Genomic DNA, 57,671 nt, shown 5'->3' with positions numbered 1-57,671 from the left:
TTTTGTTAATTTTATTTGTACATCTTTTCTTTTCTTCTAATCAAAAAAATCGACCGAATCCAGTCGATTTCACGATCCTTATTTACCAGTAAAAACCGGCAGTCTCTTTTGTAAAAAGGCCTGTACACCTTCTTGATGATCTGCTGTTCTTCTCATTGCACTTTGTCCTTCTTTTTCATATAAAAGTACATTTTTTAAGGACTCTACGTTACTGTTACTGTAGATTTGTTTCGTTTGGATCATCGCACTTACAGGTTTTTGAAGAATAGACTTCACGCGTTCATTAATTTTTTGTTCAAAGTCCCCACTGATGACTTCATCAATTAAACCGATTTCTAGCGCTTGCGTTGCATTTAGTTTTTTACCTTCCCAGATTAGTTGTTTAGCTTTTGTTTCCCCTAGCCTTTTTTCTAAGAAGTAATGTGCACCACCATCAGGAATTAAGCCAATTCCGATAAAGTTCATTGCTAATACACCTGATTCATGAGCAAGAACGAAATCACTAGCAAGAGCAAAACTTAGTCCAATTCCAGCAGCTGGCCCATGAATCGCACTAATAACGATTTTAGGTAAAGTATATAATTTAACTGCTACATCTGTAATTAAATCCATTACTGGACCAAAAGCAGACTCATCTGTGTTACTTAGCATTGATTTTAAATCTCCACCTGAAGAGAAACCTTTGCCATTTCCACATAGAACGACTACATCAACGTCTGAGCTAGTAATTTCATCCAGTACATCTCGAAATTGTCTGAATGTATCTTCATTCATTGCATTCAATACTTCAGGTCGATTAAATACAACAGTGGCAACTCGTCCCTCTTTTTTTAATAAAACATGTTCTGCCGTGTTTGAAATAGACATAAAAAAATCCCCCTTGTTTTAATGGTTAATTTATACATTAAACATCGCAAGGGGAATTTCCTTTATTTTTCATTAATTTGATTGATTACTTTTCGAAAATAACTCATCTAAAATCTTAATTTTTGCATTTGTATAATGCTCATAACCTTCATTATATGATTTAGGATCTTTTGCATTAGCAAAACGAGTTATTTGACGAGTTTCTGGATTTACGAACTTACTAGATGCACCACAACCTAAACCAATAATTGTTTGTTCTTCTTCCATAATTAATATATTATACAAACTTTCTTGACCATCAACAGAGTAACCAATGTTCTCAAGATTACCTAATATATTTTTTTGACGATATAAATAGTATGGATGATAGTTATGATTTTTTGTCCATACGGTTGCTTCATTCATCATTTGCTGCACTTCATCTCGATCTGCAACTTTATATTTTTGTTTGTTTTGCGTCATTTCTGAGGCTCTTTTAAATGAAAGTGTATGAACAGTCAATGATTCAGGCATTAACTTTTCAGTTTCATCTAATGTATATTGAAATTCTTTTAAACCTTCTCCAGGTAAACCAATAATCAAATCCATATTTATATTGTTCATACCCATTTCACGGGCTAGATGGTACTTTGTTATTGTTTCATCCACAGTGTGATGTCTACCAATCGCTTTTAACGTTTCTTGAATATAGGATTGTGGATTAATACTAATTCGATCAATATTCCATTTATTTAAAACATCTAATTTTTCGGGTGTAATTGTATCAGGTCTACCAGCCTCTACCGTAATTTCACGAACCTGCTTCATATTTGGAAATGATTCGTGCATCTTAGCATATAGTAAGTCCATTTCTTCTGCTGTAATACTAGTAGGTGTCCCTCCACCATAATAAATCGTCGTAATGTTAATGCCACGTTGCTTTAGAAATTCGCCGATTTTTTCCATTTCGAAATGTAATCCATATAAGAATGAATCAACTGCACCTTGTTTCCCTTGAATAGCATAAGCTGGGAATGTACAATAAGCACACTTAGTAGGGCAATATGGGATACCAATATAAAGACTAACTTCATTTTGCAAGTTATATAAATCTGGTATTACTTTTAACTGACGATCGACGATTGATTGCATTAATTCAATTTTTTCGTCATGGATTAAATAGTCATTTCGTAGCTCTTCATGCGCCATATCCTTTGACATACCAGATTTAAGTTTTGAATGAAGGAGCTTAGTTGGTCGTATTCCAGTTAAGATTCCCCACTTTTGCTGAATTCCGGTATGCTCTTGTAGTAATGATAAAAAGACAAAATTAACTGCTTTCTTTTTAAATTTAAATGATTCTCGATCATCTTTACCATCTACATAGCTTGTAGTTGCTTCGAAATTCGTACCTAGCTTACCGGTTACTTGTTTATTAACTTCATCTAGAACAAGACTTACTTGAATATCTGCATCTATTTTTTCTAACGATACATCACAGTCTTCAAAAAATAGTTGAGCTAATAGCTCTAACGGTCTTTGAAAACGAATATCCTCTAAACCTTTAATATATATTTTCATTTTATTATCACCTTTTTAAGTTATCACTTAAGTATAAAATTAAAGAGTAACGAGGTCAATTATTTAAAATTCACTGAAAAAGCCTGGTTTTCGAAGAGGATTCTCTTGAAAACCAGACTTTTATTTATTTTTCGATTTTTAAATGTGTTTTTAAGAATGGCAGTGGGAATTGTTTCCTGAAATGCTCCTTGATCATATAAGGAACACCATTTTGATCATTTGATCTTGTAATCCAGTCAGCAACTTTTTTAATCTCTACAGGAGCATTTGACATAGCAACTCCTAAACCTGCATGCTCGATTAATGGTAAATCACTATAATTATCTCCGATTACAACCATTTCGTGATAAGAAATTCCTAAATGTTCACCTAATCGTTTTAATCCTGAATATTTTGAAATTCCTTTTCGGACGATTTCAATTTTACGATCTTCATCACATAAGCAATCAAGATGTGGATACTTTGCATTCAATTCTTTTTTCACGTTATTTTTCTCTACTTCATCAGAGAAATAACATTCGATTTTTAACGGTGATATTGAATTTTCCAGAATGCTATCTGAAAGTGATTCAACAAATTGGATTGGATAAAAGACAGGATCAGCATTTGATAAAACTGCTTTTGCCACTAAATTAGATTGTAATTTTTTTCGATTTCCAATTGAAAAATGTTCATGTGACAACCGAATATTACAATCATATTTTTCTAGTTTTTTAACGATGTCATAAGCTTCTTCCTCTTCAATTCTCTTTTCAAATAATGGTTCATCAAGCTTTGAAGAGATAAAGGCACCTGAGTGAGAGACCAAAAGGTTATTAACCTTAAGAGCTTTTGCGATTTTTTTTGTAGCTTGAAAATTTCTACTTGTATATAAGGTTACATAAATCCCTTTGTCTTGAACGTATTCAACAGCTTCTTTCGATTCTTTTGAGAGTTTTCCATTGGATTGCAATAAAGTACCATCTATATTAATTGCAAGTAACTTATAAATCACTTAATCTCCCCCATTTCGCGAAGAAATACCTTACTAGAATATATGACATGCTTCATTTAATTAGAACTTTATAGGCTGTTATTATATCCATTCTTATACTAAAAAAGACTCCATTTCAATGAAGTCTCTCTTATGTGCTAGGAAAAATTTAAAGAAAGGCAGGAAAAAGTAAAAGAATGAATAATCCTCTTCTTATCCTGCCTTTTAAATATTAAAGTTCAAGTAAAGCTTTATAAAATTCTTCTAATGGACTCATGACAATTTTATTTACATCTTGGATGACTATATTTAGTCTTTGTTCCACTTGCATTAAGTTTGCAATTAAAGGATTTTGAGACACTCTTGCAACAATTTCTTGTCCTTTTGCATTTTCTTCAGGTGTAACTGCTTCACCTTGATACATTTTTTGTTGCATCGCTTTTTGGAAGTTTTGAAATTCCATAAATAATGGTTTTGCATTTGGATCAGCTAATACTTGTGAGTAAAGTGATTGTAAGTTTTTAAATTCTGGTTGCTCCTTAAAAGCGTTTTGTAGTGAGTATGCAATATCATAAATATTTACAGCCATGTTACTACCTCCTATAAACTTTTGTATCTCCACTATAGCAAACATTCTATTATATGTCAGTCTTTCTAAAACAAATCAAACTTTCTTCCCTAAAAATTTCCTAAATACATTCACCAACTAGGCGAATATCACATAGTATACAACGACAATTATTTTGGAAAGGAGGAGAATCATTGCAATCTTTTCCTAAAAATCAAGAAACCCAATCTTTTGTTGTAGTAACTGATTCGATCAATGAGGAGTCATTAAATCCGCTCGGTTCAATAACAACACTTTGTGAGGAACTATCAGAGTTATGCGGAGACTCTGATATTGATTTCTATGTAACGACATTAAAAAAGCTACTAACGAATGAATTAACAGGATATAAGCGTTCAGAAAATGGCTGGACTTTAATGAATGTACCTGCCCCTTCCATCATTCATAATCGAATTCATTCGAGAAGACTAGAACGAACGAAAGAGTTTAAATTACTTAATTCTTTGCTAACAAGTCAACAAATACCTTTTTTTAATGCTCGCTTCTTAAATAAGCTTGAAGTTTTTAAAGCTCTGATTGATACAGCCTATATAAAGCCTTACGTTCCATACACTGAGGAATGCTGCTCAGTCGAACAATTAGAGAATTTTATTCAAAAATATGAAACGGTTTTTATTAAACCCATTCACGGTAGCCAAGGAAGAAACATTTTTAAGGTTACAAGAGATAAAGATTTGTATCGTTTAAAAAATAGCCAAAATTCCGAAGTAGAAGTTGAATATAAATCAATTTCTCAACTATTTAACCCAATTAAACAGCAATTAAGTAAGCGGACTTTTATCATCCAAGAAGGCTTACCTTTAATCAGTAAGGATGATCGACTTGTTGATTTTAGATTTTTATGTCATAAAAATAAATTTAATAAATGGGAAGTAACTTCAACTGTAGCAAGAATTGGTCACCCTACGCAGTTTGTAAGCAATTTGGCCCGCGGGGGAGACCTTCAAAAAATTGATGAATTTTTAAGTCAATATTTACCAAAGAAAGAGCGAATTCACTTTAAAAAGTTATTGGTTGAGTTAGCCATCGAATGCTGTATATGTATAGACTCCTCCTTTGATGGATTATTCGCAGAGTTTGGTGTGGATCTCGCTATAGACAATGAATTTAACCCTTGGGTTATCGAAATAAATTCAAAGCCTTCAAAGGATTTACATGTTTCAGACCCAATTCAAAAAATTAGACCTTCAACAAAAGCTATTTTTTCTCTTGTTCAATCATATTTATAAGTACAAGGAGTGAAAAGAATGAGAATAGGTTATTTATCTCTTAAAGAAAGACAAGAAGGTGAATACGTTCAGCATATGGCAAAAGAAGCAAGTAAACTTGGTTACGAATTCGTTCAATTTACCCCTTTTAATATTCAACCAGCTACTGAAGAAATTATGGGATGGAAGTATATAGCAGAAACAGAACAATGGGAGAAAACAACATTTGAAATACCGAATTATATTTATGATCGTTGCTTCTATTCCCCAAGCATTAAAAGTAAGCAAGCAAAGCCTATCGTTGACTGGCTAAAAAAACGTAAAGACATCACTTTTTTAGGATATGGACTGCCAGGAAAATGGGAAACTTATCAAGCTCTTGCAACTGATGAAAGTTTAAATCCATATATCCCTAAAACAAAGAAACTATTACACTTAGCTGTATTTTTTGAAGAACTTAGAAAAACGCGCAAGCTCGTCATTAAACCAATCCATGGTTCAAGAGGAATCAATATTTATTTTATTACGTTAAGTGCCTATTCAATTAGTGTTTCAACACAAAAACAAAAGGAAGTAATTGAGACTGTTTACGAAACGCGCGATGAATTTTTTGAGTGGCTACAACCGATTGTTGAATCAAAAGGATATGTTTATCAAAATTATCTAGACCTCCAAACAAAATCACGTGAAGCATTTGATTTAAGGATCCTTTTACAAAAAAATGAAAAAGGTGAATGGCAAGCAGTTGGAAAAGGTGTTCGCATCGGTCAGCCTAATTCAATTGTTGCAAATTTAAGTGCGGGAAGTAATGCAGTTCCATTTGAAGAATGGATTACTCAATTTAATCAAAGAACTGCTTTAATATTACAGCAAGATATTGAGACAATTTGCAAACAATTACCAGTCACTCTTGAAAAGAATTTTCTTCCTTTATTTGAAATTGGTTTAGATTTAGGCATCGATTCAAATCAAGCCATCTGGATTTTAGATGTTAATTCAAAGCCTGGAAGAAAAGTTCTACTGCAAACCGACCCTTCTATTCAACAAAAGCTTTACTCAGCACCAATTCAATATTGCTTACATTTACAATCGAAATCTAAAAGTGAAAGAAGTGAAATTAAATAATGAATGAAGTTTATAAAATCGTTACTCATCGACAGAGTAAGAATCTAGTATGTATACCTGAAGAGCTTACTACTTCTAGAAATATTGAATATATTGCTTTTGGTCAAAAAAAATACCCTTGTCAACTAGTTACGATGAATACACTTCACAATATTATTTCGATCTCAGAGCATTTAGTCGAAATGCTCTGTATACCTTTTGAAGGTTCTATTGAGCCAATTATTATCGGAAATACTTTACAGCTTGGGCCACTAGTCGGAATTTTCACCGCCGGCTTTACTGAGTCACTTCTTCGCCCTATCGGTGATCGTAGCTTTATGTTTGCAAACTTAATTGCAGAAAATAATCACAAAAATAGCTTCATATTTGTATTTGGTACTCATGGAATTGATTGGGAATCAGAAACCATTCAAGGTTATTTCTTTACGAATAAAAGATGGACCAAAGAAGTCGTTCCTTTTCCAACAGTTATATATAATAGGTTACCTAATCGAAAAGTTGAGGTTCATAAATCAATAAAACGCGTACGTCAAAAACTAGAAAAAGATTACAAAATCCCATGGTTTAATCCTGGATTCTTCAATAAATGGGACTTATATGTAAAATTGAAAAATGAAGAATCAGTTGCACATTATCTCCCGAAAACAGTAAAGTTCCATAATTTTGACACGATTGAAGAATTATTATCGCACTACCAATTTGTATATGTAAAACCCGAAAATGGTAGCCTCGGTTCAAAAGTTATTTTAATTCGATACCACCGAGAAGAAGGAATTTATTATTGTAGATATCGTGATTTTGAAACAAATAAACTTCAAAAATTCTCATCACTCCAATCTTTAATTAATCATGTATTTCGTAGCAACAAGTTACACGACTTCATTGTACAACAAGGTATTTCACTAGTTCGTTACGAGCATCAGCCTGTCGATTTCCGAGTTCATACAAACAAGGATGCTTTAGGAAAATGGCATGTAACGGTTATTGCCGCAAAAGTAGCTGGAAAAGGTAGCACAACTACCCACTTAAATAATGGTGGTCGAGTGAAAACTCTTGAAGAATTATTTGATCAGGAAAAAGCGAAAAGAATTCATGATAAGTTATCTACAGCAGCATTAAAAATTAGTGAATCTTTAGATCGTCAAGTAGATGGTCATATCGGAGAAATTGGATTTGATATAGGTGTTGATAAGGATGAAAAAATTTGGCTTTTCGAAGCGAATTCTAAACCTGGAAGATCAATCTTTTCAAATCCTAGTTTCCAAGAAAATGACAAACAGATTAAAAAACTATTTTTGGAATATGCTACTCACCTTTCCAAAAAAGGTAATGAACTCGAGGTTTCAATGAAATGATCTCAGTTTTTTATCATCTTGATAAAAATACTTGGTCGCATGACCATAGTGAATCAAGATATTCCATAGGCCATAATCGGCTTACTATATTACCATCCCACGACGATCGTTCAAATTCCATACAATTTCAGGTAAAAAAAACCGGAACACATTTAGGCCCTATTATCGGTATTTTAACAAACGAAGATCGGCTACCTTTTAGTGGAAATATTAAAACCTTTAAAAGAATTTGTAAGAAGGTATTAACTGAAGGCGGTATACCTATCATAATAACCCCTACCGCCCTCTCTGGTAATTCGGTTACATGTTATACGTTTTGTTTTAAAACAAAAAAATGGCTTAAACTATTTTCCCCTTTACCAGACGTAATATATAATCGCATCCCATCTGTACAGTACGAATCAAACGATGATTATAAAAATTTCCGAGAAAAAATCTCAGAACTAAACATTCCTTTTTTTAATGAATCATATCTCTCAAAAATACAAACGTCATCAATATTATCTTCAAACGACTTTTTAAAAAGTTATATACCAAAGACAATCAATTTAACTAGCGAAAAAGATTTATATTTCTATTTAAAAAAATGGAAATTTCTATATATAAAGAAACATAATTCTTCAAAGGGATTTGGCGTGTTTAAGCTCTCCTTAAAAAGTGACAAAGAAGTCATAATCCGTAATGCATTTCATGTAGAATTGGTGAAATCAATTAGTGATTGTTGGAAATTTCTAAGTTCATTAAGCGAGGACTTTATTTGTCAACAAGGGATCGTGAGCGAATTACCTGATGGAAGAAAGTTTGATCTACGAATTCTTGCACATAAAAATGAAAATAATTATATTCTTTCCGGTATCGGTGTAAGAGTAGGAACATTTAATGCTATTACAACTCATGTACCTAGAGGTGGTAGCATTATTACAATTGAAGAACTACCGATTGAATTAAATTTTTCATTATTAAAAGAAATAGTCAAACAAACAGGAATTGCATTAAATATGGAAGATGCACATTTTTATGAATTCTCAATGGATATCGGAATTCAAAACAATCATTACTATATTTTTGAAATTAACTCAAAACCAATGGTCTTTGACGAAATTGCAATCAAAGAACAAGGACTTGAAAACTTAATTCGACTATTTTATGAACTTTCGAATTTTAGACAGTAGTTACTCGGCTACTGTTCTTTTTTATTTTATATATCAATGATAAACTAATATGAAATAATGCGTCGGAAGGTAATGAATAATGAATATGATTGATAAAATTAAGACATTATTTGGGAGTGTGTCTGTTTCAGTCACGCCCGATGTGAGTACATATATGGATTATTCTTGGTTTTCTACTGAGAATCAAGAAATTTTCGGGATTAAAAAAAATTCAATATCAGAAGAACAAAATAACCTACTGGAATGTCTTTTTACAAAATTAGATTCAGATGAAATTTTGTTGCCATCTGCACAAAGCGAATGGTTTCAATATTTATTTTTAAGTAAAGGACATAATCCTTTCTCGTTCGAAACCGAGGTTTCTCTCCCTACTTCAATTCGTTTTATTCATTTTTATAGCAATCAGTTATTCTCTAATAAAAATGAGTTTGAAGAAGCAATCAATGCATTCTTTCATAAAGAAGTAATAGTGGTATGGAATTCTGCTAAGGAAGGCGTCATTATTGAAAAAATAATCGATCAGCCTTTTAACAAAGAATTTTTAGAGCATATGCAAGAAATCATTGCAGCTGACTTGTACCATGATGTTACTTTTTTTGTAGGAAAACGCTATTCACCATTAGCAAATCTTAGTCTTTATTTTGATATAGAACATCAATGTTTTAAAAAAGCATTATCCGTAAAAAAACAAAAAAGTATACTTTGGTTTTCAAAAGAAATGCTTTATTATATCCTTTCCTTTTTACCTGATGATTTACAAAAGGAATTACCTAATTTATTTTTGAATGATATGAAAATTGATGACCCTATTCTTTCAACGGTAAAAATCTTTCTTCAACAAAATTTAAATGTTACAGCTACCTCAAAAAAAGCTTTTCTACATCGAAATACTGTTCAATATCGTCTTGATAAGTTTTCGGAACAAACTGGTATAGATTTAAAGCATTTTGAGGATGGACTAGTTATATTTTTAGCAATTCATCTACTTGAGATCGTGAATAAAAATTAATTAAAGCCTATTTTGTGCACCTTGTACAAAGTAGGCTATTTTTTTTGTGAACCTTTGACATTGTTTTAAAACGTTTAAATGTTTACAATTTAATCAATGAAACCGATTACAAATAGTTGGAGGTAATACTAATGGCAGAATTAAAATTAGATCACATTTATAAAATTTATGATAATAACGTAACAGCTGTAAAAGATTTTAATCTTCACATTGAAGACAAAGAATTTATCGTATTCGTTGGTCCTTCTGGATGCGGTAAATCAACAACACTTCGAATGATTGCTGGCTTAGAGGATATTTCAAAAGGTGACTTCTTTATTGACGGAAAGCGTGTAAATGATGTTCAACCAAAAGATCGTGACATCGCAATGGTATTCCAAAACTACGCACTATACCCACATATGACTGTATATGATAACATGGCTTTCGGATTAAAATTACGTAAGTTTGACAAAGCAGAAATTGATCGTCGTGTAAAAGATGCTGCACGTATTTTAGGTCTTGAGGAATATTTAAACCGTAAACCAAAAGCTTTATCTGGTGGACAACGTCAACGTGTAGCTCTTGGTCGTGCAATTGTACGTGATGCAAAAGTATTCTTAATGGATGAGCCATTATCAAACTTAGATGCAAAATTGCGTGTTGCAATGCGTTCTGAGATTTCAAAATTACATCAACGTCTTCAAACGACAACTATTTATGTAACACACGATCAAACAGAAGCAATGACAATGGCTACACGTTTAGTAGTCATGAAAGATGGTATTATTCAACAAGTAGGTACACCAAAGGAAGTTTATGATCGCCCAGAAAACGTATTCGTTGGTGGATTTATTGGTTCACCTGCAATGAACTTTGTTTCTGGTAAGGTTGAAGATGGTCATTTTAACTTTGGCAGCAAAAAAGTTGCTATACCTGAAGGAAAAATGAAAACATTACGAGATAATGGATATGTTGGAAAAGAAGTTATTTTAGGTGTACGTCCTGAAGATTTACATGACGAACCAGTATTTATCGAAGCATCTCAAGGTACAGTTCTTGATTTAAAAATTGAAGTAGCTGAGCTTTTAGGAGCAGAATCAATGCTTTATACTAACTTTGAAGGTAATACATTAGTAGCACGATTAGATGCACGTTCAACATTTACACATGGTCAAGTAATTAAATTAGCAGTAGATATGAACAAAGTTCATTTCTTTGATAAAGAAACAGAATCTCGTATTCGATAATTCTATAATGAATTAAACATAAAATAACGCGGTACCATTTTAATTGGTACTGCGTTATTTTATTTTCTCAATAATTTTAAGATAACCTTCGTTACAATCCGGACAATTAAACATATGTGTACAATACTGATTTGAATTATGCTCAGTTAATCCGTCAGCTTTTGCTGAAATGTCATAATCTAAATATGGACTATATTTATCTTCGTAATCAACAGCTCTGCCTTTATCTTCACAATGATTTTCACAAATAGGACATTTTAGTTTATAATGCTCAATTCCATTGCACAGTGGACAAATACCATCCATAAAAATCTCACTCCAATTTCATTTATCTTCATTAAGAAAGGATGGAGATTAATCTCCATCCCTTATTAGCCATAGTTATTATTTTGTATAACCACCTAAGCTTTGTTCAGCCATTTGAACTAAACGTTTAGTAATCTCACCACCTACAGAACCGTTAGCACGAGCTGTAGTATCAGGACCTAAGTTTACTCCAAACTCAGAAGCGATTTCATACTTCATTGCATCTAATGCTGATTGAGCACCAGCTACTACTAAGTTGTTGCTGCTATTGTTGTTTGCCATGTTGTCTCACCTCCTTAAGTAGTGTAATGATAGTATGACTCTAATCGATTAACATATGTATGTTTAGCTAATGTAAATTTTGGAAAAAACATTTTAATTTGATTTTCCGAACTTTTCACATAAAAAAAGCACTAGATCAAGATCTAGTACTAGTTTTCTACACAACTTTATAAAATATTTTAACTTAAAATTACTGTATTAATTGTAAAAATTGTTTAGTTCTTGCATGTTTAGGATGCTCTAAAACATCACTAGGATGACCTTGTTCAACAATATAACCACCGTCCATAAAAATGACTTCATCCGCTACATCTCGAGCAAATTTCATTTCATGTGTAACGACAATCATTGTCATTCCCTCTTCTGCTAACTCCTTCATTACCTTTAGAACTTCTTGTACAAGCTCTGGATCTAATGCTGAAGTTGGTTCATCAAATAAAATGACTGTTGGTTCTAAGGCTAACGCTCTAGCAATCCCCACACGCTGTTGCTGACCACCTGAAAGTTGATGTGGTAATAAATTTATTTTCTCTTCTAATCCTACTTTTGTAAGTAGATCAATTGCTTTTTGTTTCGCAACATCTTTTTTTATTTTTTGTACAGTTACTAAACCTTCCATTACATTTTCTAACGCTGTTAAGTGAGGAAATAAATGGTGTTGTTGAAAAACCATACCTGTTTTACTTCTTAAAGAAATAATTTCTTTTTTCGTAACTTTATTAGAAAAATCTAATGTCTGTTCATCAATTGTTATCTTACCATCTGTTGGATGCTCCAAAACATTAATACATCTTAAAAATGTAGTTTTCCCAGAACCAGAAGGGCCGATAATAGCAGTAACAGTACCTTTTTCTACATTTAAGCTAACATCTTTTAATACTTCTAATTCACCAAAACTTTTTTTAATATTTTCTAATTTTATCATATGTTCTTCCTCCATTACTTAGCAACATAACGTTCAACTCGAGCTTCTAATCGACCTTGAATGACTGAAAGGAAGAAGCAAATTATCCAATAGATGAATGCAGCCTCTATATAAACAACTAAAAATTTATAATTCGTTGCAGCTATTTCCTGAGCTGTTCTAAACATTTCAGTTACTAAAATTAATGAAGCCAAAGAAGTGTCTTTTACTAAACTAATAAAAGTATTTGATAACGGCGGTAAAGAAACTCTAGCCGCTTGAGGAATAATAATTCGTTTTAATGTTTGATTATATGTCATGCCGATTGAATAAGCAGCTTCCCATTGGCCCTTATCAATCGACTGGATTGATCCTCTAATAATTTCTGATGCGTAAGCACCAACACTTAATGAAAAACCAATAATAGCAGAAATATAAGGTGATATTGTTACATGTATTGAAGGTAAACCATAAAAAATAATAAATAATTGTACTAAAAGAGGTGTCCCTCTAATGATTGAAACATAAAATTTTGCTATTCCATTTAAGAATTTATTACCTGACAGACGGAAAAGTGCGGTAATAAATGCTAATACAATACCTACTACAAATGTAATAATTGTTAATGGAATAGTACCTATTAAAGCAGTTTTAACCATTGGAAGGAAAGAATCCTTCGCAATGGTTAAATTGTCACTCCACTCTGGGCTGAGTATATTATTTAAGTCCATCTTTACCGAACCATTTTTGTACTATTTCATCATACTTCCCGTCTTTTTTCATATCTGCAAGTGCTTTGTTCACTGCTTTTACTAATGAATCATCATCTTTACGGAACATAAATCCACTGTTAGAAGCATCATTTTCTAAAGCTGCAATTTTAACTTTATTGTCGCCAGTTTCATTTAAATAGTTTTGAATTGATAATTTATCGTTGATTGTAACATCAGCACGGCCAGTTTCAATTAATTGAATTGCTTGGCTAAAACCTTCTACCCCAATTAATTTAGCTCCATATTTCTTAGCTAAGTCACCATAATTACTTGTTAAAGATTGAGCAGCATTTAAGCCTTTAATTCCATCAAAGGAGTTAACTTTTGAATCAGATTTTACAACTAATGCACCTGATGAAGTGATATATGGATCAGAGAAATAATATTTTTTCTCACGATCTGGTCTAATACCGACTTCATTTGCAATGATGTCAAAACGTTTTGCATCTAAACCTGCAAACATTGCATCCCATTGAGTTTCAAAATATTTTGGTTTTACTCCTAAACGTTTTGCAACTTCATTTGCTAAATCAACATCAAAACCTGTTAATTTACCAGATTTATCATGGAACGTGAAAGGTGCATATGTACCTTCAGTACCAATATTTAACTCTCCGCTATCCTTCACTTGAGTTAATAAATCTTTTCCTTTTGCAGTTTCTTCTTTTTTATTTGTATTGCAGCCTGCCATAACACCTGCTGCTAAAAATAACGAACCTAATGTTAAACCAATTTTCTTAATATTCATTTTATAATCTCCCTTAACCTTATCGGAATTGTTTGTTTTGAATTGTGTGTCTTAAATATATTGCATGTATTAAAAAATTACAACAAAAAAATCTTATATTTTTATTATTTTTCTTTTTGTCTTTTTAATTCTATTTTTATGATATAAAAAGAAATTTGGAAAAATCGGGCGTCTAAGTAAATAACAATTTACAAATAACCTAAATTTGCCAAAACAAAAAAATAAAAAACGATGTCAATAAAGTGTAATGTCATGTTGTTTTCCACTACGGGATGCTTACTTTCCGTGTGGCGGAATTCTTAAGCCTCCTCGTCACGTTCGTTCCTGTGGGATCCCAGCCTTCCCTCTAGGCCTTTTGGAAATTGATTCAAATAAACTTTTTCAATTAAATAACTATAAAAACAAAAGTTTTTGCTTCTTTTCGCGGTTTTACTTCCTTATGACCCCCTCATGAGGAACCATTTTACTTCTTTTCGCCTTTTTACTTCTTTTCGTCTTTTTACTTCCTCATGAACCTCTCATGAGGAACCTAACATCATCTTTTTGCTGATATTTTTACTACTTAAAATTAGATTCCAAAGAATAATAATTACCAAGATGTTTTTCATAGGTAAATACGTTGTATCAGGTTAAATAAATCTGGAACCCCCTTTTAGGTTCAAACTGCTTGATCAAGTTGAATTAAGTCCCAAACATAAAAAACTCGGCTCCTAAGAACCGAGTTTACTTTGTAAATTTTGTTGATTTATTTTTACAATTACACTTTGGATTCTTCTATTTTGAACTTCTTTAATTATGAAGGTTAAATTTTTATATTGAAGTAATTCTCCATTTTTTGGTATATGTTTAAAACTTTCAAATAACCATCCACCTAATGTTAAATATCTACTACTAGGCTTTTTTATGTTAAATCGATTAAAAAAACTCGATAAGTCAATCGCGGCTTGGAATTGGTACTCATTCTCATTTATTTGGAAAAAATCATCCTCTTGCTCGTCAAATTCATCTCTAATTTCGCCAACGAGTTCTTCTATTATGTCTTCAAGCGTAACGATACCGGAAGTTCCTCCAAATTCATCCATAACAATTGCTAGATGTGCATTTTGTTTTTGAAGCATTTTTAGCACTGTAGAAATTTTCATGGTTTCCATTACAAAAATCGGCTCTCTAATCAGTTCATGAATATTAACTGTTTGTTTTTGTATTAGTTGGGTTAAAAATTCCCTTTCAGAAATCACACCAATTATATGATCAATATCCTGCTCATAAACTGGGATTCTAGAATACCGTTCTTGTAAAAATAAATTACATATATATTCCACAGATTCATTTATATCAATCGCTACCACATTTGTTCGGGGTGTTAAAATGTCATTTACTTTTTTTTCTTTAAAAGTGATTGTTCTTAAAAATAATTCATCTTCGTACAAGTTAAATTGTTCATCTTCAACAACATCAAATAAATAATTATGAGTTAAAAGATATTTTTCTTTTGACTCTACATTTTTTCGATCATAAGATTCCTTTAAAAAAAGTCGGTTAATAAAGTTTAAAAAATTTTTTATACCATTACCCGAGGGAGCATCTGACAAGCACTTCACACCCTTATAACAAATTTTTAATTTATTAACTATCGACAATCCTTTACAAATATTTAATTTATATGTATTCAATAAAGGTAAAATTATGCAAAAAAAAGCCTCTTACTTTAGAAAAATAGAGGGGGGAAAAATGAGGTATTGCACGAAACGATTAAAAAATAAGCTGATTGAAATAGTTAATAAAATAACTAGTAGAAGAATTAGAACTTCTGCTCAAATCAACCTTACAACCTTATTTTATAATAATATGAATTGAATTGGAGTTGTAAGTTGTTAACTTTTTGTGAATTATTGTACAAAGTATAACACTATAAGGTGTTAGTATTAATTTGTTTAAGAATCAAAAAAAGAAGGTATAAAGACTTATGCCTTTATCCTTCTTTTTCATTTTTATCTTTATGATTTTACTGCCTGAATAAACTCATTTTTTTTTATTTCAACTAATTTAACTTGGTGTGAATCTAATTCAACAACTTTGAATTCAAAGTCCTCAAATATGACAGATTCACCCTGCTTTATGTCGTGATTTTGAGTTAAAATCCACCCACCAATTGTATCAACATCGTCTTCCACAACATATAGACCAAATAAGTCATTAATTTCAGTAATTAATACTTTTCCGTCTACAATCTTATGTGATTCTGAAATATGTTGAACAGCTGGTTTTTCATCGTCATCATATTCGTCACGTATTTCCCCAACAATCTCCTCAAGAATATCTTCCATTGTTAATAATCCCGCTGTTCCACCATATTCATCATACAGAATTGCAAGTGGAATACGTTTCTTTTGCATTAACAATAATAAATCATGGATGGCGATTGTTTCAATTACCTGAATAACTGGGCGAGTAAAGTTTGCGAAATCGTATGTTTTTTCAACTTTTCCATCAAGATAACGAATAAAAAAGTCTTTTACATTTACCATACCTAAAATATCATCTTTATCTTCCCCAAAAACTGGGTAACGTGTATATTTTTCATTTTTAATTATTTCAATTTGTTCTTCAACTGGGTCTTCTGCATATAAACCGATAATTTCAGTACGAGGGACCATAATTTCTTTTGCAAGTCGGTTATCGAATTCAAAAATATTATTTAAATATTTATATTCAGCCTGATTAATTTCTCCGCTTTCAAAGCTTTCTGATAAAATAATTCTCAATTCTTCCTCAGTATGAACTTCTTCTGATTCAGATGCTGGCTTAACTCCAAATAATCCTGTAAAAAATCTTGCAGAACTATTTAATGCCCAAATAAATGGATAAGCTATTTTATAGAAAACAATAAGTGGAGTAGCAAGTATTAGTGTGATCGATTCAGCTTTTTGAATAGCAACCGTTTTAGGTGCTAGCTCACCAATTACAACGTGAATAAATGTCATAACTGAGAAAGCTAAAATAAACGAAATAGTTTTAGCGATTGTTCCGTTTAATCCAAGAAATTCTACGACTGGGTGTATAAGATGCTCAAATGTTGGCTCACCTAAAAAACCTAATCCTAAAGCTGTAACCGTAATACCTAATTGACAAGCTGATAAATATTCATCCAAACTCGTCGTAACCTTTTTAGCAGCTACTGCACCTCGCTTTTTTTCGGCTAATAGTTGATCAATTCTACTTGATCTAACTTTCACTATAGCAAATTCTGCTGCTACGAAAAAAGCTGTAAGTGCGATTAAAACTGCAATCATAAACAAGTTAACTATGTCCAATGACGAACTCGAGTATATTACTCGAGTATTCACCTCCTGAGAATTTCAATCTACAAAAATATAAAATTATTATTTTACTTACTTAATAGATTACCATAATTTAGTAAAACATACCTATTTTATAGCTTTAATAAATTGTTAAGTTTTAAAATTAATTTAGTCATTATTTTACAAAATGTTTCAATGTTTCAAATAACGGAAATGTATGATGTGACAATGAATCTACTAAAGCATTTTTTTCACAATCATTCATACCCGATATTACTGGTACTAATTGAGCTAATTTAGCTTCAAGCTCAATAATTTGATTTGATATTTGTTGAATTTGTTCAAAAACACAATTTTTTTGATTATAATTAGTTTGCAGTAAATCTTTTATCTCTTCTAAGGATATTCTCATTTTTTTACAATGTTCAATAAATCGGAGAGTCTCAATTGCCTCTGTGGAATAATATCGATAGTTTGATTCAGATCGTTTTGCTTCTAGTAACCCTAATTTTGTATAATAATCAATTGTTCTTTTTGAAACTTGAGCTATTTCAGCTAACTCACCAATGCGATACTCGATCCCAAGTGACAACCCTCCCCATTTTAAATAGTATTACTATTATATAATTTAGAAAGTATACAGTCAAACGTTACAGTTCTACATAAATTTCGTCTTCAAAGTAAATACGAATTAAATAATTAAGAGTTTTAGTGTAATCTTAGTTGTTTTTTTAGAAGTTGATGTGTTGATTTCCTCTCCAGGATGCTCGCTTTCCATGGGGCGAGACCTGAGCCTCCTAGTTCCTGCGGGGTCTTTAGCCTTCCCGCATTTCTCACAGGAGTCGAGCACCTTACGTTCCAATAGCCATCAATTTGTCCAATTGCAAACGGAATACCTATATCTTTAGTAATTTTTTCATTTGTAGTTGTTTAGTTCAAACTCTTTTATTGATATTAAGCAGATTTTTATCAAATTATTATTCCAATAAGAGGACTATTTGCTAAATCCATTTGAAAGTATCTACTAATATTTCCAGTCCATAATACCTTAACTGGTATGGGTAATTTTTTATTTTATTTGCGTTTCACTGGATTTTAATTGTAGTTTTGCTAATTTTATTTGCGATTCTCAGATTTTAATTGCACTCTCCTGTTGTTCTGTAGCTTTTCTATAAAAAAGAGGGTCCCCCATAAAACTTATGGGATACCCTCTATATTTTTAAACTTTTCATTCTCTAAAATCAAATAGGCTAAGGAAAATATCCGTAATCTCAGGATCAAATTGGGTTCCTTTATTCTTTTCTATTTCCTTTAAGCAGTCTTCTAAAGACATCCCCTTACGATATAATCGATTTGAGATCATCGCATCATAGCTATCGGCTATTGCTACTATTCTAGCAATTAAAGGAATTTGATTACCCTTTAGTCCTTTTGGATATCCTTTTCCATCGTATCGTTCATGATGGTATAAAACGATATCAAGGATGCCATTTTCATTAAAAATAGCAATATGCTTAATAATGTCATATCCAATCACAGGATGTTTTTTAATTGTATTGTATTCATCATCAGTCAATTTCTCATGCTTCAGTAAAATATGCTCCGGAATACCAATTTTACCAATATCTTGTAATAGGCCCCCTTGATGGATGACTGCACATAGATTTTTAGATAAATTCATTTCCTTTGCAATTTTATAAGCAATATTGGCAACACATTCTGAGTGATGTGCAGTGTAGTTGTCTCTGGAATCTAACGCCTTTGAAAGAGCTAATATTAACTCGATCGATCCAGTTTTAACTCTCTGATATTGTTTCATTAAGCCTACTGATATGTAAGTGATTAGGTAATATGTAATTAGATAGCTAATAATATGCCCTGCCTGGGGAACTAAATAGTATCTAGAAAGTACTATTATTGTAGAAACTAAAATGATAAACCAATTAGAACAGTTGTAAAAACCAAGTCCAAATAATACAGTATCAAGCATGTACAGTAGGTAAAAACTATCACTTTTTTTAGAACAAATTAAATTAAATAATACACTCACCGCAAAAGAAATGTAAAAAGCATAACGAAAATAAACTGGTTTGTTAAACCATTTAGAAAACATTTAAACTCCCTTAAAAACAAGATAATCATTAAAATTTCCATTATCTTCTAAAACTATGCATTTTTATTTTTCAATCATATTGTTAACCAACTTAATTTTTGAATTTTATTCATATAAATTTACTTTTTTAAATACTACACTCAATAATATTCCCTCTTCATTAATTTGAAAATTAATTTTTTTTGTGAAATTTTTATTAATTTATTTCATCTTTTATTGACCAACTTATATGAGTAGTTTAAAGTTAGAATATTAAAAAAATACCTAGTGAGGATGATTTTTATGGAACGCGTTTTTAATTTCTCTGCAGGCCCATCTGTCTTGCCTGTTCCAGTATTGGAAAAGGTACAAAAAGAACTTGTTTCTTACGGTACTTCTGGAATGTCAGTTATGGAAATGAGTCATCGTTCGGCTGAGTTTGAAGGAATTATTAAGAAATGTGAAAGTTTATTACGTGAACTTTTAGAAATTCCATCAAATTATAAAGTGTTATTTTTACAAGGTGGAGCATCAACTCAGTTTTCAATGATTCCATTAAACTTATTAAGAAAGCATAAAAAAGCTGCTTATATTAATACAGGAACTTGGTCAAAGAAAGCAATCTCTGAGGCAAAAAAATATGTAGATGTTGATGTTATCGCTTCATCTGAGGATGAAAATTTTTCATATATTCCTAATTTAGAAGATTTAGCCCTTTTTGAACCATACGATTATTTACATATTACAACGAATAACACAATTGAGGGGACAAAATACTCTACTTACCCTAAAACAAATTCTCCATTAGTTGCAGACTTTTCTTCAAATATTCTTTCTGAACCAATTGATGTCTCACAATTCGGTTTAATTTATGCTGGAGCTCAAAAAAACATCGGTCCAGCAGGGTTAACAATTGTCATTATTAGAGATGATCTTATTGGAAATGCCGATAAAAATTGCCCGACAATGCTCGACTACAAAACACATGTAGAAGCTTCTTCACTTTATAATACACCTCCTACTTTCAGCATTTATGTAGCGATGCTAGTTTTAGAATGGATTAAAGAATCAGGTGGTTTAAATTGTATTTATCAAACTAATCTTTTAAAAGCTCAATTATTATATGATTTTATCGATCAATCTGACTTGTTCTCTTCACCAGTTAAAAAAGAGAATAGATCACTTATGAATATTCCATTCACATCAACTTCTGATGAATTAAATAAGCAATTTCTTGCTCAGGCAAATTCAGCTGGCTTGGTGAATCTTGAAGGTCATCGATCAGTTGGTGGAATGCGAGCTAGTATTTATAATGCAATGCCATTAGAAGGCGTTGAGAAATTAGTTCATTTTATGAGTCAATTTGAAAAGAAAATAGTAGAGGAGATTGTAAGATGATAAAAATTCAAACATTAAATAATATTTCTGAGCACGGAATGAAAGAATTTCCTTTGGAAAACTATACTATTAACAATCAATTAAATGAACCGGATGGAATTCTTTTAAGAAGCCATAGTATGCATGAAATGAGGATACCAAGCAGTCTTAAAGCAATCGCAAGGGCTGGCGCTGGTGTCAATAATATTCCAATTGATGAGTGTACTTCAAGAGGTATTGTTGTATTTAATACGCCTGGTGCAAATGCAAATGCAGTTAAAGAACTAGTTCTGACAAGTTTATTCCTTTCTTCACGACGAATTATTGAAGGAATTGAGTGGACTCGTTCATTATTTGGTGAAGAAAATGTTTCTAAAATTGTCGAAGCTGGTAAAAAAGAATTTGCAGGAGCAGAGATCGCAGGAAAGAAATTAGGTATTATTGGTTTAGGAGCAATTGGTGCACTCGTAGCAAATGATGCGCTTGCGTTGGATATGGAAGTATATGGTTATGACCCTTATATTTCAGTCGAAACTGCATGGCGATTATCTAGGAATGTGCAACGAATCGATAATTTAGAGCAGATTTTTTCAACATGCGATTATATAACAATCCATGTGCCTTTAACACCTGAAACAAAAGGATTTGTGAATGAAAAACTTTTATCAGGAATGAAAAAGGGAGCAAGATTACTTAATTTTTCCCGTTCTGAATTAGTAGATGATGTTGCGCTTGAATATGCGCTGAATAATGGGACTGTAGGAGTTTATGTGACAGATTTTCCAAATGAAAAAGTGATTGGCATGAAGAATGTCATTCCAATTCCTCATTTAGGAGCATCAACAACTGAATCAGAAGAAAACTGTGCCCGAATGGCAGCAAAACAATTAAAAAATTATTTGGAAACAGGTAATATTAAAAACTCTGTTAATTTTCCAAATGTAGAATTACCTTATACAGGGAAAAAACGGATTACGATTGCACATAAAAATATTCCTAATATGGTCGGTCAAATTACAGGATTATTAGCAAAATATCAAGTAAATATTGCTGATATGCTTAACCGAAGTAAAGGTGCTTTTGCTTATACAATGATTGACCTTGATGAAACAATCAATGGTCCAGTTGAACAGTTGTTAAAAGATATTGAGGGTGTTATTTCTGTAAGAATTATCTAACCCTCAGACTGCCCGTAAACGCTCGCTTTCTTCGTTGCTTCGCCAGTCTGCGGTGATTTTTAATTAATACAATGAAGCGGTAGGATCATTAAGAGTCCTACCGCTTTTTATTTATTTTTTATTCAAAACAATTTTCAATAATTGTCGCAACGCCTTCTCCGCCACCAATACATAAGGTTGCAAGGCCGTACTGTGTCTCTCTTCTCTTCATTTCATGAATCAATGTAACTAGTATTCTAGTTCCACTTGCACCAATTGGATGTCCGAGTGCAATCGAGCCTCCATTTACATTTACAATATTTTCGTCAAAACCGCATTCCTTCATAACAGAAAGCGATTGCACAGCAAATGCTTCGTTCGCTTCAATCAAGCCTATTTCACTTAATTCAATCGATGATTTTTCAATTGCTTTTTTAGCTGCAAATGCTGCTCCAATTCCCATTATACTCGGATCAACGCCTGCACTACTATTTGCATTTAATTTTACTAATGGTTTAATACCTAGTTCTCTTGCTTTACTTTCACTCATTAATACAACTGCTGCTGCGCCATCATTTATACCTGAGGCATTTGCTGCTGTAACTGTTCCATTTTTTTCGAAGGCTGGTCTCAAGGGTGAAATTTTCTCTACTGTAGCACCAAATTTTGGATATTCATCCTCTTTAAAAATGATTGGATCCTTTTTTCGTTGTGGAATTTCAATCGCAACAATTTCATCTTCAAATTTTCCGGCCTTCATTGCATTTTCGGCTTTTTGTTGACTATTTACCGCAAACTCATCTTGTTTTTCTCTAGAAACTTCATAACGAACTGCTAAGTTTTCAGCTGTGTTTCCCATGTGATAATCATTAAACGCACACCATAGTCCGTCTGCAATCATACTATCAACAATTTGTTGATTGCCCATTCTATATCCATCTCTTGCACCTTTAAGTAAATATGGTGCTTGACTCATATTTTCCATACCGCCAGCAACTATAATTTCAGCATCTCCTGCTATAATTGCTTGAGTCGCTAAATGAACTGATTTTAATCCAGAACCACAAACCTTATTGATTGTCATTGCTGAGACAGTATTTGGGAGTCCTGCCTTTAATGCTGATTGTCTTGCTGGATTTTGACCTAAACCAGCTTGAAGTACGTTCCCCATTATGACTTCATCAACCTGGCTTTCTTGAATACCCGCTCTATTTATCGCTTCTTTAATAACTTTAGCGCCTAATTCTACTGCACTTACATCTTTCAATGTACCACTGAAACTTCCGATTGCAGTTCTAACAGCACTAACAATTACAACGTTCTCACTCATTTTATTTCCCCCTTTTTATTTCATCCTATTAACCAAACGACATGAAATCTTTTAACTTTTTATGTTATAAGCTTTACATTTTTCATAAAAAGTTGACTTACTTATTTCTAATAATTTTGCAGCTTCAATTTTATTACCTTGAGATTCAATTAGGGCTCTCTTAATAGCTTCCTTTTCTGTCTCTTCAATCATTTCTTTTAACGATTTTAAGGAATTTTGATAGTTTAATTGAGATGCATTTTTTTCGAATTCGACTGTATTTTTTTGATTGGTTGGATTTTCATATAAATAAAGAGGTAATTGCTTTGGTGTAATCACTTTACCATTTAGGACATTTATGCATCTCTCAAGTACGTTTTCTAGTTCTCGAATATTTCCTGGCCAATGATGTGACTTAAGAATTTGAAAAACTTCATTTGAAATTTGAATTCCGTTTCGATGAAATTTCCTTTCGAGTTTTTTTATTAATGAATCTGCTATGAGAGGTAAATCATTTATCCTTGATCTAAGTGGAGGAATGTCTATTTTAATTACATTTAAACGGTAATACAAATCCTGACGAAATTCTTTTAATACTACCATCTTCTCAAGATTTCGATGCGTAGCGGCAATAACTCTTACATCAATGGAAATAGGAGAACTTCCACCAACTCTTTCAATCTCTCTTTCTTGAAGTACTCGCAGTAATTTACTTTGCATATGCAAAGACATATCACCAATCTCATCTAGGAAAATCGTTCCTCGGTTCGCAATCTCAAATTTTCCTTTTTTACCGCCTCTTTTTGCACCTGTAAAAGCACCTTCTTCATAACCAAAAAGCTCTGATTCTAGTAAATGCTCTGGAATTGAAGCACAATTTACTCTTACGAATGGAAAGTTTCTTCTTGGACTAGCATCGTGAATTGCATGTGCAAATAATTCCTTACCTGTACCAGATTCCCCAATAAGTAAGATTGCAGATGAACTTGCAGATACTTGTTCTGCCAAATTTTTTGCAGCATTAAAGACTGGAGTATCACCAATTATTTGATTGAAGCTATATTTACTATTTAATTCTTTCTCAAATTTTCTTTTATAATAGTTTAATTCTTCTACTAAAGGTTCTACTTTTTTAGAATACTCAATCCAATCTTGCGCATTTCGGAACATTACGGTTCCAACAGCACCTACTAATTCATCCCCTACATACAGCGGATAACGATTTGCTACCATTTCTGTATTTTTTATTGGATGAATCTCCGCTACTTCTGCCTGACCAGTTTTAGCGACTATATGCATTCTAGAGTTTTCAATTACATCTACTACAGGCATACCAATCACTTCATGAGCAGATCGACCAACAAACTCACAATACGATTCATTCATATACAAAACTTTTCCTTCTCGATTAACGACAACAATCCACTCAGTTGCAAGATTAATAATCTCGGAAATCCAATCAAAAGGAAGACTCTCTAACATACTATTCATACCATACCTCGCTTAAAGTAGTAGGGAACTAGAAAGGATAAGAGCAGGAATCTCCCCCTGCTCAAAACAAACCTTTCCTCTTATCCTACTGAACTGTATATCCTGCATCTATTACATTCGCTTGACCTGTAACCCCGCCAGTATATTCACTAGCAAGAAATACTGTATAATTTGCAATTTCTTTTACTGTAAGTAATCTTTTTTGAGGTACTAATGGATAAATTACTTCTTCAATTACACTTTCAATTGGCACATTTCTTGTTTTTGCTAAGTCGGCCAACTGGTTTTGAACTAAAGGTGTATCAACATAGCCTGGGCAAATTGCATTGACTGTAATACCATCAGTTGCACCTTCTAATGCAGCAACCTTTGTTAAACCAATAACGCCATGCTTCGCAGAATTATAAGCAGCTTTGCCAGCGAATCCTATTAACCCATTGATCGAAGCCATATTAATAATGCGACCATACTTTTGCTTTTTCATAATTGGAAATACATGTTTGATACTAATAAAAGGTGCAGTTAACATGACCTTAATAAGTAATTCGAATTTCTCAGTAGGGAAATCCTCAATTGATGACACGTATTGTAATCCAGCATTGTTTATTAAAATATGTAATTCACCAAATTGATCGATTACTTTATGAAACGTGTCAACTACTTGTTCTTCATTTGTAACATCACATGCATAACCGATTGCATTGAACCCTAGCTCTTGTAATGAAGTAGCTGACCTTTGAACATTTTCCTCATTTAAGTCGGTTAAGACAACTGTTGCTCCTTGCTCTGCAAAGGTTTTAGCAATTTCAAAACCAATTCCACTACCGGCACCAGTTATCAGTGCAACCTTCTCAGAAAGCATTTGCTGCATTTGTTTGCCTCCTTTTAAAGATTAGTTCACGTTATTTAATAACTTCGGACTAATTGTAAATGTAGCCTCAGTTTTTTCAGTAATTTCTTGAATCTTTGCTCCACCAACGCATTCTACTAAAACCATTCCATTTTCTGTAAAATCAAAAACTGCTAATTCAGTAATTAGTCTATGAACTACGCTTTTTCCAGTTAAAGGTAAAGTACATGCTTTTTTAACTTTGCTTTCTCCGTATTTATTTGCATGTTCCATCACTACGACGATTTTCTTCGCACCATTTACTAAGTCCATCGCACCGCCCATACCTTTTACCATTTTTCCTGGAATCATCCAGTTAGCAAGATCACCAGTTTCTGAGACTTCCATGCCACCTAAAATAGCTAAATCAATATGGCCTCCTCTAATCATCGCAAAAGATTCAGCACTATCAAAATAAGAAGCTCCTTTAGCCGCAGTTACTGTTTCTTTACCTGCGTTGATTAAGTCAGCATCTAGTTCAGTTTCTGTTGGGTATGGTCCAATACCTAGTAAACCATTTTCAGATTGTAGCATTACTTCAATTCCTTCTGGAAGATAGTTTGCTAATAAAGTAGGTAGTCCAATTCCAAGGTTTACATACATACCATCTTGAATTTCTTTAACCGCAGTTTGAATAATTAATTGACGAATATCTTTCATGTTATTAGCCTCCTATACTCCTGTAGTCATTCTACGTTCAATTCGTTTTTCGTATGTTTCACCGTGGAATACGTGTTGTACATAAATGCTTGGCGTATGAATTGCATCAGCATCAAGTTCTCCAACTTCTACTACTTCTTCGACTTCGGCAATTGTGATTTTTCCAGCCATCGCTGCAAGTGGATTAAAGTTACGAGCAGTTTTTCTAAAAATTAGATTCCCTTGCTTATCAGCTTTCCACGCTTTAACAAATGCAAAGTCTCCTACGATTCCTTCTTCTAATAAATAAGTTCTTCCATTAAATACTTTATGTTCTTTTCCTTCTGCGATTGGTGTACCTACACCTGTTGCTGTGTAGAATCCTGGGATTCCAGCACCGCCTGCACGAATACGTTCAGCTAAAGTACCTTGAGGAACTAGCTCTACTTCAAGTTCTCCACTTAAGAACTGCTTTTCAAAAATTTTATTTTCTCCAACATATGAAGAAACCATCTTTTTAATTTGTTTATTTGCTAATAAAAGACCAAGACCCCAATCGTCTACTCCACAGTTATTACTTACGATCGTTAAATCCTTTGTCCCTTTATCTCGTAATGCTAAAATCATTTTTTCAGGAATACCGCAAAGACCAAAGCCACCAACAATAATCGTAGCTCCATCATGAATTTGTGAAACAACCTCTTCAACTGAAGTAATTACCTTATTCTTGCCCATTATTTTGCTCCCTTCAAAAGTAAGATTAGTAGTTTAACATTCTTAAACAAGTCCTGTAAGTTTAAATACTGCAATGATTAAGAATACTGCAACTGTTTTAATGATTGTTATTGCAAAAATATCTTTATATGACTGGCGATGTGTTAAACCAGTTACAGCTAATAATGTGATGACTGCACCATTATGAGGCAAGGTATCCATACCACCTGATGCCATCGAAATAACACGATGCATTACTTCCGGCGGAATATTGTATTTATTAATCGCCTCGATATATTTATCAGACATTGCACTAAGTGCAATCCCCATACCACCTGATGCAGAACCTGTAATACCTGCTAAAGTTGTAGTTGTCACAGCTCCATTTACTAATGGATCCGTAAATGTATGAGAGATTCCTTTACTTACCATCCCAAATCCAGGTAAAGCAGAGATTACTCCACCAAAACCATACTCAGCACCAGTATTCATAGAAGCAAGTAGTGCTCCACCAATGCTTGCATTCATACCTGTCTTTAGATTTGTACGCATATTCTTATAGCCATAAATCATCGCTGAAAGAATCCCAATAACTAAAGCACATTCAACTGACCAAATACCAACAACTGCAGGAATTTGAACAACCCCAAAAGCTTCTAGTCCAATCGATTTAAAGTCAAATCCATTTGGATACCATTTTGGGAATGAAACAACAAAAAATTTATTTGAAAATCCAACTAATAATAGCGGAACAAATGCTAAAATTTGTTTTAAAACTGGTGTAGGCGTATTGGTCGTTATTGAAGGAACTTCTGTTTGAGTTTCATTTGCAGCAGCTAGTTCTCCATTAAATCCTAAATAACCTTCCCCTGCTTTTTCTGCCTTCTTACGTCTTGATTCTAAGTACCAAAGTCCAACTGCAAGTACAAAAATAGCAGCTAAAATTCCTAAAAATGGTGCAGCATAAATATCTGTTTTGAAAAATGTAGTTGGAATAACATTTTGAATTTGCGGTGTACCTGGCAATGCATCCATCGTAAATGTAAATGCACCAAGTGCGATTGTTCCAGGAATTAATCGTTTTGGAATATTCCCTTCACGGAATAAGTTTGCAGCAAATGGATAAATAGCAAATACAACAACAAACAAACTTACTCCACTATATGTTAAAATTGCGCCCATTAATACAATCGCTAATATCGCTCTTTTTGCTCCAACTAATTGAATAATTGTTTTCGCGATCGATTCAGCAATTCCAGACATTTCAACGACTTTACCAAAAATTGCTCCAAGTAAAAATACAGGAAAATATAGTTTTATGAAACCAACCATTTTTTCCATAAAAATATTACTAAAGAATGGAAGAATATAACTTGGCTCAGTTAAAAGTACTGCAAATAAAGCACAAATTGGTGCAAATAAAATAACAGAAAACCCACGATAAGCAACAAACATTAAAAGTCCTAATGCTAATAAAATAATTAAGATTTCCATAATAACCTCCTTGTTATCTTTACGTTTTGGCACATTTTGATAACGCTTTCATTCAAATTCATTTCGATTTAAATTCCACTATTTACTTGTATTTAGCTCCTTTCAAGGGATTGTCCTTCTGCTAATAAAACAAGCAAATAGTATGCCAAGTTATTATGAGTTTTTAGTAAAACCGTATTTAATATATTTGGGACTTTGTCTACACTATGAAAATTTATTTTATAATTCTAATAATATTAAGTTAATTTATAATTTTCAATCATTTTTAACAATTTTTTTCCGAAATTTCGGAATTTCACTTCAATAAAATTCCGAAAACCTGGAAATTCCAGAAATTCGGAATTTTATTCTTTGAACATTTTATGAATTTTTTATAGTGAACTATAATGATGAATTAATTTTTTCATCCAATCATGTACTTCTAAAAATTGAAACCCTTCTTTTTTAGCTTTCTCATTACTCAATGATTGATCGCTATAAGCATCAAATGGTGATTGATGTTCGATCGCACCATGAGCGTTAATAATAGCCTTTTTTCTAGTTTCCTTTTCACAAATGTTTATTATTTCTTTAAATGTTATTTCACCATTTGAACACGCATTAAAAGGACCACTTTTAATCGATTCATTTTCACCTAACCAAAGTAAAAACTCAGCGGTTTCATCAGAATCGATAAAGGTCATCTCTTTGTTTAAATCAGATAGTATTATTTCTTCATTTCTTGAAATTTTACTAACATGGAAGAGCAATCTCTTCGTATAATCATCCGGTCCCAATACGATCGGGAATCTAGCCGCATACACTGGGAAATTTGCTTCTTGATATAAAACAGCCTCACAAAGACGCTTTCCTTCCGCATAAGAATATTCATTATCATTGTTATATTCAATTGAATAATTAAAAGGATCAAAGTCATTTTCAACATGGTTTAATCCAGTATCATAGACCGCTAAAGATGAAGTGAAAATATATCTTCCAACATGATTCGTTAATAGTTTAATAATTTCCTTCGCTTCATTTGGGGTATAACAAATATTATCATAAACAAGGTCCCATTTATGAGTACTTAAACTAGTTAATGTTTCAGGATTTCGTCGATCGATTATAAATCTACTAACTCGATCTCCGAAGTCATCCTCTGTTAGTCCTCTTGTTGCGATTGAAACATCGTAACCTTTTTCGATTAATTTATGAACAAGTCGTTTTCCGAAAAACCTTGTACCACCTAACACTAAAACCTTTTTCATTTTTTAACCTCCAAACAAAAAAATACCCATATTAATAATTCGCCATAAAACTACAAATCACCTTTTTTATATATGAAACTTCCTTTACTAAGTTTGTTTTTCTAGTAGTCTATTTATGAGATTTGGACGAAAAAGAGAGCCTCATTCATAGAGGCTCTCCGTTTTTATTATTTGTTTAAAATGACTGTTTCAGTTGCAGCACTCACATTTCCTGCTGCATCTTTTGCTGTAACAGAGATGACCAATCCGATGTAATCGCCATAATTTTTATGAGGAATTTCTAAACTGAAGTTCCCATTTAGATCAGCTTGTACTTCTGTCACTACATTGTTGAATTTTATAGCAACCGTCGCATTTGCTTCGGTTCTACCTGTAATTTTTTGATCTTTTTTCGTAACTGTATTAATGATTGGTGCGTCTGGTGCTGTACGATCTAATACAACAATCGATGCTGTTTCACTTTGGTTTCCAGTTGCATCATTTGCACTTACTGTTAATACACTGTCTGCTTTTTGTGGTTTAATTTGAATATTGTAGTTTCCACTTGCATCAGTCTTTCCTGAACCAACTACAGTATTATTATTTTTCACAACAATATTGACATTTGCATTTGCTTTACCTGTGATTGTTGTATCATTATCATCAATTACATCAATAGTTGGTGTTAATAGTAAAGTTGCCATCTGAATAACGTTTGAATATCCTCCGTTAAGTGTACCATTCAAACCACCCATTACAACCAATCTAAAACGGTAGTACGTACTATCACTTAATCCTGTCACTTTCGCACTTGTAGAGCTAACTGTAATCGGAGTTTCCAGTTTTGCATCAGTCCAACTAAAGTTATCTGGCCACGTAATACCATCCTTGCTAGATTGTTGCTGAATTTTCACGCCGTTTACACCAGCAGGATCTACTGCTAACCAATTAAGTGTAGATGAGTTAGCATTTTTTGTATCAACTTTAAACGTGATTACATTACTGTAAACCTTAGCTTTATTGAAGATTTCTGTTGCATACAAATCCTTACCGTCAACTTTCATAACTAGTAGTGGTATAATCGCAGTATCTGGATTTGTTTTGCCGAAATTAGTAGCGACAAACTGCATGTCCTTACTATCAACAATACCGTCTTTATTTAAATCTTCGACCGGGTAGATTACACTATTTTGTTGACCTATTTTATCAGATACTAGCTTTGCATCAAGAACATCAATCACGCCGTCGCCGTTCACATCACCAGCTAGACCATTCGGTTGTCTGGATGTAGCTCCAATATAGCCGCTAAACGTACCGACACTGTCTCCCCATGGAGTCTGCGTATTCATTGTGATGGTCTGAACGCTCTTTAAGTGCCCTGGTGCTTCGATGATTACTTTGAATGGGTCTTTTGAAATCGGAATGTTTAAGATATTGACATACCCTTTCGAAGTAATCGTTCCTGGGTATTTAGAACCATCCGAAAGTAGTGCATATGCTTTTGCGTTTAGTTTTGTATAGTCAACCGTAAAGTTGTTCGCAAACGCTTGAAGTCTAACAAAAGATTGAACTGAATTATGCGTCGGAAGAACTTGGAAGCTGTTCACTCGACTAAACGCTGTAATGTTGGTCGGCTGCGTTTGACCATACTGCATCATGCTGAAGTTAGTCATTACATCATCCTCAACCATATTCCCATATAAAATCGAAGCCGGCCCTTGCGGGTCATCGTTCTTCACTTTTAAAGTTACCTTCAAAAATGGCATATTATCGCCGCTGAATCCTTTGAAGTCTTCTCCGCCGCTTAAATGTGCGCCCACATTGATCATGGTTTTGCTTCCATAAAGAGGGTCAGGCGTTCCAACAGGCGTATCCACATTTACCTTCACGCCATGATCATCAGCCCATTTTTGGAATTCCGGCGCTACCGTCACCCCTTGCAAATCGTACACATCTTTGAAGTACGTTGCATTATATGTCCCTGACATCATTTGCTGAACATTGTGTAAGTTCAGTGTCATCGTGACTGTATCATTCAAGGTCACTTTTTGTTTGTCATACGTCGGCACCATATACGGCGTGTCTTTTTTAACAAATGCATATTGATGGAAATCGTTGACAAGTTCCGCGTTTCCTGCTACATCCTCAGGGAAAAGTGTAACAACTGCCGGACCATTTTCAATGTCCGATTTTTCAATCCCGAATTTTGTATCTCCGTTTGCATCTGTAGGAAATGTAGAATCTGGATCGTCAATGCGATTATAGTAATAAAACAACGTGTTATCCGATTGGGTGATGCCTAGAGGAGCCAACTGAGCGGTTCCTTCATCATATAAGTTGGCATGAACCCAAAACGCATGATAGGTATTACCCTCTTGTTTTTCATCCGTAAAGTCCGAATCACTCAGCTCGTACACGCCTGGAGCATGGTCATTATAAGTCAATTTCGGCAATTGGTTGTCCACTATAAATAGCATCGACTTCTCATATGTTTTCGCATACATATTTGTCGTATCTGTTGCGCGTAATTTAATCGTGTACTGACCTTCTGGCAATGATGCTTTTGTGAACTGGCTTGTCAATTCTTTCGACGGATCTCCGATAAATGGATAGTAGTTACTAGCGTCAAAAGTTGGCATAACTAAAAACTGATCCGTTGGAGCTTTACTTGCACTAATCGGTGATGGAGAAGTGGCTCCAAGTGCGTTGCCGTTTTTATCGAAAATTACTGCCCATACATATGTCATCGGGCTGTTTAATGTGAAGCCGATTTTCCGTGCACTGCCGAGATTAAAAAATGAAGGGATGACCGGCTTTCTAGTAGTCGCGGCATTGCCGTCCATCTGCAAGTTGCTGAAGCCTTTTTCAACCGTACGAACAGCCAGTGGCATGCGATACGTTTCACTTGGATCATCATGATTAACAATGTTCAAATATCCTTCATATCGACCATAGTCTGCACTACTCGGTACGTTCACGGTTGCTGTAAAGCTCGTTGTTTCACCTGCTTTTACTGTTAGTGATGGTGAACTTGTTGTCACCGTAATGCCATTTTTAGTTGCATCACTTACTGCTGCATTTGGTTTTATGAAAGTTGCAGATATATCAAACGTTTTGTCAGAGTTTCCTCGGTTTTTTACTTTCACTGTTCGATTACTCGTATTGGCCGCACCGTCTTTTTTATACACTGCGCCAAATGTTAATGAACCTTTTTCATAATTCATATTTACAGTATTACCACTACTATCAATGTTTGCAGTTGTGTCTTGTGCTTTAAAGCTCACGTCACGTTTTACTGCTTTCACTACATTGACTAAACCAGCACCTTGTTCGTATACTGAGTAATCTCCGTCTAGATTTCCAGAAGTGTTCGACAACGCTGCTTTCACGTCAGCTGGTGTGTAGTCTGGATGTGCTTGTAAGATTAGCGCAGCAATACCTGCGACATGTGGTGTCGCCATCGATGTACCTGATATACGAGCATACGCGTTACTATAGTCTACTTTATTTGGGCTATGAACGAAATATGGATAAGTTGAGTATACCGATACACCTGGTGCAACAACATCTGGTTTAATGTCATATGTCGAAGTGACTGGACCTCTAGAACTAAAGCTTGCTAAGTGATTGCCCGCTGTATTCGTTGAACTAATATTTGTAAACGTGATCGTATTTGTATTCGATACACTACGTAAACGTTCACCATCAGCTTTTGTCATACGGAATGTTGGTATATACCCAACATCACTTGCTAAGTAATTATCAATGTCACCGTCAATATTGTTAGTCATGATCGCTGCAACCGCGCCTGCTTTCGCTGCGTTTGTTATTTTTTCAGCTAACGTGATTGTACCACGTGTAATAAGTGCAACTTTTCCAGTTAAATTGATCGGATTACCGTTTGCATCTTTAAAATCAGCTGCTTGTGCTAAACCAACATCCACGAATTGATATGTTTTACTCGCAAGATCTGATATGCGATCGTTATAACCTTTTCCAAGTAACTTGAAATTAGTAAATGTTTCATTGCCTACTTTTGCTGATGCAGTCGGGATACTTACCGGGAAATCACTTGCTCCAACTGTAATCGCAAGCGCCGATGCACCCGGCGTACCTAGTGAGCCTGCACCCGGACCTGAGTTTCCTGCTGCAATAACACATGTTACACCTGCAATAGTTGCGTTATTAATGGCCACAGCTTCTGCTGATAACGGATCATTAGCTGGTGCTCCAAGTGATAAGTTGATAACTTTCATACCATCTTGTACAGCTTTGTCAATCCCTCCAATAATCGCATCTTGAGCCCCTGTACCGTAAGGACCAAGTACACGATAATTATACAAGTTTACACCTGGTGCAACACCTTGTGCTGGTAAATCTACATTATTCTTACTTTGTGCTGCAATTGTTCCAGATACATGCGTCCCATGATATGTGATGTAATGTTCGTATGTCCCGTCAGGTTCGCCTGCTTTTTTCCAATCGTCAACTGTTGTTTCCATTGGATCCGCATCGTTGTCAACAAAATCCCATCCTTTAACTGTTGTTGGATCGATTTTGCTTGCATCTTCTCCACTTTTTGCACGGTAGCCTTTATATACGTCTGCTAAATCTGGGTGATTGTAGTCAATCCCTGTATCAATAACCCCTACATTTATTCCTTTTCCAGTAGTACCTTCTTTATGCAAATCTTCAATACCTGGTAATGGAATGTAATTTTCTGGTAAATTATTCTCACCTTGTTCACTTTGCGTGGAAGCTTTCAGTTCACTTGGGTCAAGCTTTACTATGTCATCGTTTAATACACGACTTACTACACCAGAATCAAATAATTTCTCTACTAAGTTACCTGGTAGTGTCATTGCCACCCCGTTTAATGCATGTGTGTATTCACGCGTAATTTGAGCGGTAGCCTCCCCAGCTTTGTCTGTTGTTTCATTAGACACTTCATTTGGTGCGATACTTAATGCAGAAACTGCATTTACTGAATTAGTTTTACTTGCACTATTATTTAACCCATTTACAAATGACTTGAATGTAGCATGTGACGATTTAACTGCGCTATTTTCTGCGCTTAGTGTCGTTTTTTCACCAGCCACTTCTTTTTGTAGCACACTTATTTTTGCTGGTTCTTGCGTAAATTCGACAATAACCTTGACCGGTTTTGAGCTTTTCGTATCAATCTTTGGCGAAATCTTTACATCACTTTCTGTTGATATTTTCTTTAAAGCGTCGATTTGATCAGATGATAAGTCTGGTGTGCTTGTTTTTTGTGTATGTGAACCGACGACAGTATTTTCTGTGCTAGTATTTGGTGTAGCTGCTAGTACATTAAATGGAATCATCGAGCCCACGACCAGAGCACTGATCGTTGTTTTAGCTAAACTTACTTTGAAGTTTCTTTTACTCACACTTTACTCCCCCATTTTTTGAAATTTTTTGACAATTTTCTATCTTTTTTTTATTTTAACGCTAGCAATCGTTATCGTAAATTGGGGGAATTTGACCAAATAAACTATAAAAAAATCAGATAATAGGTACAATTTGTAAAATTATTTTTTTAAAGCCCTATAAAACTTAATTTTCAAACATTTTTTATTTGGGGGAATTATCATTTTTTTGTCAAAAAAATTAAGAACGCAAAATAATTATTATAATTTTCTAATTTTATATTTTTATAATATTTTATCAAAAAAAATATTAAAAGAGTTTTTGTAATAAAAAAAGAAGATACAAATGCTGAATTGTTTCCTATAAAGTGAACACATAAAAAAAGAGACTGATGACCAGGACATAAAAATACCCGAATAATAGACTCTTATTTTAAGTGTCTATTATTCGGGTCTAAGACAACCCTTTTTTGTCATTTTGTGGATTTCAATCCCCCTCCAAACTAAGAAACTGTCCGTTTCGAAAGCTATAAATCTACTCTCTATTTTGTTTATAAAAGTCGAATTTCAGGTTACAAAGTATAAAAAAAACATGAAATATATTTATATCTCATGTTTAAGTCATTTTCTTATGACTTTATATACTTTTAATGACAATGTAATGAGTTTCAGGGCGTGCATTTAACCTAAGTGGTATAGTCGTTGTTCCATATCCATTACTTATTATTTGAGTTATCCCATTATACACATGCGTTTTACCTTTTTCATATGGACCATATCCGAAAATTCTTATTTGTCCTCCATGCGTATGACCACTTAATACAAGCGATACTCCATGTTCTTCCATTAAAAACTTCAAGATTCTTGGATTATGACTAACTAAAAGCTTAAATGCATCCTGTTTAACACCTTGAAAGGCAAGATCAATATCCACCTTCCCCGTTTTCAAATCATCTACCCCAATTAATGCCCATTCTCTTTGCAAATGGTTTAAGGTAACAGAAGCGTTCTTCAAAACAGTTACATTCCATTTATTAAAAATAGTCAGTAAATCCCTTTTTTCAATTTCTATATCATTATTACCCCAAACAAAGTAGACCTCACCAAGACTACTTAATTTTCGAATATTTTGTTCAATCCTTTCAAGAGGCACTCCTTTTTCTAATAGATCGCCACCAATAATGACAAGATCAACTTGATTAGACATCTTCTTAATAATAGAAGAATCTATTTTTCTTCTATGAATATCAGAAATAAAAAATATTCTAATTGGCTTTTCAAGAGTCGTATTCGAAAAAGAGAATTCGTGTTTTCGAACTATATTCATATGAGCTTCTGTAAACATATAGACTAATACCGTAATACCTATCAATATAAAAATGAAAAAAATATAAATCATATAGCCCTCCATTTCCAGCATTGACAAAATTAGCTATTCGTTGTGTGCTTCCTAAAAAGGACTTTTTCGTAAATTCTATTACTTAATTTCCTTAATAATTCTTGCCGGGTTACCTCCAACTACAACATTATTTGGAATATCTTTTGTAACAACGGCCCCAGATGCAATCACTACATTATGTCCAATTTTTACTCCTGGATTAATGATGGCTCTTCCACCAATCCAAACATTATCCCCAATCGTAACTGGTTTACCAAATTCCGCTCCACTAGCCCTTTCAACCGGATCAAGTGGATGTGTAGCCGTATAAATATGAACCCCAGGTGCCATAAAGCAATTTACGCCAATATGTACCGGGCAAACATCTAAAATGACACAATCAAAGTTTGCATAAAAATTTTCTCCTACATGAATATTGTGTCCATAATCACAACGAAAGGTAGGTTCAATATATATGCTTTCACCCGTCGAACCGAATAACTGCTTTAATACACTTTCCCTTTTAATACTTTCGGTTTCAAGCGTCAAATTAAACTCGCGCGTCAAACGCCTTGCATTAACTCTTTCCTCAACCAATTGAGGATCCCCCGCTAAATACATCTCACCATTAATCATTTTTTCCTTCTCACTCATCTAATCACCCTTCATCTATTTCTATTAAGCTTTTCTAAATTCCAAGTACTTGCTGCTTTTCTGGCCTTAATCTTTCCCTGCATTTCCTGCCTCTAATTTGTTAAAGTAGAATAATAAAATCTAACAAATATATTAAAAGAGGTATTTAATTAGATTTAACTATTTACTTGTCTTTTATTGGAGTATCACTCCCATTAATTATAGCACCTGGACCAGATAATATTTTTGTCATGGCTCAAAGTATTTCATACGGAAAAAAAGAAGGAATTGCAACGGCATTTGGCCAATGTTCTATAGTTACTATCCATACACTTGCTGCTTCAATTGAATTATCTACCATCTTATATAAATCAGATGTTGCTTTTTCCATTTTAAAATATTTAGGAGCTTTTTATTTACTGTACTTAGCTTACCAAGCCTTCTGTTCAAGTAGTATAGTGGGTTCATTTACGAAACTAAAGAAACACACTTTACCTGCTTTATATCGTCGTGGATTCTACGGTATGCCGTCCTCTGCAAATGATTATTTTAGGTTTGACTTTCATGGTATTACTCTTGTTGTATTTTCTATTATAGCTATATTTGCAGGAAACTTAGGAGAAAAACTGTTACAAAATGAGAAATCATCTAAAATTATCAATCTAGCACAAGGTACTATTTTTACAGGAATTGGTTTAAAATTATTTTTTATGAATCGATAAAATAAAAGTTCATTAATAGGTAAATGAACTGAAAAATGAGTACTGTGATTAGTACTCATTTTTAAATTTTTATAATATCTTCAACTCTCCAGCTTTAATTATACCCGCCTGTTTTAAGAATATGTACACGATATACGAAACAATCCCAGGTACTAATACGTATGTAACAATCATCGGTATAATAACGGCACTTCCATAAGTAGCTAATAAATTCATTGGTGCAACTAATGCACATAACCCTAAACCTGCGATTTCTTTTGGCGCTTCAATATGAAATAAGAATGCTGATACTGGTCCTGCTACGGCACTTGCAACTGCTGTCGGTATAAGTATTTTAATATTCCTAGTTACATTTGGTAGCTGTAATTTTGGCGTGATGATTAATAAACCAAGAATACTTCCCGGATCATTCTCTCTTGCAGAGATAACAGCTAAACCAACAAATTGCGCTGCGCATCCCGCTAATGCAGCTCCTCCAGCTATTCCATCTAAATTCAAAGCAATTGCTAATGCAGCAGAAGACGCTGGCGAAACAATTAAAATACCCCAAACGACTGCTAATACAATTGAAGCTATAATTGGCGAACCTTCTGTTGAACCTTTAATAAAATTCCCAACCGCTATTAAGATTGGAGAAATCCATTTTGATAAATATATTCCAATTAAACCTGAAATTAAGATCGCAAATAAAGGCACAACCATTAAATCAAGTTTTGTTTTACCTTGAACAGCTTTTCCAATCAGGATTGCAATTATAGCTGATAATAACGCTCCGACTGGTTCACCCATTTTAATGGTCATTGCCGTATCTACCATTAATAACGCTCCGGAACCGATTATTGCAGCGGCCATTGCAGAAAAAATGATTAGCGTACTCGAACCTAATAAAACGGCTATACCTGCACCAATGGCTGGTGCCATTAATAACTTAGTTGATAATCCGATCGTCATTAAAGATTCGAAATGAAAAATTTTCCCAATGCTTTCAAGTAAAGAACCAATACCGATCATGACGAAAACAGCATGTGCTATACCTTCTGATGCTTTAAATACCCTACTTTTTTCTTGCGTACTCATATCATACCTACCTTTTTTTAGTAACTACTTCTAGTATTTGCATAATGAATAGAAAATTATTAATAAATAGAAGCACAAAAAAGCGTCCAAAGAAATTGGACGCTCAGACTGTTGACAAACGCTCGCTTTCTTCGTTGCTTCGCCTGTTGAGCGGTGCTCATTACCGTCTAGGGTAACTCCGCTCCTCACCAGGCTTCGCGCCTCGAAAGACAAACGCTTGCAATCAGTCTGAAACTCAAGTTTTTTTTATTTTGTCTACATACTAAGCGTCCAAAGAAATTGGACGCTTTCAATAGGGAAATTACACCATATTCGTTGTAATGCTTAAACACTCTTCCGCTTTCATTATTTGTTTCCAAACTTCATTTGTAGAAGTTCCACCTTCACTAATTCTTGCTTCCATTACCGTTTTTGGATTTAATGTATGATAAATATCTTCTTCAAACACTTCATTAATCATCTTAAATTCCTCTAGATTTAATTCCCCAAGAAATTTATGATTCTCAATTGCATAAAGAACCGTTTTTCCAACGATTTCATGAGCTTGTCGGAATGGGATATTTTTTCGAACTAAGTAATCAGCAAGGTCAGTAGCGTTTGAATAATCATTTTTAACAGCTTCATACATACGATTTTCGTTTACTTTCATTGTATCGATAATTCCTGAAAGTAATTGTAATGCTCCGACAACAGTATAAACAGTATCAAACATACCTTCTTTATCTTCTTGCATGTCCTTGTTATATGCTAAAGGTAGTCCTTTTAAAACAGTTAATAACCCGATTAAACTGCCATAAACTCTTCCCGTTTTACCTCGAAGTAATTCTGGAACATCTGGATTTTTTTTCTGCGGCATGATACTAGAGCCGGTACAAAATGCATCGTCTAATTCAATAAACTGAAATTCTTGACTAGACCAAATGACAAACTCCTCTGATAGTCTAGAAATATGTGTCATAAGTAATGACGAATCAGAAAGGAACTCTACGATAAAATCACGATCGCTTACTGCATCTAAACTATTATGATAGATATCGCTAAAACCAAGTAACTCAGCAGTACGTTGACGGTTAATTGGAAATGTAGTTCCAGCTAATGCACCTGCACCTAATGGTGAAATATCCACTCGCTTTAAACTATCTTTGAATCTGCTTTTATCGCGCTCAAGCATCCAAAAATACGCAAGTAAATGATGTGCAAATGAAACAGGCTGTGCTCTTTGTAAGTGCGTATACCCAGGCATAATTGTATTTACATGCTTTTTTGCTTGAATAACGATTTTATTTTGAACTTCTTCAATAAAATCAATAATGGAAGACGTATTATTTTTTAAAAAAAGATGCATATCCGTTGCTACTTGATCATTTCGACTACGCCCTGTATGTAGTTTTCCACCTACAGGACCGATTTCTTCAATTAACAAGCTTTCGATATTCATATGAATATCTTCATTTTCAATACTGAATTGAACCTCATTTTTCTCAACTTTTTTTAATATTTTATTTAAACCTTCTATTATTAGTTCCGCTTCATCGATTTCAATTATGCCACATTCTCCAAGCATCGTTGCATGTGCGATACTACCCGCTATATCTTCTTTAGCCATTATTTGATCAAATTCAATTGATGCCGTAAATTCTTCTACTAATTGGTTTGTCTCCTTCGTAAAACGTCCGCCCCAAAGTTTTGACATAACTGCCTCCTTAATCCACTCTATATTTTATTTACTTAAAACTGTATTTTTCTGTGTAACTTCGCTATATACCTTTGTTGGTAATCCCCATAATTTAATAAAGCCTACCGCTGCATTATGATCAAATAAATCACCCTTTGAATAAGTTGCAAGCTCTTCATTATATAAACTAGTTTCCGATTTTCTACCGACTACTGTATGATTGCCTTTGAATAATTTCACACGAACAATACCACTTACTGTTTCTTGTGTTGTATTGACAAACGCATCTAAAGCACCCATTAAAGGTGAATACCACAATCCATCGTAAAGCATTTTTGAAAATTGTTGTTCAATACTTACCTTAAAATTTGTTACCTCACGAGGTAATGTAAGGAACTCTAATTCTTTATGAGCATTGATTAAGATTAGCGCTGCTGGATTTTCATATACTTCACGTGATTTTATGCCTACTAATCTATTTTCAATATGGTCTATTCTTCCAACACCGTGCTTTCCACCAATACCATTTAATTGTTCAATTAATTGAACTAGTTCAATAGGCTGGCCATTCAAACTTACAGGCACACCTTTTGAAAATTCAATTTCAATATATTCAGGAACATTCGGAGTATTTTCAATTGCATTCGTCCAATCAAAAGCTTCCTCCGGTGCTTCATTCCATGGATTCTCTAATACACCTGCTTCACAAGCTCTTCCCCAAATATTTGCATCAATTGAAAATGGATTATCTAGATCGACAGGAATTGGAACACCATTTTCATGTGCGTACTGAATTTCTTCATCACGAGTCATGCCCCATTCACGAACAGGCGCAACTACTTTAAGATTCGGATTCAAGGCCATTACTGAAACTTCAAAACGAACTTGATCATTTCCTTTTCCAGTACATCCATGTGCAACTGCAACTGCACCTTCTTGCTTTGCTACATCGACTAATAGTTTTGCGATTAAAGGTCTTGATAGAGCAGATGATAGTGGATACTTTCCTTCATATAATGCATTCGCTTTTAGGGCCGGGACAATATATTCATTTGCAAATAAGTCCTTTACATTGATCATATATGACTTAATTGCTCCTAAATTTAACGCCTTTTGACGAACCGCTTCAACATCTTTCCCTTCACCTAGATCTAGACAAAGTGCAATCACATCGTAGTTATATTTCTCCTGTAACCATTTAATACAAACTGATGTATCTAAACCACCTGAATATGCTAAAACAATTTTTTCATTTCCCATGTTATTACCCCCGATTAGATTTTTAAAATAGATTTTTAGAATTATAAATTACCCATTAATGCAACTAAGATCGCTTTTTGAGCGTGAAGTCGATTTTCCGCTTCATCAAATACGACCGAATGATTACCGTCAATTACTGAAGCTGTTACTTCTTCCCCTCTATGTGCAGGTAAGCAGTGCATGAATAAATAATCATCTTTTGCGTTTTCTAATAATTGATCATTTACTTGATACGGGCTAAAATCTTTTAAGCGAATTTCAGTCTCTTCCTCTTGCCCCATACTGGTCCAAACATCCGTTATTACAACATCAGCTCTACTTACACCATCTACAGGATTATTCACTACTTCAATAACACTTCCAGTTGTTTTTGCAACATGCTTCATCGATTGAAGTACAACTTTATTCGGCTCATACCCAACGGGACATGCAATTGTTAAATAAACACCAAGCTTAGCTGCACCTTCAATTAAAGAATGACAGATGTTATTATTTCCATCTCCTACATAAGCAATCTTCAAACCTTTTAATCTACCTTTATGCTCAAGAATTGTTAAGAAATCAGCCATAATTTGAGCAGGATGGTGCAAATCAGTTAATCCATTAATAACTGGAATTGACGAGTGTTCAGCAAACTCCTTCACCATCTCATGAGTATTTGCTCGAATCATGACCCCATCTACATAACGAGAAAATACTTTCGATGTATCATGAACAGTTTCGCCTCTACCAAGCTGTAAATCTTTACTGCTCATAAAGATTGCATGACCACCTAATTGCATCATGGCAATTTCAAATGAAAGTCTCGTTCTAGTAGAATTCTTTTCAAAAATCATCCCTAACACTTTGTTTTTTAAATAAGGATGTGCCTCTCCCGCCTTTTGCATATTTTTCATCTCTAAAGATTTTTCGAGTAAGAATAATAATTCACTTGATGAAAACTCACTTATCGAAAGAAAATTTTTCCCTTTAAAATCCGACCATTTTACAGAGCTAAAATTTCCTTTTGTAACATTCCCTTTTGTCTTTTGCATATAACCATTTTTCTTTACATGATTTTCTTTCAATACTTTGCTCATAAATCCATCCCCTTTTCCCCGAAGTTTAGATTCTTATATAATGAATTATTATACACAAATATAAATAATTATACAATTGGTTTTTTAGTTTTTTTTGGTAATTTTTTATGAATAATTTCAACGCACCACCAAAACCCTTATAAACATGCGTTTTATACTAGTCAATAAGATGAAAAAAAGGAGTAAAATAAAAAAAGATGAACTAACCAATCATATATAATGATAGGTTAATCCACCTTTTTTAATATTTATTCATTTACCAAGAAATGACTTTAACATCCAAAGCATCTTTTCAATCTCAGCAATCTTACCTAGAAATAAGTCCGCTGTTTCTTGATCATCACTTTCTTCTGCAATTGAGATTACATCACGTGATTCTTGTACAACTTTTTCATAGTCTTTAATTAGATCAGATACCATTTCTTCTGCAGAAAACGTATGATTACCTTCTTTAATCGTAGCCGTTTCTAAGTATTCACGAAGTGTAGCAATTGGTTTTGCACCAATTGTTAAAATACGTTCTCCTAAATCGTCTACCATTACTTTCGCATCGTCATAATACAATTCAAATTTTTCATGTAGAGTAAAGAAATTCGGTCCTTTTACATACCAATGATAGTTATGTAATTTTACATATAACACATTCCAATTCGCCAATTGTTGATTTAAAAGACTTTCTAAATTTGCCAACTTCATTCACACTCCAATTTCTTTGTTAACATACAAAGAAATTTTTCCCAAAAAGTGTGTAGTCTATTCTATTTTTCCCATGAATGTTCAATTGAAGTTCGAAATAGTTCGTTTAAGTTCTCAGTATTCACCTTGTTTGATTCAGTAATTCCCTTAACATACTCTTCAAAAAACTGAATGTTATTTTCAATAAAATCATTTAATACTTTTTTTCTAGGCTCTAAATCTAATTCTTCACCTTGCTTTTTTCGGGTTAATAACTGGTCTACTTCTACTAAAAATTCCTGATCTAACCCTTCTATCTCTAAAAGTTCATCAAACAAAATTGGAGGAATTTCATTATATTTTTGAATCCATATACAAGCTAAAATTGGTCTTAATACATAAAAATACTTTTTAATCTTGACTTCTTCACCTTGCAAATAATCACGGTAATTTCCTTTGGCCATATGGAGATAATGGTAAATACATGCCTTTTTAGAAAGAATTTCATTACCGATTTTTCTTAATTCTACTGAAATCGTTAAATCATCATGATAAACAATAGGAGAACTTAACCATTCTAATAGGGCCGGGTTTGATTTTGCAAAAAGATTAAGTGCCTTTTTTATGTCCCACCCACTAAAGTCGAGTAAATCATTGATTGGGTACTCAATTACATCACGTTTTTGGTCAATGCTTAAATACCAATCTTTGCGATGAACATAGACAAAACGCACATCATAATCACTGTCTTTAGATGGAAATCCCCACGCTCTACTACCGGACTCAACTGCAAATAGTATTTTTACGTCATGTTCGACTTCAATTTGTTTTAGTTTTTCTATAATGATTTCCTGCATAATAATCCCCCTTACAATTAGTGATTACGTGCTATAGTATAATTATTATAATCGATAGGATGTGGCTTAAGTGGAAAACTTTATTTATGTTTTAAAACCAGTTCGATCAACTTTTTTACATGATTCAACGGAAGAAGAACGAAATATTGTCTCAGAGCATTTCCATTATCTACAAAACTTAAATAAAGAAAAGACTGTATCTTTAGCAGGAAGAACCGAACAAGCTGAATTTGGTATTGTCATCTTAAAAACAGAAAGCATACAACATGCGGAAGAAATCATGCAAAATGATCCAGTTGTTAAAAAGAATGTAATGACTGCTGAATTATATCCATTTTTAATTGCTTTAAATTAAATACAAAAAGTGCATCGAAATTGACTATTATAGGCCATTCTCGATGCACTTTTTATTGTTAATTACTTAAAATTAAAAAATATATTTTCTAATTCTTTTAACGTAGTAGCTTTCTTAGCTACTTCAGACTTTTCTTGATAGAAACTAATATTACTAAAACGATGTAGTAATAAATAAGTCATTAATTCTTTTTGTAAGCCCTCATTTAATTTCGTATAGCCATAGCTCTCTAGAAAAATTTTATTTAGTCCTTCAAATGGATAAAACATAAACGCTATTGGCCCAAGCAAATCATATTTTGAGTTTCCTACAAAGCAATCAGCGAAATCAATTAAACCAGTAAACCTCCACATGCCATTAGTTTTATTCATGATTAAATTAAATGGTGTGTATTCTCCGGTTAATAATACGATTTGTTCTTTTCCTTGTAATGTTTTATCTTCTACATAGCTTGTTAATTGTGTAAATAATTCATTATTCATTCCGTTGTTTTTATGATGATTCTCTACTTGCTCTATTTGATTTGTCATAAATTGCTTCCAATGATCATAATCATCTTGTTTTGTTGAGATCGTTGCGTCATGGATTTCTCTTATTATTTTTCCTAAATCAAACGCAATTTGCTTTTTCTCCTCAAAATTCAGTTCATCAAAGACATCAATTAAAAGAGTCCCTTTTAGTTCACTCATGACTAAATAGCTCCAGCCCTCAAATTGACCAGTTGAAATTAATTTAGGAATATCTACAGATAGAGTTCGGCCGTTTAAAAACTCAAGAACCTGTTTCTCTTTTATGAACTCGTCATTCACATAAGGAGGATATAATTTAATGACAATTTCACCATCTATACTAAAAACAATATTTCCACCGTACGAAAATCGAGTAAGCTTCTCATAATCGATCTTTTCTAACTCACAAATTTTACGGATTTTACCTTCCCAAAAACAATTTTTCTCGCGCATTATTCTATATTTTTCTTTTGTTATTTTATAAAGATAGGTCATCCATACTACCTCAATTATTAAATTATTTTTTTATTAATTTTCCTTCTACGCAGAAAGATTTTGATTTAATACCGCTCTTTTTTTAATATTAAGGACAAATAAAGTAGCGACTAAACAAAAGATACCTGCTGCAATAAAGATTGATTGGTAGGCATTTAACCAAGAATAAACTAAACCTCCACCATATGCTGCTGCTCCAGCACCTAATTGATGGGCAGTATAAATCCATCCATAGATTACCCCTACCTTCTCTTTACCAAAATGGTCCGTCGCTAGTTTAATAGTTGGCGGAACTGTAGCAATCCAATCCATCCCATAGAATATGGCAAAAGCACTTAAATAAATGATTGAATTAGTAGATAAAGCAAAAGGTAGAATAAGTAGTGATAATCCTCTTAAACCATAATACCAAAATAACAACCAACGATTATCAAAGCGATCAGAAATATATCCGGATAAAGTCGTTCCGATAATATTAAATATTCCCATGAATGCTAAAATACTAGCAGCCGTCACCTCTTTATATCCATAATCGATACAAAGTGAGATAAAATGGGTCCCAATCAAACCACTAGTTGAAAAGCCACAAACGAAGAAGCTTGCCGCTAATAACCAAAAAACTTTTGATTTAGCACCTAATTTTAACCCATCAAAAGCTGCCTTCACTGGATTTACATTGTTCGCTTGCTTCTTATTACTTTTTTCAGCCCCTAAAGGTAAAACCCCAACGTCTGCTGGATCATTCTTCATAAAAATCCAAAGTAATACATAAATGAAAACACCAAAAGAAAATATGGTTAAAACGGCATTTCTCCATGAATAAAGTTCAACGATATATGCCATAAGCGGTAAGAAAACAAGTTGACCGGCTGCTGAACTAGAGGTTAAAAGCCCTAGTGCTAAACCACGCTTTTTTTCAAACCAGGTAGTTGCAACATACGCATTTAAAACCGTCAAAAATGCCCCTGCACTTAATCCAATAATGATTCCCCAAATGATAAATAAATGCCAAATTCGTGTCATAATGGTTGTTAGTAAAATTGCAGCTAATAATGTTCCCATACCTACTAACAATACTTTTCGTACACTAAACTTTTGATATAAGCCAGCAATAAAAGGACCAGAGAATCCAACAAGAGTTATACAAATTGCAAACGCACCAGAAATTGATGCTCTACTCCAACCAAATTCCTTTTCAAAAGGAATCATCATCACTCCAGACATCGTATTTGTTACTGCAGCAATAATGACGGATAAGAAAGTAACAATTAAAATAATCCAAGCATAATGTATTTTTCCGCTCTGCAATCAAACTCCTCCTTCATTAGTAGACCATGATTTTTCTCTCGTTTAATAACATTTTTTTCAGTTGATCTACACTATTAATAATTGCATTCGCTCCTGCATTAGTTAATTCCAATTCAGTTCCATATCCGTAAGTTATTCCAATTGAATCAATATTAGCGATTTTTGCACCTTTTATATCGTGAAATCGATCCCCAACCATTACGGAATCTTCCTTAGAAATTTCATTATTCTTTTCAAAAATATACTCAATAATCTCGCCTTTATCGATTCTTGTGCCGTCTAGTTCACTTCCAACAACTTGAAGAAAGAACTCATCGAGTTGGAAATGGCTCACTATTTTCCTTGCGAAAATAGTTGGTTTTGAAGTTGCTACATATAATCTTTTTTTCTCTTTTTGCAAATCGCTTAGAAGTTCACGTATCCCATCATATACATTATTTTCAATCATACCACTCTGTGAAAAGTAATCGCGATATAAACGAACTGCATTTAATAATTCTTCTTCATTAAATTGACAAATTTCAGAAAAAGATCGCTGAATAGGAGGTCTAATAAATTTTAAAAGCTGTGATTCTAATGGAATAGATTGATTCATTTTCTGTAATGCATACTTTACTGAGTTCAAAATCCCTACCCTTGGACCTGTCAGTATACCATCTAAATCGAATAGGATTGTATGGTAAGTCATTATTTTCTTCCGTTGCCAAAAACTTATAAAAATCAATAAATAATTATTATTTTTATAGATTTCGTTTATTTCCCTTTTCTACGTGTCAGATTTTGCCTAGTTAGGCTACTTTCGTTTGATATAACACTCCAAGGGCGTAAATTCGGATACAACGAATCCTACATATCAGTAGTGACGTATAGGTGTCAAATTACTAATTTATATCGTGACAAGTTGATCGCAGCGTTTAAATCTCGATCTATTTCATGACCGTATTCACATTTAAATAATCGGTCTGATAGTTTTAAATCATTTTTTTTATGTCCACAACTTGAACACGTTTTAGAAGATGGGAACCATTTATCAGCTTCAACAAATTCAATGCCATATTTTTCACATTTATATTGAATTTGGCGTTTGAATTTAAATAAACACTGCTTTGCAATTGATTTTGAAAGATGCCTATTCTTCATCATCCCTTTAATATTTAGAATTTCCATTACGATGCGATAAGGTTTGGTTTTCACGATCTCGCTCGTGGATTGATGAAGATGATTTAGTCTGATATTTGTCAACCTTCTATGGAGGTGCTGTATCTTCTTTTCGATTTTCAGTATGTTGCTTGTTTTGACGAAACGGTTTCCCTCCTTATTCATTTCATATTTACGAGATATTTGACGTTGTAACCTACGTAGGCGTTTCTCTGCCTTTTTAACAGTAATTGTTTTGTTAATATTTTTCTTCTTGATGCCGTCTGAACATACGGCTAATTGTTTTATCCCTACATCTATACCAAGTGAGACCTTTGTCAGTTCTACTATTGGTTTTGATTTTTCAACTCCAACAGAAAGATACCAGTATTTTCCATCATTACTAATTCTGGGATTATAGTATTTTTTATCTGATATTAATTCAGAAACTACAACCCAACCGACTTTTTCAATCAACACTTTCTTTCCTTTTACTTTCAACTTCACATTATCGTTATAAAAGGATGGTTTTGATTTTCTTTTACTTTTGAATCGTGGTTTATCTGCTAATCCTTTAAAGAACTTTTCATACGCATTACAAAGATCTTTTATAGCTTGTTTTGTAATATTATTCGATACTCCATACAACCACGAAAATTCATCAGTTTGTTTTAATACAGTTAATTCTTTTCTTAATATGCCATTAGAAATAAATTTCCCACCGTTTTTATAACTTTCTTCTTGTTTGGAAAACGCCCAGTTATAAGCCCATCTGGCAGTTCCCACTGATTTCCATAATTGTGTTTCTTGTTCTTTAGTTGGTCTTAATCTTACTCTTTTCGCAAGTATCAATGTTTCATTCACATTATTAAGAGTTTGTTCAGTTCCACAGATCGAATCAACTTTCAAATTACTCACCTCATGTATTCTATATAAACACAATGAGTGATTTGCATTTAGAACAAATTGTGATATTTTTATAAATTTTTATAAAGTTAAATTAACTGTTGTTAACCTTCATCTTTCTTTCTGCACAAAAAAGCGTTAGCATTTTTAGCTAACGCAAATTGATTCATTTAAATTTTCCATTCTTTTTTCAACATACTATAAACAGCTATATCATAATACTTTTCTCTAATTTGCTGTGCTTCTCTTTGGATACCTTCTTGTTTAAAATTTAAACGTTCAGGAATTGCCCTACTCTTACCATTTTCAACAGCTGCTCTAATCACAACTCGATTAAGATTAAGCTCATCATAACAATATGAAACTAAGCCTTCTACAGCACGAGTCATTATTCCCTTACCTTGTACATGTTCACTTAGCCAATAGCCTATTTCAGTTGTTTGATTCGACCAATCTATATAATGTAATCCTACCATACCTACTAGTTCATTTTTATAAAAGATGCCCGTTTCAAAACCATTATTATCTGCAAATTTTTGTAACCACATAGGTATAATCGATTTTTGATAATCCTCGATCAATGGAATATTTTCAGCCCAAATCAACCATTCTTTTAAGGAGTTTTGATTTTCCTTCAGTGCTTCTACTAATGTTGCTGCATATTTCGGTGTTAATAAATTGATTGATAAATCCTCACTAATTTGAACTTTAAACATGTCCATCTTCCTTTTTTACTAAGACATTAAATCTAATTAGCTAATTACATTTCTTCAGATTTAGGAGAAGTTTTGTAACCAAATCTAATTTCTGCTTTTATATTAATCTACTTTAATTCTATATCAACTGCTCTAAATCCTCTGACTTCAAAAAAATTCTTACCTACATTGTTAATCCATTGTTCACCAGACTTAAAATTCACATTTTATTAATTGTTTTTTAATATATTTTTGGAACAAGTTTCACAATCACTTGCCTAATCACTAGTTACATAGTATATTTTTTCACAAGGAATATTAAAAACTTCTAATTATTCCTTAAAAATAAATATCAAACATGAGGTAATTTCATGCAAAACTGGATTATTGAAACAATGGATACATTTGGCTATTTAGGTATCTTTTTATTAATTGCATTAGAAAACATATTTCCTCCAATTCCTTCCGAAGTAATTTTAACGTTTGGAGGGTTCATGACGACAGAATCTTCACTATCTAAAATAGGTGTTATTTTCTTTTCAACTTTAGGATCAGTAATTGGGGCAATCATACTTTTTTGGATTGGTACTTTACTAGATATAAAAACGTTAGAAAAAATCGTAGAACGCTGGGGGTATTTTTTACGTTTAACTAAAAAGGATGTCCATAAAGCGGACGAATGGTTTTCAAAATACGGTGTTTGGACTGTCTTTTTCTGTAGACTGATTCCATTAATTCGTAGTTTAATTTCTATCCCAGCTGGAATGGCACGTATGAATTTTTGGATCTTTTTGTTATTTACAACTTTAGGCTCATTAATATGGAATACAATTTTAGTTTTAGTTGGTGCATCAGTCGGTGCATCCTGGGAAAAGATTGTTGAGTATATGGATGTGTACTCAAGTATTATTTATGGAATTTTATCGATTGGATTGGTCATTTTTATCTTCCTTTTTATCAAAAAAAGAAAACGTTCTGCCTAAATAAGAAGAAAAAACTCAGACTATTTTCGTTTAGTCTGAGTTAGTGTGTAGACAAAGTTCTAAAAACCTGATGATCAGACTGATTGCAAGCGCTTGTCTTTCGAGGCGCGAAGCCTGGTGAGGAGCGGAGTTACCTTGGACGGTAATGAGCACCGCAGACAGGCGAAACAACGAAGAAAGCGAGCGTTTTCGGGCAGTCTGAGTTTTTTAGCTTTATTTTTGTCTAAGTATTCTCATCGAATTCAATACTGCCAATACAGTAACTCCAACATCTGAAATGACTGCTTCCCACATTGTAGCGATTCCGATTACACCTAGTAATAAGAAAAATCCTTTCACTGCTAAAGCAAAAAAGATGTTTTGCCATACAATTTGTCTTGTACGTTTAGCGATTTTAATTGCATCTACAATTTTTGAAGGTTCATCCGACATTAATACAACATCAGCAGCTTCGATCGCTGCATCGGAACCAATTCCTCCCATTGCAATACCTATATCTGCTTGTGCTAAAACTGGTGCATCATTAATACCGTCCCCAACAAAAGCAATCTTTTCTTTCGATGATTTTATCTTTTCAATCAATTCAAGCTTTTCTACTTTTTGATGTGGAAGTAGCTCTGAATATATATCATCTATTGCTAATTCCTTACCAATACTTTTCGCAACTAAGTTAGAATCACCGGTTAACATGACAGTCTTTTTAATTCCAACTTTTTTAAGCTCAAGTATCGCTTTTTTTGCATCATCTTTTAGTTGATCTGCAATGACAATTGATCCTATATAATGATTATTTTTTGCTAAATAAACTGTTGTGCCTACTTCTCTAGTTGGTTCATATAAAATTGAATGACTTTCCATTAGTCTTGAATTCCCTACTAACAGAGCATCTCCATTAATCGTAACGCTAATTCCATGTCCGGCAATTTCAGTATAGTTAGATAGCTTTGCTTCAACTATATCTTTACCATACTTTTGACGAATTGATAATGCGATTGGATGAGTAGAATAAAACTCTCCATAAGCAGCTAATTCCAATAGCTCTTCTTTCGAATGACTACGTGTAGGTATAATCGAGCTTACTTGGAATTGCCCTTTCGTCAATGTTCCTGTTTTATCAAACACAATATATTTCAAATCATTTAATGCTTCTAAATAATTACTTCCTTTTACTAATACTCCTGATTTTGATGCCGCTCCGATTCCTCCAAAAAATCCTAAAGGAATTGAAACAACTAGTGCACAAGGACATGAAATAACTAGGAAAATTAATGCTCGATATACCCAATCATATAGCGTTTCACCAGGAATAATAATTGGCGGGATGATTGCAATAATGGCTGCTGTGATTACAACTATAGGTGTATAGACCTTTGCAAATTTTGTAATAAAATTTTCTGTAGGAGCCTTTTTATTTGTTGCATTTTGAACAAGTTCTAATATTTTTGAAACTGTCGATTCATTAAACTCCTTCGTGACTTCGATTTCGAGTAAACCTTGAACATTTATAAATCCACTTAATACTTCATCTCCCTCAAATATTTCTCTTGGTAATGACTCACCTGTTAATGCAGAAGTATCAACACTTGAAAATCCACTTTTTACAATTCCGTCTAACGGAACCCTTTCCCCAGGTTTAACGATGATCATATCACCAATTTGAATCTTTTCAGGAGATACTTGTTCAGTTTTGTCACCATTTTTTAAATTAGCATAATCGGGACGTATATCCATTAATTTCGAAATCGAATTCCGTGAACGATTTACTGCAATGCTTTGGAACAATTCACCTAACTGATAAAATAGCATTACGGCAACAGCTTCAGGGTATTCTCCAATAATAAATGCACCAATTGTAGCTACTCCCATTAAAAAATTCTCATCAAACACTTGCCCTTTAAAAATATTACGAATCGCTTTTAGAACAACGTCAGCACCCGCTATTAAATAGGCAGCTATAAAAATAATCAATTGAAAGAGCATAGGTACATTAAGTAATTGAGCTAAGATTAATAAAACAGTACCGCTCCCTAATTTAACAATAAGTTTTTTTGTTTCAGCATTCATTCCCTGTTGCTTCTCTTGCCCAAGTTTTGAATCTATTTTTGAAACAGGATTAATATGCGGTTCTAATACACGAATCTTATCTTTAGCGCTCTCGATAACCGATTCTTTTTGTTCCTCACTCGTTGTAATTGTCATCGTTAATGTTGCAAAATTTACTGAACATGCATCAACGCCTTCAAGTGTGGAAACCCCTTTTTCAATCTTCATTGCACAATTAGCGCAATCAAGACCTTCTAATTTTAATTCACTATTTACTTGCCTTTGCCCCCTACTCAACAAACTCAACTCCTCTCTTTAAAAAACGTCTATATTAATCCTCTAAAATATGCTCTAGTGCTTGATTGAAAATTTGCGTAACATGATTATCTGCTAACGAATAATAAACTACTTTACCTTCTTTACGATTTTTTACTAAATGCGCCTGTTTTAATACACGTAACTGATGTGATATAGATGATTGAGTCATTTCTAATAAATAAGCTAGGTCACATACACACATCTCAGATTGACTAAGGGCATGTAATATTCTCGTTCTCGTCTTATCTCCAAGAACTTTAAAAAGTTCTGCTACTCCTGTCAGTGTTTCAATATTTAACATGTTTTCTTTTACTGAAAGAATTATATCCTCGTGCATAACCGTTTGTTGACAAGCTTCTTCACAAACTTCGTCAACTTTCTTCTTTTCTTCAATCATAACTGTCCTCCTATGAATACATGAACAATCATTCATATGTTTTCTTTATATATATTATATGAGTGATTGTTCATATGTGTCAAAATATTATTTGTAAAATTTAAAGGAATATCTCATATGATAAAGAACTGATTAGTAATGCATACAAAAGGAGAAAAATTAATGACTCTAATCGGATATCTTTTTTGGGTAATTTGCTTAGCAGCCGTAATATTTACCTTTTTAAACGAAAAAAAATTAGGAACAACTCCTCCTTATAAAACAGAGCATCAAGCATTATTTGAAGAAATAACGAAGATTGATCGAGCTTTAGTGCAGGAATAAACGTTATAAATAAAAAAGTCAGACAGTTACCGGAATTACTCAGTAACTGTCTGACTTTTAATTTTGTCCTATATCCTAACTCTGTTCTGTCGGCATAGGGGTATTTGTCGGCTTGGCATATCCTTCTTTGTATTTATTATCAATGACTTTTCGAATTTCTAAAGGCGTTTTTCCTTCTTGCTGTAATTTCGCTGATTCAACTGCAATTTCCATACAGTTGACACATGAAGTAGCATGGCTATCCCACACGATTGAACCATCTTCTTTTACTTCATGAATAAAGCAATCTAAATTACTTTTATGACCTACACTTTCACCACAACCACAATAACACGGAATATTTTTAAGTAAATCAGCTTGTTGTGCTGCCACCATATAAATTTGTTGAATCTGTTGTTCTTTATCACCTATAAACTTCGGCAAAGTTTCTTTATTAATTGTTTGTTCTCTAATATCACTTGTTTGAACATGTTCGGCATGATTTTCGTGTTTCTTCGTATCATTCGTTTCTACTTGGTGATTACTGCATCCTGTAAATAAAATTGAAATTGTTAAAGCTGAAAGTACATTATGAATTGTTTTTCGTTTCATCCTTTTCCTCCAATAAATGCACGTTAATCTTATTTTAATAATTATTGGAGTGGAAAACAAATTCTTTTAACTATGAATAAATAACTGAGTCAATCAGCATTTTCAATAAACTTGTAAATAAAAAGAAAAACCTAATCAAAAAACCAGCCCATGCAAACCGTCTATATTTTTCCCATCGTTCCTGATTATCATTACGTTTACAGATCCACATTAATATCCAAAATCCAAGTGGTAAAATTGGTATTTCAATACGGTACTGATTAAAATTCAAATTAATACTAAAGACAAATAAACCGATAAGAATTGCAATAATAGCCTTCCAAACTTCTGGTTTCACATCATTTGTTCTATAAATCCAAAATAGTAAAATGCCAAGAGTAATATAATTTACTAGCGTAATAATGATGCTAGAGACAAAATGATATTCATCAAAATGGATATTAACGTCCATTAGATTCTCCTTTTAGATAATTTGATGGTTTCTAATAATTATGACGGTCTTTACGATAATATTTAGTTAGTTCACCATTTTCTTCATTAATTGATTCTAAAATTAAATTAAATCCTTTTTTCTCAAGGATCTTTACTGAATTTATGTTTTTTGCTTCAACGGTAGCTATTATAAAATTTAACTTTCTAATGCCAAAACAATAATCTTCTATTAAACTAGCAATCTCAGAGCCATAACCATTTCCCCATTCTTCTTCAGCTAATCGGTAGCCTATTTCAAACTCATCCGCTTCATTTTTTATGACTGCACATGTTCCAATCAATTGATTAGTCTCATTTTTACAAACTGCCATCACTTCAAAATCAGCGTTTTTCTCCTTATCCATTTGAAGAATCTTTTTTAATTCATTTTCAGTTTCTTCTAATGTTTTTGGGCGATTTGTTATGTATCTCATTACATTCACATTAGATTGAAGCTTGTGTAAAAGCTCTAGGTCATCCATTTTAAGCATTCTTATATATAGTCTATTTGATTTCAAAATCATGGTTATCTCCCGTTTCCAGTGTGTAAACAAAGTACTAAAAACCTGATTTTCAGACTGAGTGACCGATCAAATTAACAAATACATGTTTTTTTCTTAACCCCAAGCTTTCCCCTAGCTTCGACCTTTTCAATATAATCAGTCGCTAAAGGTACCTTACAAGCCGTATCTCCTACGTCCACGTGGACTTTTCCAATCTTTTGTCCAACCATCATTGCTTCAACTGTAAGACTTGGAACAAAACTACCTACTGAAATTACAAACCCATTCATTGTATAACGAACTCTATTTTTTGAAGTATGTATATTATTTTCAATATAATTAAGCAATTCACGAACTTCTTCCTTATCAATCTCTTCATCTGGTGCAACTGATAAATAATGACTATACGTACTCCATCCACAATTTTCAATTAATTCATCATCTGACTTCAGCCATTCTCTAGCTAATTCGATTGCATACTGGCTTTCTGCTGCAACAGCACCTACAATACTTTCAGAAATCATATACCAATGAGCTTCTTTCGCCCAATTTTGAAGCTGCTCTTTCGTCATTAATTTCGGATTAATTGACAAACCCGCTAAATACATCGCATCTGAATTTCCTGTATGAAAAAGTGATAATGCTAATTCCTGATCCTTTTTAACATATTTAACAAGCTTTTTCATATCACCAATTTTAACCCCAAATAATGGTTCCTTGGCACCATGACGCAAAAAAGTTTTTTTCGTTTGCTCAGTTCCCATTTCCTCTAATGATTTCATAACTTCTTCTAGTGTCATCATCTTCTCCCCCTTAATAAAGGTTTGTTCCGTAACATCGTTGTCTAAAATGTATCCTATCATACATATCAAGGAAGGAAAGTATATAATGAACTATTTTTTTCTATTCATCATACTATTCAGTTTTACACTCTCATCCTGTTCAAATAATCAGATCGTGCATGAGGTTCATCTAAATAAATCAACAATTGCAGCTGCAAGAAACGAAGACTGGTCTTACACAGGAAAAACTGGACCAAAATATTGGAGTTCAATCAATAATAAATATGCACTATGTTCAAATGGAAAACAGCAATCACCAATTAATATTGATCAAGCTATTAAAAAAACACTACCTTTAGGTATAAACTACCATAATGATCTTTTTAAAATAGAAAGGTCGCAGTACACAGTAAAATTCATTCCGGTTAATCACTCCAACACTATTAATTTAAATGGAACAAACTATACATTACTACAATTTCATTTCCATACCCCAAGTGAGCATACAATAAATGGGAAACAAAGTGATTTAGAGATTCATTTTATAAATGAGAATAAAAATAAATCTATTATTACCATCGGGGTACTTGTTGATAGTGGAACATTGAATAAAGAATTCCAAAAAATCCTAAATATAAATCCTATGGATGAAGATCTTGGGGGAAAGATTGTAAAAATAAATTTGCAGTCCTTTATTCCGTATACAAGTAAAAAATTTTCATACACTGGCTCTTTTACAACTCCTCCTTGTACTGAAGGAATAAAATGGATTATCTTTAATAAATCTATACAATTTTCTGAAGAGCAGATCCATACTTATCAAAATTATTTTGTTCCAAATAGCCGTCCCGTTCAGCCATTAAACGGTAGGGATTTATTTGAATCTTGGTAAACATACAGGGTCATGAGTAAGTATCATTACTTGATTATGAAAATAACTTCCTCAAACCGGTTCATGAAGCACTATTAATGCTCGAATTCGAATATTATTTCCGCATAACTAGCTCATGAGGCACTATTGTTACTCGATTTCGAATATTACTTCCTCATAATATCCTGTACTTGAAATAAATATGATAATTCTTAATTAGCTACTAACTTCTTTTTTCAACAACATAAAAAAAGTTATCCTACTTAAAAGGATAACTTTTTTCAGAGTGTTGAAATATAAAATCGTCAATAGTGGAAACGAACTTTAAGTGAACATTTTATAATGATAAAATTAGCATTTTTTGATCTTTAAATGGTTTTAAATGTTAATATGTTTGAGCAATTTCAT

General features: G+C 33.2%; 53 protein-coding genes. 13 read left to right on the top strand and 40 right to left on the bottom strand.

What is annotated here, in order from left to right:
- Positions 1-78: 78 nt before the first annotated feature.
- From ACFVRR_RS00265 to ACFVRR_RS00250, 4 genes are all read right to left on the bottom strand, one after another.
- Positions 79-867: an enoyl-CoA hydratase gene (locus tag ACFVRR_RS00265; RefSeq protein WP_387323480.1), complete on the bottom strand. Its 789-nt coding sequence runs from the start codon at positions 865-867 to the stop codon at positions 79-81.
- Between the two features lie 72 nt (positions 868-939).
- Positions 940-2,427 (bottom strand): coproporphyrinogen III oxidase, encoded by a 1,488-nt coding sequence (locus ACFVRR_RS00260; protein WP_387323477.1) that lies wholly within the window; start codon positions 2,425-2,427, stop codon positions 940-942.
- Between the two features lie 124 nt (positions 2,428-2,551).
- Positions 2,552-3,421, bottom strand: a complete 870-nt coding sequence (locus ACFVRR_RS00255; protein WP_097973770.1) for a Cof-type HAD-IIB family hydrolase — start codon at positions 3,419-3,421, stop codon at positions 2,552-2,554.
- Positions 3,422-3,632: 211 nt separating this feature from the next.
- Entirely contained in the window at positions 3,633-3,989 is a 357-nt protein-coding gene (locus ACFVRR_RS00250; protein ID WP_387323474.1) for a YlbF/YmcA family competence regulator, read from the bottom strand.
- A gap of 173 nt (positions 3,990-4,162) precedes the next feature.
- Between ACFVRR_RS00250 and ACFVRR_RS00245 the strand changes: the two genes are divergently transcribed.
- The 6 genes from ACFVRR_RS00245 to ACFVRR_RS00220 all read left to right on the top strand — a co-directional run bounded on the left by ACFVRR_RS00245 (position 4,163) and on the right by ACFVRR_RS00220 (position 11,126).
- Positions 4,163-5,257, top strand: coding sequence for a YheC/YheD family endospore coat-associated protein (locus tag ACFVRR_RS00245; RefSeq protein WP_387323471.1), 1,095 nt, complete (start codon positions 4,163-4,165; stop codon positions 5,255-5,257).
- 18 nt (positions 5,258-5,275) lie between these two features.
- Positions 5,276-6,361 (top strand): YheC/YheD family endospore coat-associated protein, encoded by a 1,086-nt coding sequence (locus ACFVRR_RS00240; RefSeq protein WP_097973775.1) that lies wholly within the window; start codon positions 5,276-5,278, stop codon positions 6,359-6,361.
- Positions 6,361-7,716 (top strand): YheC/YheD family endospore coat-associated protein, encoded by a 1,356-nt coding sequence (locus tag ACFVRR_RS00235; protein WP_387323468.1) that lies wholly within the window; start codon positions 6,361-6,363, stop codon positions 7,714-7,716. Before ACFVRR_RS00240 ends, ACFVRR_RS00235 begins: the two co-directional genes overlap by 1 nt.
- Positions 7,713-8,888, top strand: coding sequence for a YheC/YheD family endospore coat-associated protein (locus tag ACFVRR_RS00230; RefSeq protein ID WP_387323465.1), 1,176 nt, complete (start codon positions 7,713-7,715; stop codon positions 8,886-8,888). Before ACFVRR_RS00235 ends, ACFVRR_RS00230 begins: the two co-directional genes overlap by 4 nt.
- Positions 8,889-8,967: 79 nt before the next feature.
- Entirely contained in the window at positions 8,968-9,897 is a 930-nt protein-coding gene (locus ACFVRR_RS00225) for a PucR family transcriptional regulator (RefSeq protein ID WP_387323463.1), read from the top strand.
- Between the two features lie 131 nt (positions 9,898-10,028).
- A complete protein-coding gene (locus ACFVRR_RS00220; protein WP_387323460.1) occupies positions 10,029-11,126 on the top strand; it encodes an ABC transporter ATP-binding protein in 1,098 nt (365 codons plus the stop codon).
- Positions 11,127-11,180: 54 nt separating this feature from the next.
- On the opposite strand, the gene ACFVRR_RS00215 is transcribed toward ACFVRR_RS00220, so the two are convergent.
- From ACFVRR_RS00215 to ACFVRR_RS00175, 9 genes are all read right to left on the bottom strand, one after another.
- Positions 11,181-11,432 (bottom strand): hypothetical protein, encoded by a 252-nt coding sequence (locus ACFVRR_RS00215; protein WP_387323457.1) that lies wholly within the window; start codon positions 11,430-11,432, stop codon positions 11,181-11,183.
- A 78-nt stretch (positions 11,433-11,510) separates the two neighbouring features.
- Positions 11,511-11,714: an alpha/beta-type small acid-soluble spore protein gene (locus ACFVRR_RS00210; protein WP_097973784.1), complete on the bottom strand. Its 204-nt coding sequence runs from the start codon at positions 11,712-11,714 to the stop codon at positions 11,511-11,513.
- Between the two features lie 190 nt (positions 11,715-11,904).
- Positions 11,905-12,639 carry an amino acid ABC transporter ATP-binding protein gene (locus tag ACFVRR_RS00205; protein ID WP_387323453.1) on the bottom strand — a complete coding sequence of 245 codons (735 nt, stop codon included), beginning with the start codon at positions 12,637-12,639 and terminating at the stop codon, positions 11,905-11,907.
- 14 nt (positions 12,640-12,653) lie between these two features.
- A complete protein-coding gene (locus tag ACFVRR_RS00200; protein ID WP_097973787.1) occupies positions 12,654-13,349 on the bottom strand; it encodes an amino acid ABC transporter permease in 696 nt (231 codons plus the stop codon).
- Positions 13,336-14,133, bottom strand: a complete 798-nt coding sequence (locus ACFVRR_RS00195) for an amino acid ABC transporter substrate-binding protein (protein ID WP_387324879.1) — start codon at positions 14,131-14,133, stop codon at positions 13,336-13,338. The genes ACFVRR_RS00200 and ACFVRR_RS00195 overlap by 14 nt, the downstream gene beginning before the upstream one ends.
- A gap of 716 nt (positions 14,134-14,849) precedes the next feature.
- Complete coding sequence (locus ACFVRR_RS00190; RefSeq protein WP_387323450.1) at positions 14,850-15,731, bottom strand: hemolysin family protein; 882 nt, start codon at positions 15,729-15,731, stop codon at positions 14,850-14,852.
- A gap of 405 nt (positions 15,732-16,136) precedes the next feature.
- Entirely contained in the window at positions 16,137-17,453 is a 1,317-nt protein-coding gene (locus tag ACFVRR_RS00185; protein WP_387323447.1) for a hemolysin family protein, read from the bottom strand.
- Positions 17,454-17,616: 163 nt separating this feature from the next.
- Positions 17,617-18,033, bottom strand: coding sequence for a MerR family transcriptional regulator (locus ACFVRR_RS00180; RefSeq protein WP_097973794.1), 417 nt, complete (start codon positions 18,031-18,033; stop codon positions 17,617-17,619).
- A gap of 636 nt (positions 18,034-18,669) precedes the next feature.
- Entirely contained in the window at positions 18,670-19,554 is an 885-nt protein-coding gene (locus ACFVRR_RS00175) for an HD-GYP domain-containing protein (RefSeq protein ID WP_387323444.1), read from the bottom strand.
- A 282-nt stretch (positions 19,555-19,836) separates the two neighbouring features.
- Here ACFVRR_RS00175 and serC point away from each other — a divergent pair, with 282 nt between their 5' ends.
- Together serC and ACFVRR_RS00165 are read left to right on the top strand one after the other, a co-directional pair.
- Positions 19,837-20,931, top strand: a complete 1,095-nt coding sequence (gene serC / locus ACFVRR_RS00170; protein ID WP_387323441.1) for a 3-phosphoserine/phosphohydroxythreonine transaminase — start codon at positions 19,837-19,839, stop codon at positions 20,929-20,931.
- On the top strand, positions 20,928-22,088 hold the full coding sequence (locus tag ACFVRR_RS00165; protein WP_387323438.1) for a phosphoglycerate dehydrogenase: 1,161 nt from the start codon (positions 20,928-20,930) through the stop codon (positions 22,086-22,088). Before serC ends, ACFVRR_RS00165 begins: the two co-directional genes overlap by 4 nt.
- Before the next feature lie 118 nt (positions 22,089-22,206).
- Here the strand turns inward: ACFVRR_RS00165 and ACFVRR_RS00160 are convergent, their stop codons facing one another.
- The 10 genes from ACFVRR_RS00160 to ACFVRR_RS00115 all read right to left on the bottom strand — a co-directional run bounded on the left by ACFVRR_RS00160 (position 22,207) and on the right by ACFVRR_RS00115 (position 37,251).
- Positions 22,207-23,397 (bottom strand): acetyl-CoA C-acetyltransferase, encoded by a 1,191-nt coding sequence (locus ACFVRR_RS00160; protein WP_387323435.1) that lies wholly within the window; start codon positions 23,395-23,397, stop codon positions 22,207-22,209.
- 51 nt (positions 23,398-23,448) lie between these two features.
- The gene (locus tag ACFVRR_RS00155; protein ID WP_387323432.1) at positions 23,449-24,867 is read right to left on the bottom strand and encodes a sigma-54 interaction domain-containing protein; all 1,419 of its coding nucleotides are present in this window, start codon (positions 24,865-24,867) and stop codon (positions 23,449-23,451) included.
- A gap of 85 nt (positions 24,868-24,952) precedes the next feature.
- Positions 24,953-25,729 carry a 3-hydroxybutyrate dehydrogenase gene (locus ACFVRR_RS00150; protein WP_387324877.1) on the bottom strand — a complete coding sequence of 259 codons (777 nt, stop codon included), beginning with the start codon at positions 25,727-25,729 and terminating at the stop codon, positions 24,953-24,955.
- A gap of 30 nt (positions 25,730-25,759) precedes the next feature.
- Positions 25,760-26,416 carry a 3-oxoacid CoA-transferase subunit B gene (locus ACFVRR_RS00145; RefSeq protein WP_387323429.1) on the bottom strand — a complete coding sequence of 219 codons (657 nt, stop codon included), beginning with the start codon at positions 26,414-26,416 and terminating at the stop codon, positions 25,760-25,762.
- 12 nt (positions 26,417-26,428) lie between these two features.
- Positions 26,429-27,130: a CoA transferase subunit A gene (locus tag ACFVRR_RS00140; RefSeq protein ID WP_025568519.1), complete on the bottom strand. Its 702-nt coding sequence runs from the start codon at positions 27,128-27,130 to the stop codon at positions 26,429-26,431.
- Between the two features lie 42 nt (positions 27,131-27,172).
- Complete coding sequence (locus ACFVRR_RS00135) at positions 27,173-28,603, bottom strand: GntP family permease (protein ID WP_387323425.1); 1,431 nt, start codon at positions 28,601-28,603, stop codon at positions 27,173-27,175.
- A 371-nt stretch (positions 28,604-28,974) separates the two neighbouring features.
- Positions 28,975-29,850: an NAD-dependent epimerase/dehydratase family protein gene (locus tag ACFVRR_RS00130; RefSeq protein WP_387323423.1), complete on the bottom strand. Its 876-nt coding sequence runs from the start codon at positions 29,848-29,850 to the stop codon at positions 28,975-28,977.
- Between the two features lie 167 nt (positions 29,851-30,017).
- Entirely contained in the window at positions 30,018-35,240 is a 5,223-nt protein-coding gene (locus tag ACFVRR_RS00125; protein ID WP_387323420.1) for a S8 family serine peptidase, read from the bottom strand.
- 616 nt (positions 35,241-35,856) lie between these two features.
- The gene (locus ACFVRR_RS00120) at positions 35,857-36,618 is read right to left on the bottom strand and encodes a metallophosphoesterase (protein WP_387323417.1); all 762 of its coding nucleotides are present in this window, start codon (positions 36,616-36,618) and stop codon (positions 35,857-35,859) included.
- Between the two features lie 78 nt (positions 36,619-36,696).
- A complete protein-coding gene (locus ACFVRR_RS00115; protein ID WP_387323414.1) occupies positions 36,697-37,251 on the bottom strand; it encodes a maltose acetyltransferase domain-containing protein in 555 nt (184 codons plus the stop codon).
- Between the two features lie 167 nt (positions 37,252-37,418).
- Here ACFVRR_RS00115 and ACFVRR_RS00110 point away from each other — a divergent pair, with 167 nt between their 5' ends.
- Positions 37,419-37,952, top strand: coding sequence for a LysE family translocator (locus tag ACFVRR_RS00110; RefSeq protein WP_387323411.1), 534 nt, complete (start codon positions 37,419-37,421; stop codon positions 37,950-37,952).
- 69 nt (positions 37,953-38,021) lie between these two features.
- Here the strand turns inward: ACFVRR_RS00110 and ACFVRR_RS00105 are convergent, their stop codons facing one another.
- The 6 genes from ACFVRR_RS00105 to ACFVRR_RS00080 all read right to left on the bottom strand — a co-directional run bounded on the left by ACFVRR_RS00105 (position 38,022) and on the right by ACFVRR_RS00080 (position 44,575).
- Complete coding sequence (locus ACFVRR_RS00105) at positions 38,022-39,029, bottom strand: PTS sugar transporter subunit IIC (protein WP_387323408.1); 1,008 nt, start codon at positions 39,027-39,029, stop codon at positions 38,022-38,024.
- 301 nt (positions 39,030-39,330) lie between these two features.
- Positions 39,331-40,722, bottom strand: coding sequence for an argininosuccinate lyase (gene argH / locus ACFVRR_RS00100; RefSeq protein ID WP_387323405.1), 1,392 nt, complete (start codon positions 40,720-40,722; stop codon positions 39,331-39,333).
- A gap of 27 nt (positions 40,723-40,749) precedes the next feature.
- The gene (locus ACFVRR_RS00095) at positions 40,750-41,964 is read right to left on the bottom strand and encodes an argininosuccinate synthase (protein WP_387323403.1); all 1,215 of its coding nucleotides are present in this window, start codon (positions 41,962-41,964) and stop codon (positions 40,750-40,752) included.
- 41 nt (positions 41,965-42,005) lie between these two features.
- Positions 42,006-43,043: an ornithine carbamoyltransferase gene (argF, locus tag ACFVRR_RS00090; RefSeq protein ID WP_387323400.1), complete on the bottom strand. Its 1,038-nt coding sequence runs from the start codon at positions 43,041-43,043 to the stop codon at positions 42,006-42,008.
- Between the two features lie 252 nt (positions 43,044-43,295).
- Complete coding sequence (locus ACFVRR_RS00085) at positions 43,296-43,739, bottom strand: Dps family protein (RefSeq protein WP_069033875.1); 444 nt, start codon at positions 43,737-43,739, stop codon at positions 43,296-43,298.
- Between the two features lie 62 nt (positions 43,740-43,801).
- Positions 43,802-44,575, bottom strand: coding sequence for a nucleotidyltransferase domain-containing protein (locus ACFVRR_RS00080; RefSeq protein ID WP_387323396.1), 774 nt, complete (start codon positions 44,573-44,575; stop codon positions 43,802-43,804).
- Positions 44,576-44,645: 70 nt separating this feature from the next.
- On the opposite strand from ACFVRR_RS00080, the gene ACFVRR_RS00075 reads away from it, so the two are divergent.
- Positions 44,646-44,930: a YciI family protein gene (locus tag ACFVRR_RS00075; protein ID WP_387323393.1), complete on the top strand. Its 285-nt coding sequence runs from the start codon at positions 44,646-44,648 to the stop codon at positions 44,928-44,930.
- Between the two features lie 62 nt (positions 44,931-44,992).
- Here the strand turns inward: ACFVRR_RS00075 and ACFVRR_RS00070 are convergent, their stop codons facing one another.
- The 5 genes from ACFVRR_RS00070 to ACFVRR_RS00050 all read right to left on the bottom strand — a co-directional run bounded on the left by ACFVRR_RS00070 (position 44,993) and on the right by ACFVRR_RS00050 (position 50,001).
- The gene (locus ACFVRR_RS00070) at positions 44,993-45,934 is read right to left on the bottom strand and encodes an aminoglycoside phosphotransferase family protein (protein WP_387323390.1); all 942 of its coding nucleotides are present in this window, start codon (positions 45,932-45,934) and stop codon (positions 44,993-44,995) included.
- A gap of 45 nt (positions 45,935-45,979) precedes the next feature.
- The gene (locus ACFVRR_RS00065) at positions 45,980-47,242 is read right to left on the bottom strand and encodes an MFS transporter (protein ID WP_387323387.1); all 1,263 of its coding nucleotides are present in this window, start codon (positions 47,240-47,242) and stop codon (positions 45,980-45,982) included.
- A gap of 16 nt (positions 47,243-47,258) precedes the next feature.
- The gene (locus tag ACFVRR_RS00060) at positions 47,259-47,930 is read right to left on the bottom strand and encodes an HAD hydrolase-like protein (protein ID WP_387323383.1); all 672 of its coding nucleotides are present in this window, start codon (positions 47,928-47,930) and stop codon (positions 47,259-47,261) included.
- 185 nt (positions 47,931-48,115) lie between these two features.
- A complete protein-coding gene (locus tag ACFVRR_RS00055; RefSeq protein ID WP_387324874.1) occupies positions 48,116-49,231 on the bottom strand; it encodes an RNA-guided endonuclease InsQ/TnpB family protein in 1,116 nt (371 codons plus the stop codon).
- 224 nt (positions 49,232-49,455) lie between these two features.
- Positions 49,456-50,001 (bottom strand): GNAT family N-acetyltransferase, encoded by a 546-nt coding sequence (locus tag ACFVRR_RS00050; RefSeq protein ID WP_387323380.1) that lies wholly within the window; start codon positions 49,999-50,001, stop codon positions 49,456-49,458.
- Positions 50,002-50,351: 350 nt separating this feature from the next.
- On the opposite strand from ACFVRR_RS00050, the gene ACFVRR_RS00045 reads away from it, so the two are divergent.
- A complete protein-coding gene (locus tag ACFVRR_RS00045; RefSeq protein ID WP_387323377.1) occupies positions 50,352-50,963 on the top strand; it encodes a DedA family protein in 612 nt (203 codons plus the stop codon).
- 213 nt (positions 50,964-51,176) lie between these two features.
- Here ACFVRR_RS00045 and ACFVRR_RS00040 read toward each other — a convergent pair whose 3' ends face one another.
- Positions 51,177-53,303 (bottom strand): heavy metal translocating P-type ATPase, encoded by a 2,127-nt coding sequence (locus ACFVRR_RS00040; protein WP_387323375.1) that lies wholly within the window; start codon positions 53,301-53,303, stop codon positions 51,177-51,179.
- Positions 53,304-53,337: 34 nt separating this feature from the next.
- A complete protein-coding gene (locus ACFVRR_RS00035) occupies positions 53,338-53,721 on the bottom strand; it encodes an ArsR/SmtB family transcription factor (RefSeq protein WP_097973834.1) in 384 nt (127 codons plus the stop codon).
- A 162-nt stretch (positions 53,722-53,883) separates the two neighbouring features.
- Between ACFVRR_RS00035 and ACFVRR_RS00030 the strand changes: the two genes are divergently transcribed.
- On the top strand, positions 53,884-54,045 hold the full coding sequence (locus ACFVRR_RS00030) for a hypothetical protein (protein WP_387323371.1): 162 nt from the start codon (positions 53,884-53,886) through the stop codon (positions 54,043-54,045).
- A 75-nt stretch (positions 54,046-54,120) separates the two neighbouring features.
- Here the strand turns inward: ACFVRR_RS00030 and ACFVRR_RS00025 are convergent, their stop codons facing one another.
- The 4 genes from ACFVRR_RS00025 to ACFVRR_RS00010 all read right to left on the bottom strand — a co-directional run bounded on the left by ACFVRR_RS00025 (position 54,121) and on the right by ACFVRR_RS00010 (position 56,410).
- Positions 54,121-54,636 carry a PCYCGC motif-containing (lipo)protein gene (locus tag ACFVRR_RS00025; protein ID WP_387323368.1) on the bottom strand — a complete coding sequence of 172 codons (516 nt, stop codon included), beginning with the start codon at positions 54,634-54,636 and terminating at the stop codon, positions 54,121-54,123.
- Between the two features lie 70 nt (positions 54,637-54,706).
- Positions 54,707-55,087, bottom strand: coding sequence for a hypothetical protein (locus ACFVRR_RS00020; RefSeq protein ID WP_387323365.1), 381 nt, complete (start codon positions 55,085-55,087; stop codon positions 54,707-54,709).
- 31 nt (positions 55,088-55,118) lie between these two features.
- Positions 55,119-55,631 (bottom strand): GNAT family N-acetyltransferase, encoded by a 513-nt coding sequence (locus ACFVRR_RS00015; protein WP_387323362.1) that lies wholly within the window; start codon positions 55,629-55,631, stop codon positions 55,119-55,121.
- 71 nt (positions 55,632-55,702) lie between these two features.
- A complete protein-coding gene (locus ACFVRR_RS00010) occupies positions 55,703-56,410 on the bottom strand; it encodes a DNA alkylation repair protein (protein ID WP_387323359.1) in 708 nt (235 codons plus the stop codon).
- Between the two features lie 88 nt (positions 56,411-56,498).
- On the opposite strand from ACFVRR_RS00010, the gene ACFVRR_RS00005 reads away from it, so the two are divergent.
- Positions 56,499-57,284, top strand: a complete 786-nt coding sequence (locus tag ACFVRR_RS00005) for a carbonic anhydrase (protein WP_387323356.1) — start codon at positions 56,499-56,501, stop codon at positions 57,282-57,284.
- Positions 57,285-57,671: the final 387 nt, after the last annotated feature.

This window comes from Gottfriedia sp. NPDC057948, assembly GCF_042887255.1.
In the GTDB taxonomy this organism is placed as follows: Bacteria; Bacillota; Bacilli; order Bacillales; family Bacillaceae_G; genus Gottfriedia.
The sequence above is the reverse complement of the archived record's forward strand: the minus strand, read 5'-3'. Positions and strand labels throughout refer to the sequence as shown.

What these genes read in the sequence shown, in the direction of transcription:
- ACFVRR_RS00235 (WP_387323468.1), top strand. Translation starts at nt 6,361, where the DNA reads ATGAATGAAGTTTATAAAATCGTTACTCATCGACAGAGTAAGAATCTA.
- ACFVRR_RS00160 (WP_387323435.1), bottom strand. Translation starts at nt 23,397, where the DNA reads ATGAGTGAGAACGTTGTAATTGTTAGTGCTGTTAGAACTGCAATCGGA.
- ACFVRR_RS00005 (WP_387323356.1), top strand. Translation starts at nt 56,499, where the DNA reads ATGAACTATTTTTTTCTATTCATCATACTATTCAGTTTTACACTCTCA.
- ACFVRR_RS00010 (WP_387323359.1), bottom strand. Translation starts at nt 56,410, where the DNA reads ATGACACTAGAAGAAGTTATGAAATCATTAGAGGAAATGGGAACTGAG.
- ACFVRR_RS00025 (WP_387323368.1), bottom strand. Translation starts at nt 54,636, where the DNA reads ATGAAACGAAAAACAATTCATAATGTACTTTCAGCTTTAACAATTTCA.
- ACFVRR_RS00155 (WP_387323432.1), bottom strand. Translation starts at nt 24,867, where the DNA reads ATGAATAGTATGTTAGAGAGTCTTCCTTTTGATTGGATTTCCGAGATT.
- ACFVRR_RS00105 (WP_387323408.1), bottom strand. Translation starts at nt 39,029, where the DNA reads ATGAGTACGCAAGAAAAAAGTAGGGTATTTAAAGCATCAGAAGGTATA.
- ACFVRR_RS00140 (WP_025568519.1), bottom strand. Translation starts at nt 27,130, where the DNA reads ATGGGCAAGAATAAGGTAATTACTTCAGTTGAAGAGGTTGTTTCACAA.
- ACFVRR_RS00210 (WP_097973784.1), bottom strand. Translation starts at nt 11,714, where the DNA reads ATGGCAAACAACAATAGCAGCAACAACTTAGTAGTAGCTGGTGCTCAA.
- ACFVRR_RS00215 (WP_387323457.1), bottom strand. Translation starts at nt 11,432, where the DNA reads ATGGATGGTATTTGTCCACTGTGCAATGGAATTGAGCATTATAAACTA.
- ACFVRR_RS00250 (WP_387323474.1), bottom strand. Translation starts at nt 3,989, where the DNA reads ATGGCTGTAAATATTTATGATATTGCATACTCACTACAAAACGCTTTT.
- ACFVRR_RS00130 (WP_387323423.1), bottom strand. Translation starts at nt 29,850, where the DNA reads ATGAAAAAGGTTTTAGTGTTAGGTGGTACAAGGTTTTTCGGAAAACGA.
- ACFVRR_RS00230 (WP_387323465.1), top strand. Translation starts at nt 7,713, where the DNA reads ATGATCTCAGTTTTTTATCATCTTGATAAAAATACTTGGTCGCATGAC.
- ACFVRR_RS00020 (WP_387323365.1), bottom strand. Translation starts at nt 55,087, where the DNA reads ATGGACGTTAATATCCATTTTGATGAATATCATTTTGTCTCTAGCATC.
- ACFVRR_RS00015 (WP_387323362.1), bottom strand. Translation starts at nt 55,631, where the DNA reads ATGATTTTGAAATCAAATAGACTATATATAAGAATGCTTAAAATGGAT.
- ACFVRR_RS00135 (WP_387323425.1), bottom strand. Translation starts at nt 28,603, where the DNA reads ATGGAAATCTTAATTATTTTATTAGCATTAGGACTTTTAATGTTTGTT.
- ACFVRR_RS00145 (WP_387323429.1), bottom strand. Translation starts at nt 26,416, where the DNA reads ATGAAAGATATTCGTCAATTAATTATTCAAACTGCGGTTAAAGAAATT.
- ACFVRR_RS00175 (WP_387323444.1), bottom strand. Translation starts at nt 19,554, where the DNA reads ATGTTTTCTAAATGGTTTAACAAACCAGTTTATTTTCGTTATGCTTTT.
- ACFVRR_RS00045 (WP_387323377.1), top strand. Translation starts at nt 50,352, where the DNA reads ATGCAAAACTGGATTATTGAAACAATGGATACATTTGGCTATTTAGGT.
- ACFVRR_RS00070 (WP_387323390.1), bottom strand. Translation starts at nt 45,934, where the DNA reads ATGACCTATCTTTATAAAATAACAAAAGAAAAATATAGAATAATGCGC.
- ACFVRR_RS00240 (WP_097973775.1), top strand. Translation starts at nt 5,276, where the DNA reads ATGAGAATAGGTTATTTATCTCTTAAAGAAAGACAAGAAGGTGAATAC.
- ACFVRR_RS00115 (WP_387323414.1), bottom strand. Translation starts at nt 37,251, where the DNA reads ATGAGTGAGAAGGAAAAAATGATTAATGGTGAGATGTATTTAGCGGGG.
- ACFVRR_RS00260 (WP_387323477.1), bottom strand. Translation starts at nt 2,427, where the DNA reads ATGAAAATATATATTAAAGGTTTAGAGGATATTCGTTTTCAAAGACCG.
- argH (WP_387323405.1), bottom strand. Translation starts at nt 40,722, where the DNA reads ATGTCAAAACTTTGGGGCGGACGTTTTACGAAGGAGACAAACCAATTA.
- ACFVRR_RS00080 (WP_387323396.1), bottom strand. Translation starts at nt 44,575, where the DNA reads ATGCAGGAAATCATTATAGAAAAACTAAAACAAATTGAAGTCGAACAT.
- argF (WP_387323400.1), bottom strand. Translation starts at nt 43,043, where the DNA reads ATGAGCAAAGTATTGAAAGAAAATCATGTAAAGAAAAATGGTTATATG.
- ACFVRR_RS00265 (WP_387323480.1), bottom strand. Translation starts at nt 867, where the DNA reads ATGTCTATTTCAAACACGGCAGAACATGTTTTATTAAAAAAAGAGGGA.
- ACFVRR_RS00205 (WP_387323453.1), bottom strand. Translation starts at nt 12,639, where the DNA reads ATGATAAAATTAGAAAATATTAAAAAAAGTTTTGGTGAATTAGAAGTA.
- ACFVRR_RS00165 (WP_387323438.1), top strand. Translation starts at nt 20,928, where the DNA reads ATGATAAAAATTCAAACATTAAATAATATTTCTGAGCACGGAATGAAA.
- ACFVRR_RS00050 (WP_387323380.1), bottom strand. Translation starts at nt 50,001, where the DNA reads ATGTTTAAAGTTCAAATTAGTGAGGATTTATCAATCAATTTATTAACA.
- ACFVRR_RS00095 (WP_387323403.1), bottom strand. Translation starts at nt 41,964, where the DNA reads ATGGGAAATGAAAAAATTGTTTTAGCATATTCAGGTGGTTTAGATACA.
- ACFVRR_RS00200 (WP_097973787.1), bottom strand. Translation starts at nt 13,349, where the DNA reads ATGGACTTAAATAATATACTCAGCCCAGAGTGGAGTGACAATTTAACC.
- ACFVRR_RS00225 (WP_387323463.1), top strand. Translation starts at nt 8,968, where the DNA reads ATGAATATGATTGATAAAATTAAGACATTATTTGGGAGTGTGTCTGTT.
- ACFVRR_RS00150 (WP_387324877.1), bottom strand. Translation starts at nt 25,729, where the DNA reads ATGCTTTCTGAGAAGGTTGCACTGATAACTGGTGCCGGTAGTGGAATT.
- ACFVRR_RS00120 (WP_387323417.1), bottom strand. Translation starts at nt 36,618, where the DNA reads ATGATTTATATTTTTTTCATTTTTATATTGATAGGTATTACGGTATTA.
- serC (WP_387323441.1), top strand. Translation starts at nt 19,837, where the DNA reads ATGGAACGCGTTTTTAATTTCTCTGCAGGCCCATCTGTCTTGCCTGTT.
- ACFVRR_RS00060 (WP_387323383.1), bottom strand. Translation starts at nt 47,930, where the DNA reads ATGACTTACCATACAATCCTATTCGATTTAGATGGTATACTGACAGGT.
- ACFVRR_RS00085 (WP_069033875.1), bottom strand. Translation starts at nt 43,739, where the DNA reads ATGAAGTTGGCAAATTTAGAAAGTCTTTTAAATCAACAATTGGCGAAT.
- ACFVRR_RS00220 (WP_387323460.1), top strand. Translation starts at nt 10,029, where the DNA reads ATGGCAGAATTAAAATTAGATCACATTTATAAAATTTATGATAATAAC.
- ACFVRR_RS00030 (WP_387323371.1), top strand. Translation starts at nt 53,884, where the DNA reads ATGACTCTAATCGGATATCTTTTTTGGGTAATTTGCTTAGCAGCCGTA.
- ACFVRR_RS00035 (WP_097973834.1), bottom strand. Translation starts at nt 53,721, where the DNA reads ATGATTGAAGAAAAGAAGAAAGTTGACGAAGTTTGTGAAGAAGCTTGT.